This window comes from Lachnotalea glycerini, assembly GCF_003201285.1.
Lineage (GTDB): Bacteria > Bacillota > Clostridia > Lachnospirales > Lachnospiraceae > Lachnotalea > Lachnotalea glycerini.
In genome coordinates this window covers 57672-115342 of the sequence record NZ_QICS01000010.1, presented here as the reverse complement: position 1 = coordinate 115342, position 57671 = coordinate 57672, and the positions used below count along the sequence as shown (strand labels likewise).

At 34.0% G+C, this 57671-nt stretch carries 50 protein-coding genes and 2 pseudogenes (1 of these 52 only partly in view); 9 read left to right on the top strand and 43 right to left on the bottom strand.

Features of this window, described 5'->3' with window-relative positions; genetic code table 11:
* The 3 genes from C8E03_RS16465 to C8E03_RS16455 form a co-directional block, all read right to left on the bottom strand.
* Positions 1-98, bottom strand: partial view of an MATE family efflux transporter gene (locus C8E03_RS16465; protein ID WP_094376354.1) — the beginning only. The gene continues 1279 nt to the left of window position 1, outside the view; the window shows 98 of its 1377 coding nt (coding positions 1-98); the start codon lies at positions 96-98; its stop codon lies off the left edge, out of view.
* Positions 99-300: 202 nt separating this feature from the next.
* On the bottom strand, positions 301-1101 hold the full coding sequence (locus C8E03_RS16460; protein ID WP_170123031.1) for a CPBP family intramembrane glutamic endopeptidase: 801 nt from the start codon (positions 1099-1101) through the stop codon (positions 301-303).
* Positions 1058-1534: a MarR family winged helix-turn-helix transcriptional regulator gene (locus C8E03_RS16455; protein WP_170123030.1), complete on the bottom strand. Its 477-nt coding sequence runs from the start codon at positions 1532-1534 to the stop codon at positions 1058-1060. The genes C8E03_RS16460 and C8E03_RS16455 overlap by 44 nt, the downstream gene beginning before the upstream one ends.
* Positions 1535-1781: 247 nt before the next feature.
* On the opposite strand from C8E03_RS16455, the gene C8E03_RS16450 reads away from it, so the two are divergent.
* The 4 genes and pseudogenes from C8E03_RS16450 (at position 1782) to C8E03_RS16435 (ending at position 5541) form a co-directional block, all read left to right on the top strand.
* Complete coding sequence (locus tag C8E03_RS16450) at positions 1782-2312, top strand: PadR family transcriptional regulator (RefSeq protein ID WP_094380344.1); 531 nt, start codon at positions 1782-1784, stop codon at positions 2310-2312.
* A gap of 216 nt (positions 2313-2528) precedes the next feature.
* Positions 2529-4523 carry an oxidoreductase gene (locus tag C8E03_RS16445; protein ID WP_110291607.1) on the top strand — a complete coding sequence of 665 codons (1995 nt, stop codon included), beginning with the start codon at positions 2529-2531 and terminating at the stop codon, positions 4521-4523.
* Positions 4524-4532: 9 nt separating this feature from the next.
* Positions 4533-4601 (top strand): annotated as a pseudogene (locus C8E03_RS22965) (zinc-ribbon domain-containing protein); the annotation flags it as partial.
* A 232-nt stretch (positions 4602-4833) separates the two neighbouring features.
* Positions 4834-5541 carry a DUF421 domain-containing protein gene (locus tag C8E03_RS16435; RefSeq protein WP_094380340.1) on the top strand — a complete coding sequence of 236 codons (708 nt, stop codon included), beginning with the start codon at positions 4834-4836 and terminating at the stop codon, positions 5539-5541.
* Positions 5542-5637: 96 nt separating this feature from the next.
* Here the strand turns inward: C8E03_RS16435 and C8E03_RS16430 are convergent, their stop codons facing one another.
* The 4 genes from C8E03_RS16430 to C8E03_RS16415 all read right to left on the bottom strand — a co-directional run bounded on the left by C8E03_RS16430 (position 5638) and on the right by C8E03_RS16415 (position 9272).
* Positions 5638-5979, bottom strand: a complete 342-nt coding sequence (locus tag C8E03_RS16430) for a cupin domain-containing protein (RefSeq protein ID WP_110291606.1) — start codon at positions 5977-5979, stop codon at positions 5638-5640.
* Positions 5980-6020: 41 nt separating this feature from the next.
* Positions 6021-6764: an ATP-binding protein gene (locus C8E03_RS16425; RefSeq protein ID WP_110291605.1), complete on the bottom strand. Its 744-nt coding sequence runs from the start codon at positions 6762-6764 to the stop codon at positions 6021-6023.
* A gap of 9 nt (positions 6765-6773) precedes the next feature.
* The gene (gene hcp, locus C8E03_RS16420) at positions 6774-8411 is read right to left on the bottom strand and encodes a hydroxylamine reductase (RefSeq protein WP_110291604.1); all 1638 of its coding nucleotides are present in this window, start codon (positions 8409-8411) and stop codon (positions 6774-6776) included.
* Between the two features lie 177 nt (positions 8412-8588).
* Complete coding sequence (locus tag C8E03_RS16415) at positions 8589-9272, bottom strand: Crp/Fnr family transcriptional regulator (protein WP_094380333.1); 684 nt, start codon at positions 9270-9272, stop codon at positions 8589-8591.
* A gap of 160 nt (positions 9273-9432) precedes the next feature.
* On the opposite strand from C8E03_RS16415, the gene C8E03_RS22870 reads away from it, so the two are divergent.
* Positions 9433-9663, top strand: a complete 231-nt coding sequence (locus tag C8E03_RS22870; RefSeq protein WP_094380332.1) for a sulfurtransferase TusA family protein — start codon at positions 9433-9435, stop codon at positions 9661-9663.
* On the opposite strand, the gene C8E03_RS16405 is transcribed toward C8E03_RS22870, so the two are convergent.
* Positions 9641-10537 carry a LysR family transcriptional regulator gene (locus C8E03_RS16405; RefSeq protein WP_094380330.1) on the bottom strand — a complete coding sequence of 299 codons (897 nt, stop codon included), beginning with the start codon at positions 10535-10537 and terminating at the stop codon, positions 9641-9643. The two genes, C8E03_RS22870 and C8E03_RS16405, sit on opposite strands and share 23 nt — an antisense overlap.
* A 222-nt stretch (positions 10538-10759) precedes the next feature.
* Here C8E03_RS16405 and C8E03_RS16400 point away from each other — a divergent pair, with 222 nt between their 5' ends.
* From C8E03_RS16400 to C8E03_RS16385, 4 genes are read left to right on the top strand one after another with little or no spacing between them, the layout of a single operon-like run.
* Positions 10760-11446 (top strand): YeeE/YedE thiosulfate transporter family protein, encoded by a 687-nt coding sequence (locus C8E03_RS16400; RefSeq protein ID WP_110291603.1) that lies wholly within the window; start codon positions 10760-10762, stop codon positions 11444-11446.
* A gap of 38 nt (positions 11447-11484) precedes the next feature.
* On the top strand, positions 11485-11712 hold the full coding sequence (locus C8E03_RS16395) for a sulfurtransferase TusA family protein (RefSeq protein ID WP_094380326.1): 228 nt from the start codon (positions 11485-11487) through the stop codon (positions 11710-11712).
* A 24-nt stretch (positions 11713-11736) separates the two neighbouring features.
* Complete coding sequence (locus C8E03_RS16390; protein ID WP_181899284.1) at positions 11737-12285, top strand: YeeE/YedE thiosulfate transporter family protein; 549 nt, start codon at positions 11737-11739, stop codon at positions 12283-12285.
* A gap of 40 nt (positions 12286-12325) precedes the next feature.
* Positions 12326-13555, top strand: coding sequence for an FAD-dependent oxidoreductase (locus C8E03_RS16385; protein WP_094380324.1), 1230 nt, complete (start codon positions 12326-12328; stop codon positions 13553-13555).
* Positions 13556-13633: 78 nt separating this feature from the next.
* Here C8E03_RS16385 and C8E03_RS16380 read toward each other — a convergent pair whose 3' ends face one another.
* The 35 genes and pseudogenes from C8E03_RS16380 to C8E03_RS16215 form a co-directional block, all read right to left on the bottom strand.
* Entirely contained in the window at positions 13634-15682 is a 2049-nt protein-coding gene (locus tag C8E03_RS16380; RefSeq protein ID WP_110291602.1) for a glycosyl hydrolase 115 family protein, read from the bottom strand.
* Between the two features lie 35 nt (positions 15683-15717).
* The gene (locus C8E03_RS16375; protein WP_094380320.1) at positions 15718-16572 is read right to left on the bottom strand and encodes a carbohydrate ABC transporter permease; all 855 of its coding nucleotides are present in this window, start codon (positions 16570-16572) and stop codon (positions 15718-15720) included.
* Positions 16569-17450 carry a carbohydrate ABC transporter permease gene (locus C8E03_RS16370; RefSeq protein WP_242993613.1) on the bottom strand — a complete coding sequence of 294 codons (882 nt, stop codon included), beginning with the start codon at positions 17448-17450 and terminating at the stop codon, positions 16569-16571. Before C8E03_RS16370 ends, C8E03_RS16375 begins: the two co-directional genes overlap by 4 nt.
* A gap of 89 nt (positions 17451-17539) precedes the next feature.
* On the bottom strand, positions 17540-18925 hold the full coding sequence (locus C8E03_RS16365) for an ABC transporter substrate-binding protein (RefSeq protein ID WP_110291601.1): 1386 nt from the start codon (positions 18923-18925) through the stop codon (positions 17540-17542).
* A 214-nt stretch (positions 18926-19139) separates the two neighbouring features.
* Positions 19140-20663, bottom strand: coding sequence for a response regulator transcription factor (locus C8E03_RS16360; protein ID WP_094380314.1), 1524 nt, complete (start codon positions 20661-20663; stop codon positions 19140-19142).
* Positions 20656-22413 (bottom strand): sensor histidine kinase, encoded by a 1758-nt coding sequence (locus tag C8E03_RS16355; protein WP_110291600.1) that lies wholly within the window; start codon positions 22411-22413, stop codon positions 20656-20658. The genes C8E03_RS16360 and C8E03_RS16355 overlap by 8 nt, the downstream gene beginning before the upstream one ends.
* A gap of 18 nt (positions 22414-22431) precedes the next feature.
* A complete protein-coding gene (locus tag C8E03_RS16350) occupies positions 22432-23592 on the bottom strand; it encodes a glycosyltransferase family protein (RefSeq protein WP_110291599.1) in 1161 nt (386 codons plus the stop codon).
* Positions 23593-23691: 99 nt separating this feature from the next.
* On the bottom strand, positions 23692-25401 hold the full coding sequence (locus C8E03_RS16345) for a methyl-accepting chemotaxis protein (protein WP_170123029.1): 1710 nt from the start codon (positions 25399-25401) through the stop codon (positions 23692-23694).
* A gap of 398 nt (positions 25402-25799) precedes the next feature.
* The gene (locus C8E03_RS16340; RefSeq protein WP_170123028.1) at positions 25800-26261 is read right to left on the bottom strand and encodes a signal peptidase II; all 462 of its coding nucleotides are present in this window, start codon (positions 26259-26261) and stop codon (positions 25800-25802) included.
* Positions 26262-26479: 218 nt separating this feature from the next.
* The gene (gene clpX, locus C8E03_RS16335; protein WP_094380305.1) at positions 26480-27925 is read right to left on the bottom strand and encodes an ATP-dependent Clp protease ATP-binding subunit ClpX; all 1446 of its coding nucleotides are present in this window, start codon (positions 27923-27925) and stop codon (positions 26480-26482) included.
* Positions 27926-28066: 141 nt separating this feature from the next.
* A complete protein-coding gene (locus C8E03_RS16330; RefSeq protein WP_110291598.1) occupies positions 28067-28999 on the bottom strand; it encodes a hypothetical protein in 933 nt (310 codons plus the stop codon).
* Positions 29000-29645: 646 nt separating this feature from the next.
* Positions 29646-31130 (bottom strand): S1C family serine protease, encoded by a 1485-nt coding sequence (locus tag C8E03_RS16325; protein ID WP_110291597.1) that lies wholly within the window; start codon positions 31128-31130, stop codon positions 29646-29648.
* Positions 31131-31274: 144 nt separating this feature from the next.
* Positions 31275-33101, bottom strand: a complete 1827-nt coding sequence (gene glmS, locus C8E03_RS16320) for a glutamine--fructose-6-phosphate transaminase (isomerizing) (protein WP_094380299.1) — start codon at positions 33099-33101, stop codon at positions 31275-31277.
* Positions 33102-33117: 16 nt separating this feature from the next.
* Entirely contained in the window at positions 33118-34035 is a 918-nt protein-coding gene (locus C8E03_RS16315) for a glycosyltransferase family 2 protein (protein WP_094380297.1), read from the bottom strand.
* A 140-nt stretch (positions 34036-34175) separates the two neighbouring features.
* Positions 34176-35288 (bottom strand): LCP family protein, encoded by a 1113-nt coding sequence (locus tag C8E03_RS16310; protein ID WP_094380295.1) that lies wholly within the window; start codon positions 35286-35288, stop codon positions 34176-34178.
* A 17-nt stretch (positions 35289-35305) separates the two neighbouring features.
* The gene (locus C8E03_RS16305) at positions 35306-36739 is read right to left on the bottom strand and encodes an undecaprenyl-phosphate glucose phosphotransferase (RefSeq protein ID WP_110291596.1); all 1434 of its coding nucleotides are present in this window, start codon (positions 36737-36739) and stop codon (positions 35306-35308) included.
* Positions 36740-36855: 116 nt separating this feature from the next.
* Positions 36856-37824 carry a glycosyltransferase family 2 protein gene (locus C8E03_RS16300; protein ID WP_110291595.1) on the bottom strand — a complete coding sequence of 323 codons (969 nt, stop codon included), beginning with the start codon at positions 37822-37824 and terminating at the stop codon, positions 36856-36858.
* Entirely contained in the window at positions 37825-39456 is a 1632-nt protein-coding gene (locus C8E03_RS16295) for a glycosyltransferase (protein ID WP_110291594.1), read from the bottom strand.
* A 1-nt stretch (position 39457) separates the two neighbouring features.
* Positions 39458-41464, bottom strand: coding sequence for a glycosyltransferase family 2 protein (locus C8E03_RS16290; RefSeq protein ID WP_094380288.1), 2007 nt, complete (start codon positions 41462-41464; stop codon positions 39458-39460).
* The gene (locus tag C8E03_RS16285) at positions 41448-43070 is read right to left on the bottom strand and encodes a hypothetical protein (RefSeq protein ID WP_110291593.1); all 1623 of its coding nucleotides are present in this window, start codon (positions 43068-43070) and stop codon (positions 41448-41450) included. The genes C8E03_RS16290 and C8E03_RS16285 overlap by 17 nt, the downstream gene beginning before the upstream one ends.
* A 3-nt stretch (positions 43071-43073) precedes the next feature.
* Positions 43074-43799 carry a glycosyltransferase family 2 protein gene (locus C8E03_RS16280; protein WP_110291592.1) on the bottom strand — a complete coding sequence of 242 codons (726 nt, stop codon included), beginning with the start codon at positions 43797-43799 and terminating at the stop codon, positions 43074-43076.
* A 29-nt stretch (positions 43800-43828) separates the two neighbouring features.
* Complete coding sequence (locus tag C8E03_RS16275; protein WP_110291591.1) at positions 43829-44503, bottom strand: DUF4956 domain-containing protein; 675 nt, start codon at positions 44501-44503, stop codon at positions 43829-43831.
* A gap of 28 nt (positions 44504-44531) precedes the next feature.
* Positions 44532-45215, bottom strand: coding sequence for a polyphosphate polymerase domain-containing protein (locus tag C8E03_RS16270; protein ID WP_110291590.1), 684 nt, complete (start codon positions 45213-45215; stop codon positions 44532-44534).
* A 3-nt stretch (positions 45216-45218) separates the two neighbouring features.
* Positions 45219-46832: a CotH kinase family protein gene (locus tag C8E03_RS16265; protein WP_110291589.1), complete on the bottom strand. Its 1614-nt coding sequence runs from the start codon at positions 46830-46832 to the stop codon at positions 45219-45221.
* A gap of 23 nt (positions 46833-46855) precedes the next feature.
* On the bottom strand, positions 46856-47521 hold the full coding sequence (locus tag C8E03_RS16260; protein WP_094380275.1) for a hypothetical protein: 666 nt from the start codon (positions 47519-47521) through the stop codon (positions 46856-46858).
* Positions 47511-47918: an HAD family hydrolase gene (locus C8E03_RS16255; protein ID WP_094380273.1), complete on the bottom strand. Its 408-nt coding sequence runs from the start codon at positions 47916-47918 to the stop codon at positions 47511-47513. Before C8E03_RS16255 ends, C8E03_RS16260 begins: the two co-directional genes overlap by 11 nt.
* Positions 47903-49372 (bottom strand): aminoglycoside phosphotransferase family protein, encoded by a 1470-nt coding sequence (locus tag C8E03_RS16250; RefSeq protein ID WP_110291588.1) that lies wholly within the window; start codon positions 49370-49372, stop codon positions 47903-47905. Before C8E03_RS16250 ends, C8E03_RS16255 begins: the two co-directional genes overlap by 16 nt.
* Positions 49366-50241: a lysylphosphatidylglycerol synthase transmembrane domain-containing protein gene (locus tag C8E03_RS16245; RefSeq protein ID WP_094380269.1), complete on the bottom strand. Its 876-nt coding sequence runs from the start codon at positions 50239-50241 to the stop codon at positions 49366-49368. The genes C8E03_RS16250 and C8E03_RS16245 overlap by 7 nt, the downstream gene beginning before the upstream one ends.
* Positions 50234-51046 carry a glycosyltransferase family 2 protein gene (locus C8E03_RS16240; protein WP_094380266.1) on the bottom strand — a complete coding sequence of 271 codons (813 nt, stop codon included), beginning with the start codon at positions 51044-51046 and terminating at the stop codon, positions 50234-50236. Before C8E03_RS16240 ends, C8E03_RS16245 begins: the two co-directional genes overlap by 8 nt.
* Positions 51047-51122: 76 nt before the next feature.
* A complete protein-coding gene (locus tag C8E03_RS16235; protein ID WP_110291587.1) occupies positions 51123-52064 on the bottom strand; it encodes a sialate O-acetylesterase in 942 nt (313 codons plus the stop codon).
* A 14-nt stretch (positions 52065-52078) separates the two neighbouring features.
* The gene (locus C8E03_RS16230; protein WP_094380262.1) at positions 52079-52474 is read right to left on the bottom strand and encodes a GtrA family protein; all 396 of its coding nucleotides are present in this window, start codon (positions 52472-52474) and stop codon (positions 52079-52081) included.
* Positions 52471-53160: a glycosyltransferase family 4 protein gene (locus C8E03_RS23030; protein WP_456298598.1), complete on the bottom strand. Its 690-nt coding sequence runs from the start codon at positions 53158-53160 to the stop codon at positions 52471-52473. Before C8E03_RS23030 ends, C8E03_RS16230 begins: the two co-directional genes overlap by 4 nt.
* Before the next feature lie 525 nt (positions 53161-53685).
* A pseudogene (locus C8E03_RS23025) lies at positions 53686-54390 on the bottom strand (glycosyltransferase family 2 protein); the annotation flags it as partial.
* 1069 nt (positions 54391-55459) lie between these two features.
* Positions 55460-56353, bottom strand: coding sequence for a class I SAM-dependent methyltransferase (locus tag C8E03_RS16220; RefSeq protein WP_242993602.1), 894 nt, complete (start codon positions 56351-56353; stop codon positions 55460-55462).
* A 48-nt stretch (positions 56354-56401) separates the two neighbouring features.
* Positions 56402-57670 carry an ABC transporter ATP-binding protein gene (locus tag C8E03_RS16215; protein WP_094380257.1) on the bottom strand — a complete coding sequence of 423 codons (1269 nt, stop codon included), beginning with the start codon at positions 57668-57670 and terminating at the stop codon, positions 56402-56404.
* Between the last annotated feature and the right edge of the window lies 1 nt (position 57671).

Here is a 57671-nt window from a genome sequence, read left to right as displayed (position 1 = left end):
AAGCTGACAAAGTTTGTTATTCCATTCTGTATCATAACTGGTATTGCCAAAATTAATACCATTTTGTAAAATTTCTTATCCCCAATGTACTTTTTCATAGTTCCTCCAAATATTTTGCCTTATCGTATGTTCATTAATACTTTGATTCTTCTCGTTTCATTTCTTCACTCGTTTCCTTGGGAAACTCGTTAACTTATCGTTAAAATCAAATGCCAGCTTCGCTGACGCTTGATTTTCTTACGATAAGTTACATTATACATGTTCTTGAGGATTTTATAAACTATTATATTTATGAATGTTTTAATAAGTGATGGACTTTTTTAATACCTGTCTTACTATTAGTGAACCTACTACCATGATAATTGAAATACCTATATTTATAGATACACTTTCTTCAAATACAAAGGTAATAGGAAGTGCATTTAAAGAGCAATGAACAAGTGCACATAACCAAATATTTTTACTATATCCATATATTGTAGCTTGAGCAAAAGACATACCAATTAACAGAATAAGAAATGCAAAAAAATTAACATATGACTGAGATGAACCTTTAATAAAAAACAGTGGTAAATGCCAAAATGTCCAAATTAATGATGTAATAACCGTAGCCACACCAAAAGGAAATATTTTCTCTAACTCTGGTTGCAGAACCCATCTCCATCCAACCTCTTCCATTCCACCTCCAAATAACATAAGCGGAATCATTAACACAGATAGGTAAATAGGAATTCCCAATGTCACTCTGCCTCTGATTGCAGGATAGATAAAATATAATACAAGAAAAAGTATTACCAAACTATATGAAACCACTGAATCTTTAAAACGAAAAGCTTTTCTGATAAAATCTTTTAAGCTAGAAATCCTTCCATCTTTTTTTTGCACAATATAGGAACTAATTGTTGGACCAAAAGCACCTAATAACAATAAACTCATACAAACTGGATTTTTGATTTTTAAATATCCGAATTGATTTGCAATAATAATCGTTCCCCATAATCCATATGATATAAGAAATGTTATCATTAAATAATTCACAATTATTTTATCTTTAATTTTAATCTCTTCCTTTCTCATTGTTAGGATGGATGTCAAAACCATCCATCTGCACTCCATCAAAAGCATAAAATCGTTTTAGCAGATTCCAAAGTTGTTCTAATTCTTCCATTGTAAACTGACTTGCAATATTGTTCAAAAAAACATTTCCAACCTCTGCATAAGCTACTCCTATCTCAATTCCACCTTGTGTTAAACTAATATTTTTTGCCCGCTTATCCACTTTACTAGCTTCAACCAGAATATATCTCTTTTCTTTCAAAATAGTCACTAATTGCTTAATATTCTGCTTTGAAGTTCCTAATTGCTTTGCTAACCTGTTAAACGTACATTCTCCCTCAGGTATGTGACTGATTGCCAGCAAAAGCATAAATTGACGTAACGTTAAATCCTTATATTGTTTGTCAAACATTGTCTGTATTTTATTATTTGTAGCAAATAATGTCGCATAAATTTGCTGTATTAAAAATAATTCCATATTACCTCCTTTCATTTAGACAATATATTGTCTAATTATTATAATACATATTATTACAAATATCAATTTATTTTATCTAGATAAGATAAATCATATCAATTGCTTTCCTTATCATGAATTAAATGCTCGATTGGCATTTGACAAAGCATTATCTATAGTGCTATTGTATTGATATTGCTATGATATTAACAATTGCCTCTCAGCATTTTTTTGAAAGGATTGCATTAATTTTTATAATGGAGGAACTATGCGTGTATTAAAATATGCCATTCTGGGATTATTAAATAGACATCCAATGACAGGATATGATATATCCAAAGAATTTGACCGGGATTTAATGAACTTCTGGCACGCTAAGCATAGCCAGATTTACCCTGAACTAAAACGATTAACAGAAGAAGGATTAATCAAATATGAAGTTCAGATTAGTGGTGAAGTTCTAGAAAAAAAAGTATATTCGATTACCAAAGAAGGTATAACTGATTTGGCGCAATGGCTTCTTATTGCAGAGGAACTGGAGCCGACCCCTAAGGATGTCTTTCGCTTACGAATGTACTTTTCAGAAAATATGAATCAGAACCAGCTAAAAGCCCTGATTAAGGATCAATATGAAAAACGATTTGCTAAATATCAATTTCTTAAGCAGCGTCTGGATGAATATAGCCATGAACCCTTAATAGGCTCCGTCGAATTTGGGGATTATATGGTATTATTAAGCGCTATCATGCGCGAAAATGCTTATTTAGACTGGTTAAAAATATGTCTAAGCAAGTTGTAGATGAGACTTAAAGTAAATATGTTTTAGAAAAAATAAGGATTTGTTGTAACTAAATTGGAAATACTAAATTATAAAATAATAAATAAATTATGTTATATTGGGTATTTCTTTTTTACAACAGTCCTTATTTATTTTTATTCAATCATGTAATTATTGACATGTTTTTATGTGTATGATATGCTAAATTTATGATAACATTTTAACAAGGAGGTATTTATGTTTCAGTACAAAAATCTTTTTACACCAATTAAAATTGGCTCTGTCACAATTAAAAACCGGTTTGCTCTGGCTCCGATGGGACCTCTTGGTCTTGCCGATGCAGAAGGTGGCTTTAATCAACGTGGTATTGACTATTATACCGAGCGTGCCAAGGGCGGAACCGGATTAATCATTACGGGGGTAACCTTTGTCGACAATGAAGTAGAGGAACACGGTATGCCTAATGTTCCTTGTTCCACACATAATCCGGTTCAGTTTGTAAGAACCGGACGAGAAATGACTGAACGAATTCATGCTTACAACGCCAAGGTTTTCTTACAAATGTCCGGTGGATTTGGACGTGTAACAATTCCAACCAATCTTGGTGATTACCCACCCGTAGCTCCATCTCCAATCCAGCATAGATGGCTTGATAAGACCTGTCGTGCATTAACTGTTGAGGAAATCAAGAGCATTGTTAAGAAATTCGGAGATGGTGCTTTTCATGCAAAACGTGCTGGCTTCGACGGTGTTGAAATTCATGCGGTGCATGAAGGTTATTTAATTGATCAATTTGCTATCTCATTGTTTAATCAAAGAACAGATGAATACGGAGGAAGTCTTGAAAATCGCCTTCGTTTTGCTAAAGAGATTGTTGAAGAAATCAAGGCTCGCTGCGGAAAGGATTTTCCTGTTGCGCTTCGCTACAGTCCTAAGAGCTTTATTAAGGATTTACGTGATGGTGCTTTACCCGGTGAAGAATTCATAGAAAAGGGACGAGACTTACCAGAGGGAATTGAGGCAGCCAAATTATTAGTAGCTTATGGCTATGATTCTTTGGATGTTGACGTTGGGTCATATGATTCTTGGTATTGGAGTCATCCGCCAATGTATCAGGAAAAGGGCTTATATCGTCCTTTTTCTAAAATAATGAAAGAGACTGTTGGCGTTCCTATTATTTGCGCCGGTAGAATGGACAATCCTGTTATGGCCTTAGAAGCTATTGATAATGGAACCTGTGACATGATTAGCCTGGGTCGACCACTACTTGCTGATCCAGATTATGTAAACAAATTAAGAATGAATCAGGCGTCGTCTATTCGCCCTTGTATTTCATGTCAAGAAGGCTGTATGGGGCGTATTCAGGAATACTCAATGTTAAACTGCGCAGTAAATCCACAAGCCTGTCGCGAACGTGCCACTGCATTAACTCCAATTTTAAAGAAGAAAAAGGTTATGATTGTTGGCGGTGGTATTGCCGGCTGTGAAGCTGCCAGAGTATTGAAGCTTCGTGGTCATGAACCGGAAGTTTACGAACAATCTTCTCAATTAGGCGGTAATTTAATTCCGGGCGGAGCTCCTGATTTTAAGGAGGATGATATCGCTTTAGCAAAATGGTTTACCAATCAGTTAAAGGACTTAGACATTCCCGTTCATTTAAATACTACAGTTTCAAAAGATATGGTATTATCATCAAAATGTGATACGGTCATCATTGCAACCGGCTCTACTCCTAAAGTCTTTTCTTTGGGTGATAATGCCAAGGTATATACTGCTTCTGAGGTATTGCTTGGCTCTAAAGATGCAGGTGAAACTACTGTTGTAGTTGGTGGCGGTCTAGTCGGCTGTGAAACTGCTCTTTGGCTTGCAAAACAAGGTAAAAAGGTAACCATTGTGGAAGCTCTTCACAAAATACTGGCCGTAAACGGACCTCTTTGTCATGCTAACAGTGAAATGCTAGAGAAATTAATTCCATTCAACCACATTGATGTAATAACTGATGCTAAGGTAAACAAATTTGAAAATGGTCAGTTGAAAATGACTACTTCTGACGGTGAAAAAGAAATTACCTGTGATAGTGTTATACTCTCTGTTGGTTATCAGGAGCAAAACTCTTTATATTATGATTTGGAATTTGAGGTTTCTGATTTACATTTACTCGGAGATGCCAAAAAGGTATCAAACATTATGTATGCTATTTGGGATGCCTATGAAGTTGCCAACCATATTTAAGGCTACTGCGAGCAGTGCGGAAACTCACTTACAAAAGTTAATCTCTTCTGTACAAAGTGTGGTAAAAAAATAGAATAAAATTGAACATACACCTTCATTGATCAAAGAGGGTGTATTTCTTTACATTATTATTTAATCAGTAGTACATAAAAAGAAGTTGTTTTTCAAAAAAGAAATCACAAATGGCATTTTTATTTAGTCAAACTTAAGTTAATTTACTACTTTCATACATAATTTTATAGAAAGTAACGATACTAACAGTAATATTTTAATTGCTATAGTTTCAATACATTAGAAAGGAAGCTTAAAAATGGAAATATTACAGGCACTTTTTACCTCTCTGGTTTCTATTCTAACTTTATTTATCATAACCAAGCTGATTGGTAACCGTGAAATGTCACAGCTTAGCATGTTTGATTACATTAACAGTATTACAATCGGTTCCATTGCCGCGGAGCTTGCTACCACTGAATTTACAGATTCTTTAAAGCCATTTGTCGCAATGCTGGTATATGGAATTATTATATTTTTGCTTTCCATTTTAACTGATAAATCTATCAAGCTCAGGCGACTAGTCACAGGAAAAGCTATTATACTATTTGATAATGGAGAGATATTTTCTAAAAATTTGCAAAAAGCCAGAATAGATATTAATGAATTTATGTCACAATTAAGAATCAATGGATATTTCGATTTATCTAATATTCAAACAATAATATTAGAAGCAAACGGTAAAGTGAGTATTCTTCCTGTATCTGACCAGCGCCCTATTATTGGTAAAGATCTTGGCATTAAGCCAACTCAGGATAATTTGGTAGCCAACGTGATTATAGATGGTAATATTCTTTTTGAAAACCTAAAACATACCGGGAAAAATGAAAAATGGCTGATAGATCAGTTGAAATCTCATGATATCAAAGAAATTTCAGATATTTTTTTAGCTACTTGCGATTTAAATAACAAGCTTCAGGTATACAAAAAGCATGGTGAAAAAATGATGCTTGATCTTTTTGAATGATACATGTCAATTCAACAGAATCTATTTTAATTATATGACATACTTAAGGGATATCAATAATTTTGATACCCCTTAAGCTATACCACTATTACAATGTTAAAACACGACTACTAACAGCATTTTAAATTTTTCTTTTCCGAAAACAGCATGTGGATGCCGTGCAGGCATTACTATTGACTGACCTTCAGTTAAACTGTATTTTGCATCATCAATTGTGATTTCACCTTCGCCGTCCAAGCATGTAACAAAAGCATCTCCCTTAGATTCATGAGAACTGATTTCCTCGTTTTTGTCAAATGCAAACAATGTAATATTAAGAGCTTCATTCTGAACTAAGGTCTTGCTTACCACCTGATGCTCCAAATATCCAACCTGCTCCTTTAATTCTACTACTTCTGATTTGACTATATTTTTCATAATTGTATTATTTATACTCATTTTCTCTCTCCCTTCTTTGCTTAATAAAGAAATTAAGTGATTTAGTTATCTAATATTTTTCCATCACAAGAAATCGTTACCACCTGCCAAGGGATCATTTTATTACTATTTTTTAATGCTTGTATAACAGCATGCTCCATTCCACCACAGCATGGTACTTCCATACGAACTACTTTCACACTCTTAATATGATTGTTTTTAATAATTGCGGTTAATTTTTCTGAGTAGTCTCCCTCATCAAGCTTCGGACAGCCTACGAGCGTAATATGGTTCTTAATAAAATCCTGATGGAAATTAGCGTATGCATAAGCAGTACAGTCTGCAGCAATTAAAAGATTTGCATTATCAAAATAAGGGGCATTTACTGGAACGAGCTTGATTTGCACCGGCCATTGCATCAGCTCACTTTTTTTTGCTGCGTAAGTGTGACTTTCTTGTATCTCTTCTTCTATCTTCTCTGCGTTCTCTTGCTTTAATGCCCTCGCTGCGCTGCCAGGACAACCGCCTGTATGGCAAGCACCACTACTTTGCTCCTGCATTTGCTTCTTATTCTTTTGGTACTGTTCCACTGCTTCTTCATCATATTCAGCCGCTTCTCTTTCTTCAAATGTAATTGCACCTGTTGGGCAGACCGGCAAACAGTTACCCAAGCCATCACAATAATCATCCCGAATCAGCTTTGCTTTGCCATCAATCATAGCAATTGCTCCTTCATGACAAGCACTGGCACAAGCTCCACAGCCATTACATTTCTCTTCCTCTATCTTTATAATCTGCCTAATCATAGTCTCCTCCTATTCAAAAAAGAGCTTCATGTCATTTTCAACATCGGTAATTCCTGCAATACCGAAATTTTCTACTAATACATTTGCAACATTTGGTGATAAAAAGGCTGGAAGCGTTGGTCCTAAATGAATGTTTTTTACGCCTAAGTAGAGCAAAGATAGTAATACAATTACTGCTTTTTGTTCATACCATGCAATATTATAGGCAATTGGTAAATCATTGACACTTTCCAATCCAAAAATCTCTTGTAATTTTAATGCTATCAGTACTAAAGAGTAGGAGTCATTACATTGTCCTGCATCCAATACCCTTGGTATTCCTCCGATATCTCCTAAATCTAATTTGATATACTTATATTTTGCACAACCTGCTGTCAAAATAACCGCATCTTTTGGTAAAGCCTTTGCAAAATCGGTATAATAATTTCTTGATTTCGCTCTGCCGTCACAGCCTGCCATAACGACAAACTTCTTGATCGCTCCAGATTTAACCGCATCAACCACTTTATCTGCCAACGCAAATACCTGATTATGAGCAAAACCTCCCACTATACTTCCTGTTTCAATTTCTGTTGGTGGCTGACAGGTCTTTGCCAGATTAATCAATTCTGTAAAGTCTTTCTTTTCACCCTCACTGCCCGGTATATGCTTACAGCCTACCATACCTGCACTTCCGGTTGTAAATAAACGTTCTTTATAACTAGACTTTGGAGGCACGATACAGTTAGTTGTCATTAAAATCGGTCCGTTAAAGCTTTCAAATTCTTCTTTTTGCTTCCACCATGCATTTCCATAGTTCCCTACAAAGTTATCATATTTCTTAAATGCCGGATAATAATGAGCAGGCAGCATTTCTGAATGGGTATATACATCTATTCCGGTTCCTTGTGTCTGCTCTAGCAACATTTCAATATCACGCAAATCATGTCCTGATACCAGAATGCCCGGATTTGCTCTTACACCTAAATTAACACTTGTAATTTCAGGATTACCATAAGCAGAAGTATTGGCATCATCTAACAGTGCCATTCCATCTACACCAAATTTTCCTGTTTGAAGTGTTAATCCAATCAGATCATCTACACTCAAAGAATCATCTAATAATTTCATTAATGTTTCCTGAACGAAAATATCAACCGCTTCATTCTCTTTTTCAAGTACATTCGCATGCTTCAAATAAGCACATAAACCCTTTAGTCCGTATGTGATTAATTCACGAAGACTTCTGACATCCTCATTTTCAGTGGCAAGAACTCCAACCTCTGCAGCTTTCTTCTTCATTTGGGTTATATCATATTCTTCCCATATAGCTGCCTTTGATAAGCTGCTATGATTCGATAATTTTTTTAATAATTCTTTTTTTACATCTAAAGTATTTTTTATTCTTTCAATAAATACAGCTTCATCAAAATTGGCATTTGTAATAGTTGTAAATAAGTTCCATGTAATGAGATGATTTATTTTCTTTTCAATTGTTACCTTTTCATCTCTAAGTTTAGTTGTTATCTCAGCTAACCCCTTGGTTACATAAATAAGTAAGTCCTGCATTGCTGCTACTTCCGGAGTTTTTCCACAGACACCCATCTGAGTACATCCCTGACATCCTGCTGTCTCTTGACACTGATAACAAAACATTTTATTTTCCATATGATTCTCCTATTCATTGTGAAATATTGAACTCGATTACATTCGAGTATTATTTATTTGTTAATAGAATCATAGCATGTTAGTTTTGTTATTTCTGTCACAATTGTTACATTTTATCATTTAAGTAAATACATTTTATCATTTATAAAACCCGCACTGACGACTGTTTCATCAGACTTATAAATATTCCTCCAACTTTTCTTGATCTAATATTGTTATTGTTTTTTTATTGACCTTAATCAGGCCTTCCTCCTGCATTTCGCCAAACTCTCTTGATAAGGATTGTCTTGCCACATTCAAATATTCTGCCATTGCTTCTCTTGTCATACATAACTGAATTACGTTTTCTTCCATCTGTTGATTAAATAGAAATCTAACAAGACACTGTCTTAAATTTCCGCTGCTTAAGACCTGTAATTTCATATTCATGTTGTAAGCTTTCTGCGCAAACAGCATTAAAATATTTTGAAATACAATAATGTGAGAGGGTTCAAGCATACCCTTTTTCATAGCAAATAATTCCGAATTAAATTCCATGATCTTTGCATTTTCTTGCACAGTAGCATAAATATTATACTGTTCTTTTTGCATATAAAGATAAATTTCTCCAAATATATCACCGCATCTGGTTATCTCTGTTATCAAAATCTTTCTTCCAGACATCGTATCCTTGCAAATCGAAACCCTGCCTTCCATGAGCAAATATAACTTTACCGGCTTGTCCTGCTCATGAAAAATAATACTTCCCTTATTGTATTGCCTCTTTGTAATACGACTGGTGTTAATAAAATTACTAATCTGTTCTTCGCTCATTCCTTTGCAAAGAACACTGTTTTGCAGAGCGAAAATCATGTCCTCCATATCTGCCTCCTATCATTATAATTATGTTTATTCTATTATATAAGACCTTTTAAACTTCTTGACAAAGTTTATATTTTGTTACACTATTACACTATCGGTTCCAAAATATTGCGATCGATTTGCAAATCTTGTCCGCACTGTAAGAAAGGTTGGTATACTTATGAAAGTAATTGATTGCTTAGGCGATATGTGCCCAATTCCTCTACTCATGCTTGAAAAGGAAATCCCGAATATAAAAAAAGGGGGCACCGTTATGCTTATAACCGACCACAGCTGCTCTTTAACTTCAATTAAGGATTTTTGCCGCATGCATCACTTTTCCTTTCATGATAATGAAGCAATTATAGGTGTTTGGGAAATTACAATCTCTAACATACTGTCTTCTGTATAATTTTTTCTATATAAGATATAATGCTCATATGCTCCGAGCGATTATAATCCTGCTTTCTTTTAATGGTATAATATTCACACTTGAAATCAAAATGTTCCAAATCAATTATTTTCAACTGTTTATTATATAATTCTTTCTTAATCGCCATATAAGGAAGAAATGCCAATCCGTACTCTTGTATCGCCGAAACTTTAATCGACTCTATTGAATCCAGATCATATAAAATATTCAAATCATTCATTTCTAAGCCTTTTTCTTTGAAATATGCTTCTAATATCTTCCTGGATTTTTGCGTTTTGGAAAGCATTAAAAGTGGGTACTGATGTAGATTTTTCATTTTTAATTTACTTGGTACATCCATATGATACCCGGCAACCAGATAGTACTGATCCGAATAAACCCTCTTGTAAATAAAGGATTCATTTTCTGGTTTTCCAACCACAATTCCAATATCTCCGATTCCAAGCGCAATATTTTTCTCGATTTCATTACTTGGCAACGTCTCCATTTCAATGATGTATGAAGGAAACTTGTTCTTGATATGATATAGTGTACATGGCAAAGCATAAGAGCAGGCAACAGAAGTAGCACTGATTCTTAGCTTTTGGTTTTTACTTTGATAATTTGAAATTTCATCTGTCATTTTATCGTATAAAGCAGTAATCTCAACCGCATGCTTATATACAATCATACCCGCTTCCGTCAGCTCAACTCCTTTATGTGTTCTATCAAAAATCTTAACATTAAAATTACGCTCTATTGTTTGAATCTCCTGACTAAGCGCTGACTGTGAGATACTTTTCGATGCTGATGCTTTTCGAATACTCTTACATTTTACCACTTCGATCAACATTTTCAAAAATTCAATATTCATACTTTCTTTCCCCCATTGTGATGCTCATACAAATCATACCAAACCTATTTTTTATACTATAACAGATTAAAGTAGTTTTGTATCGCTAATTTGTGAAACGTATGATAAGTTTTTCTTATCATCTATTGTAATTTCCGTTTACCTGACCAAAGCCTTTTCATGCTATAATTCAAATACAGTGTTTGTTATATTATTAACAATTTTACGAAAGGAGGTATTTAAATGCCTGATCAAGAACAAAAAACAAGTATTTCACGCACCAGAGCACCCCGTAAACCAAAGAAGAGTCAGATACCTTATGCACTTGTAATAACGGTATTAGTAATCGGCTTTGGATTTTATTTATCGGGATTTAGCCTTAAGCTTCCCATTTATCTTGCCTTTGGACTTTTATTTGGTTATACCCTGCAGCGGTCAAGATTTTGTTTTACCGCAGCTTTTCGAGATCCTTTTATAACCGGCAGTACCACTGTTACTCGTGCTGTTTTGGTTGCAATCAGCTTAGCATCGGTAGGCTTTTTTGCGATTAAGCTAAATTCAGTTTTAAACGGAAGCGAAACAAATTTAAGTATGGCGGGGGTTAATCCTATTGGGATCCCACTTATTCTTGGTGCCATCCTGTTTGGTATTGGTATGGTTATTGCAGGAGGCTGCGCATCCGGTACGCTGATGCGTGTCGGGGAAGGATTTACGATGCAAATTGTCTCTTTGTTCTTCTTTGTGATTGGCTCATTATGGGGAGCACATGACATGGGGACAATTTGGAGTACATTAAACGAAAGCGCTCCAAAAATATTTTTACCCAACATTTTGGGATGGTTTGGAGCAATTGTTGTTCAATTATTAATTATTGTACTTTTGTACATAGCTGCTATTAAATGGCAACAAAAGAAAATGGGTAGTGAATAAACTAAAAATTAAAATAATACAATGGAGGAATTTATAAAATGGCTGAATTTAATTTAGATTGTTTGGGAGAGGCTTGCCCTATTCCACTGATGAAATGTGAAAAGAAAATAGCAGAGCTTTCTGTTGGTGACGTATTGATTGTTGCAATCGATCATAGCTGTGCCATGAAAAATGTACCTGACTGGGCAAGAACTCAAGGCTATAATGTTGAAATAGATGAAGTAGATGATGGTGAGTGGGAAGTAATTATTGAAAAAACAAAATAGCACTTTAAAGAAAGGTGAAAGACATTGAAAGAATTTTTTATAAAGCTTGGAAACAATGAAATCTATAAAAAGCTAATGAAAGAACCTATTACATATGTTGCCGGTGCTGTATTACTTGCAGTGTTTCAAATTGCCCATTTTGCTATATTTCAACATGGCTGGGGAGTAAGTACAACCTTTGCACACTGGGGAGCATGGCTTTTTCAAGCAATGGGCGGCAACGTAAATCACTGGAGCTTTTTTGCTGATGAAAAAACACAGGCTACCTTAGCAAATGGACTGATACAAGATGGTGGAACCATCAGAAATCTTGGAATTATCCTTGGTGCTCTTATTGCTACATTATATGCATCGCAATTCAAGATAAAAAAAATTAAATCAATAAAGCAAATTATTGCTGCTGTTATCGGTGGTTTGCTTATGGGCTATGGAGCCAGAATGGCAATGGGCTGCAATATTGGTGCTTTATTTACCAGTATCGCTTCTTTCTCCTTATCTGGCTGGATATTTGGTGCGTTTTTACTGGTAGGTGCCTTTTTCGGGAGCAAGCTGCTGGCTAAATATTTCATGTAGTAAAAGCTTAAGACTATAGCCTAATTGAAAGGAATTTACAATGGAAAAAAAGATAGAAAATTATGATGTCATTATTATCGGAGGAGGAAGTGCCGGATTAACAGCCGGTATTTATTGCGGGCGTGCCAGACTAAAAACTTTGATTATTGAAAAATCACTAGTTGGCGGTTTAGCCACTTATACCAATGAAATAGAGAATTATCCGGGCTTCCCTGATGGTACGACAGGTTTAGGCTTAATGGAATTATTTCATAAACAGGCAAAGAAATTCGGTGTAACTTTCAAATTAACCGATGTTAAAAAAGTAGATTTAAAAGGCGACTTAAAATTGATTGAAACTTTCCGCACCAATTACACAGCAAAATCAGTGATTGTCGCTTCCGGAGGAAAACCACGTTTAACCGGAGCCAAGAATGAGGACTTATATTTATATGATAAGGGTATTTCTTTTTGTGCAACCTGTGATGCAGCCTCAAATACTGATAAAACAGTAATGGTAATTGGAAGCGGAGATGCAGCGATTGAAGAAGGAATGTTCTTAACAAAATTTGCTCAAAAAGTAATCGTTTCTGTTATGCATGACAATGGTAAAATGGACTGTAATGAAATTGCCAAAAATCAAGCACTTCAAAACCCAAAAATGGAATTTATGTGGAATACTGTAGTAGCTGGTTATGAAGGCGATGGACATTTAAATACTGTAGTGCTTAAGAATTTAAAAACGAACGAGTTATTACATGTAAAAGTGGATACCTGTTTCTTATTTATCGGATATCTCCCTAATACAGAAATTTTTAAAGATTCTTTGAATATGAACCGAAATGGTTATCTGATGACCAACGAAAAAATGGAAACAAATATTCCAGGTGTATTTGCAGTTGGTGATGTTAGGGATAAATTTCTAAAGCAGGTTGCAACTGCTGTTGGTGATGGCGCTGTTGCCGGATACTGTGCCGAAAAATATATTTATGAAAGTGAAATATTTGAGAAGCAAATCTTGAATGATGGTAAGCCCTCCCTTGTATTTCTTTATAATGCAGCAGATCAAAAAAGCTGTGAGCTGCTTCCTGTTATTGAAGCCTTTTCCTCTAAATATAGTAAAACAAAATTAAATATTTCAAAAATAGATATTTATAAATCAGATGGAATTGCTAAACGCTTAAGCATTCAGGAATTTCCCAGTGTTGCTTATTTAGATAATAATAAGGTAATGAAAGTTCTTACCACAAATATCTCAGATAATAGCTTATCCGAATTTATTGAATTTTAAGATACTTTATCTCCTTCTTTGCTTATTAATAAGAGAAGGAGATTTTAATGTTTACATATTTATTTTTATAGTCATCATTCAAATTAATAGTTCATCATTTACTTTTCTATTTATGCAATCATATAATGCCTCATCCGTCATATGGTTTTCCATGTTTGTAATTAGTACTACTTTTCTATCTTCCTCTGAGTAGAGAAACTGTCTTTGCCAATAATAAAAATGTGGTCCTTCCCCTATATTTCTAATGTAGCTCATAATACCACGAAGAACATATGCCGTTTGCTTTATATCAGTTAAACATTCGTTTTCGTAAAATCCTTCCCACAAGCCATGCTCTTTCTCTCTCATACTTTGATTAGCCTGTTCAAAGTATTCCTTTGATTTTCCAATAAGATAAAATGACTGCCAATATTCTTCCTTACAAAATCTATGATAGCTTTCACAAAAGTTAACTACCCCTTTTAAACAATACAAATGAATCTGTACATTCAAAAAAATGGAATCTTCAAAGTATTGTTTATCTTCTTCGAGGTTTTTCATTACTTGAATACATTTTAAATATAACTTTTCAAAACGTTGTAATCCTTCCAGACAAATATCATAGAACCTTTTCATCTGCTTTTTAAAACTCATGTCCTTAAAAGCCCAGACTAATTCTTTTACACTTTCTTCAAATTTCCCTTTTTGCCATTGGGAAGCTAATATACGAACTGTATAGTTGTAAAACTGTTCTCCTGCATGTTCATCCTCATTTACTCCAAATGAAATAACAGCCTCAAAATATGCCTGTATACATGCATAAATCTCCTCAACAATTTTGTTTTTAGCCACTATAACAGAGTGAATGTAATAGCTTTTAATATAATTCTGGCTCCATTTTTTAACATCAATTGTTTCATTTCTCCACCTTCTAGAAATGAAGTCCAACAAAAATACATGAGGTTTCACATTCGAACAATTAATAATCCAAAAATCATTGGCACCCTTTTGTATGATCTCATCAAACTCTCTATTTACAAATTCAATTGAGTTTGGCGACATTGTTATATGGTTGGCTGCCTGCAAATCAAAGAACGATGCATGATAATAAATTCCATGATGCCCTCCATCTTCTATTTTATATGGTAAGGCATAAATTCTTGGATTATGATTTTCCTGCCTTCTAGAAACCATTTTACCGTAGCCGTTATCTGCCCAAATTTTAATAATATTCTCTGGAAGCTTTAGTAAACCTTGATGATACAGCTCCATGACTTCACCATATAAATTTGTGCAGCAGATTGGATTACTTACTTTTTCTAATACCATATTATATTGCATTTCAATCAGAGAACTAATGAGCTCACCTCTTTTTTCTGGGGTGTCATATAATGGATCTGTGTTCCAAAAAGGAATATCTCCCTGACCTCGAAAACCTAAGTTCCATATAATTTTTTCATTTTTTTGTTCTTCAATTGCTCTTTTCCATAATCCCTGAAACAATTCTGGAAATTTAGCATAGGAAGGAACATATTGAGGATATGCTCTGGAAAACATCTCTGCCCCTAACGGTTCTGCATGATGCTGCGTAACCCATAAGCCCATATCTAATGCCAGTTTCTTATATTTCTTAGAGTTTTTATCCGTACCAGAAATCACCATGTTCCCTCCTAAGCGAAGCAATGCTTCAAATATCATTTCCCATGGTTTACTACAATCTCCTTTGATTTTCCAATGACTGATTAATACTTCATCATTAACAAACCAACCACGATACTTTACCTTATAGGCTTTTGACCAATACTCATTGATAGGTATGTATGCACATTCCATCTTATTGAAGCTCTGGTCATTCCAAAACCAAAAAGGCTGTACACCCAAATAACTCTCACTTATATAAAAAAGTCCATATATAAATCCTAACTCATCATTTGCCGCAAGACACATTTCACCGTTTTCAAAATAGATATGAAAACACTCATTTGAGACTTTCTCTTTTATTAAATTAATCGCACCGTTTTCCTCTTTTTTTTCTTTCAATGACATGGAAATATCTTTTTGAAATCTTTTTATTGCCCTGTCAACTCCAATCAACCCAGTATGATTTAAAATTTTAATTTTCGAAGTAATTTTAAAAAATTCTTCCATTTCTAACCTCCGTATTTATTTGTAATAAACTTATTCTATCCTTTAATTCCATCCATGGCAATTCCATCTACCAGATATTTTTGAAAAATTATAAAGAATAATAAAATAGGTATCAGTGAAATACACGACATCGCGAATAGTCCTCCATAATTGTTATAAGTATTTGGATCCAGATACATATTCAAAGCAAGGGGCACCGTGAATTTCTTAGTCGAATTCATAAAAATTAATGGTTGAAAAAAATCCTGCCATATCCAGTAAAAGGCAAAAATTGAGGAAGTAATAATGGAAGGTTTCACAATTGGAACCAAAATTTTAAATAAGATACTTATTTTTCCGCAACCGTCAATTGAAGCTGCTTCGTCAAGTTCTCGTGGAATTCCCCTGAAAAACTGGGTCATTAAAAATATGAAAAACGCTCCTCCAAAACACCATGGTAAAATCAAAGCAGTTAAGGTATCAATAAAGTGTAATTTTTTAAGAATAATATATTGTGGTACAATCATCACCTGAGGTGGTATCATTAATGTCACCATGACACATCCAAACCAAAAATTTGATAACTTAAACTTGATTCTGGAAAAAGCATAAGCAGCACATAAGGAAGAAAAAACACAGGTTACTGTTCCAATTACTGTAACTACTGTAGAATTTAATAAAAATATTCCAAAACGTATTCCTGCAATCCCCTCCCATCCACTTCCATAATTTTTTATTGCATCCATACTTTTGGGTATTAAAGTATAAGAATCAATAAAAATAGTTTCATTGCTCTTAAAAGAGCTTGAAACTAGCCAAAGCAACGGGTATATCATAAAAAATCCCAATACTATTGAAAATAGATGAAACTTAATTACAGCAATTTTTTTCTTTTTAGAAATTACTTTCATGATTCCTCCTCACTTTCATAAAATACCCAATTTTTTTGAGTCTTAAATAAAACAATAGTAAACATAGCAATAATTGCAACTAATACCCAGGCAAGTGCACAGCTATATCCCATGTCAAAATAAGTAAATGCCCTGCGATATAAGTAAAGAACATAGGATAAAGTACTATCTAATGGTCCTCCATTAGTAATGACATAGCTCTCTGTAAACACACGAAATCCATTGATTATTTGTAGAATCAGATTAAAAAATATAGTTGGTGTCAGCATAGGTATGGTAATTTTTAAAAATTTAATTACACTCCTAGCTCCATCCACATCTGCCGATTCATAAAGAGATAATGGAATCTGTTTCAGTGCAGATAAAAATATCAACATAGAAGATCCAAATTGCCATATACCCATTAAAATAATAACCAACAAAGCAGTATTTGGATTTCCTAATAGTGAAGTTTTTTGCTCGATTCCCATAGCTGAAAGTATAGACATAATAACTCCTTGATTACCAAATATCTGCTTCCAAACAACTGATACTGCAATACTCCCCCCAATAATAGATGGAATATAGTAACATGTTCTATAAATTCCAATTCCTCGATATTTTTTATTTAATAACATAGCAACTCCAAGGGCAAAAGCGAGCCTAAAGGGAACTAATATCAAAACGTAAGTAAAAGTTACCTTTAAGGCTTGATAAAAGGTGTCATCCTGTAAAAAAATTCTATTATAGTTACTTAATCCTATAAATTGTGGAACATTAAGTAAATTAAAATCAGTGCACGAATAATATATTGAAATTCCCATAGGTATCAAATACATGATAACAAATCCAGCCAGCCACGGAGTTAATAATAAGTAAGCAATTAAATTATTTCTCATTTTTTTTGTTAAATTCACACTCTCACTCCTTGCAGAAGGAAAGGGACATTGCATATCTTGCAGACCCTTCCCTCTATTTTTAATAAAAACTAATTATTTCTTGCCAGTATTTCATTCGCACTTTCCCTAAATGTCTTAGCCGCATCTTCTACAGTTGCCTGACCATATAAGACACTATAAACAGTCTTATTAAAGGATTCATTGATTTCTGAAATACCTACCGGATCAGGAGCAGGTGCTTCTCCACATAGGGCGCCCGCATTATTTACATATTCAAACATTTCCTTTTGCTTATCCGATAATTTTCCTGAATTTGTTAAATAATCTCGAATTTCAGAAGAAACAGGGGTTCCTCTCTCTGCCAGTATGATCTCATTTGCCTCTTCTGAATTAATAAACCAGTTAATAAATTTGGCAGCTTCCTCTTTAACTTTTGAAGTTTCTGAAACAGAGAAAAACATACCCGGTTTCAGCCACAAACCATTTGCTGCTTCACTCTCTCCTTTTGGTGGGGTAACTAAAGAAATGTTTTTATTTACTTCCTCAAGTCGACAAGCGTAATTAGACCAGTCTGTAACCATAGCACCATCGCCCGTAGCAACTGGCATAGCCTCGTAGCCTAAGGCTTTGATTGCATCATATTCATCTGGGTTTGGCGTTGCTTTAGCATCTATTAGTTCTTTTATCATATTTACGAAATCCACATAAATAGCGTCATCAAAATACCCTAAACTTTTGTTGTCTTCGCTAAATAAAGTCTGACCATGTTGCCTTACGTAATAATTAAAATTATTTGTATCATCTGCCATAATAGCGGAAAAACCATATTTTCCTGTTTTGTTATTAATTTCTTTGCATATTTTTAAAAAATCACTCCATGTCCAATCGGATGTAGGTTTATCAATTCCGGCCTCTGCAAATACAGAATTATTTATTCCAACAGTCAATAAGGAACTGGATAAGACTAAACCTGCCAGTTTTCCATCTATTTTCCCTGAGTCAGCCAGATTCGAATCCACATTAGCTAAGTCTATTGTTCCATTATCTACAAATTCCTGCATATCTGCTATTGAATTATTTTTTGCAAAGGTAGAAATATACAAATAGTCCATCTGCACAATATCTGGCATAGCTCCTGATGCTGCTTGTGTAGAAAGCTTATCAAAATAGCCGTCCCATCCAGAAGGTAACGCTTCAAAAGTTACGTTGGGATTAAGTTCTGTGTATTTGTTTAATAACTTTTGGGTATAATCGTGTCTGGATTGCCCTCCCCACCAGGTTATCTTAATTGTTACAGGTTCACCCTCAGCAGTTGAAGTATTCGTATTTTCAGTTTCTGCCTCTTGGACTGTTGCCTCATTTGTTTGTGTTTTCTGATCATCCTCAGACAATGCTTCTTTGCTGCCCCCACAGCCTGCCAGTGAAAATGACATCAACGAAGCCATAAATAAGGCTGTTACTTTTTTCAAATTCATATTTTCTCTCTCCTTTTCCAAATAAAAATACATTTCAATTATCTTTGAAATGCTTCACCTATTACAGATACTTAAATATCTTACTATTGGATTGTAGCCCATAATTCAATAAAATATAATAAAAAAAACTGTCTTACCCTTTGAAAAAAACTGACCTTTTTCTTGAAAATAAGGAAAGAAGACAGCAAATAACACTCTTACTATCTTCTTTCCTTTATTTCATTACCATTTCCTTATATTCGGATGGTGTTACGTTTGTATACTTTTTAAATACCTTGGAAAAATATTGTCCATCTGCCGTATATCCTACCAATTCAGCTAATTCTGAAATTAGCAGCTCAGGTTTAAACTGAATTAATCGTTTTGCCATTTCTATTCTTATTTCGAAAACAAAAGTTGAGAATTTTTTATTCATAGTTCTTTGAAATAATCTTCCGAAATATTCTTCATTCAGAAATAAAATGTCCTTAGCCAGCCACTGCAAGCTTAAATTTCTCTGATCCAAGTTACTGTAAATTTCAAAAAGTATTTCTTGTATCCTGTTATTGTCCCGGCTTCCATTATGTGTATACCCTAGAATTAATGGTTTATTTCTCACAATTTTATCTATCAGATACTTATAAAGCTCTCTTTTAGAGCGTTTATCCTGTACCTGAATTTGCAATTCTTGAATTTCTTCTTTTAACAAATTATTTAATAATGTAACAACAACATTTTTTATTTCATCCGTATTATAGTGTTCTAATGTAAGCTTGGCAAACAATATATTTGTTTCATATAATAAAGTGACATAATCATCTACCTGCTTAAATTTATCAAAATCTAACAAACGCAAGTTTTCTTCTCCTGCTTTTCGTAAACTTTCAGCAGTGGCCAAACCATGCGTACTGCCATAAGAGTCAAAAAATAACCGCTCTCTTGTTTGATCATATAACTCTTTCATGTTAATGAATTCATCTGTATCACTTAATGCTGCGCTAATCTGCTTCTTACAATAATTTTTATATTCAATTCTTAACTTTTGTATTACACTACGAATAAAAGTTATATTTACATCTTTAAGCATAAAAACTACTTCGTTATCAATGTATGTGCTCATAACAACTTTTTCTAGGGTAATAAACTCTTCTGTTATATTTTGAAGAACAAATTTTCCTAAATCATCAATCTCTCCATCAATGCGACAGTTTAATATACATACTTTATTATCTGCCTCATTATTCCCTTGATAAATTTGAAATTCTCTGTTTGAAACAATTACTCCAGACAAAACTTTATTAAAAAACTGTTCTCTTGCACGCGGCAATAATTTCTTGATTTCTTCATTATACTTCTTGTCCTCATAACGCTTACACTTTTTCTTTTCCTGAATTTCCAATTTTACTTGATTTACTACCTTTAAAATTTTTGTTTCATCACAAGGCTTTAAAATATAGTATTTTACTCCAAGCTCCATTGCACGGCTTGTATATTCGTATTCTCCATAACCTGAAAGAACAATGAAAAATGTATCGGGATAATCTTTTTGAACCTTAGCAATTAATTCGATTCCATCCATACCAGGCATCTTAATATCCGTTATCACTATATCTGGCTCCATTTCCTTTACCATCTGATAACCTTCAAAACCATTCCATGCATCTCCTACAATCTCAATCCCTTGTTCCTCCCAAGGTATCAGATTCACCATTCCATTTCTTTCAATTTCTTCATCATCCACAATTAGCGCTTTATACATTAAAATCACTCCTATAAGTTGGAATTGTCATTTTTATCATTGTACCTTCTCCTATTTTGCTTTGAATTTGCAATTTAAAGTCTTCACAAAATAGCAACGTCAGTCTTTCTTTAATATTCTTAAGCCCAATTCCATTTCCCGTTGTTTTAACTTGAAAATTTTTTACTTTTTCTAGTAAATCATCCTCCATGCCCATTCCGTTATCACTGACGATTATATTCAAGTAATCTTCTTCTTTATCTAGTTTAATTTCAATGGTACAAGGCTGCAGGGAATTTTCCACCCCATAAAATATTGCATTTTCTACTAACGGTTGAATACTCATGCTCGGAATCTTAAATAGCTCCAATCCACTGCATTTCTTTATAATAAATTCAACTCGTTTTCCGTAACGAAATTTTTGTATAAATATATAATCCTCAACCAACTCAAGCTCTTCCAACACTGTACTAACTGTATTACTACTAAGAGCAACTCTTAGTAGTGTTCCCAAGGAAAGAATCATTCTAGATGCATCCTCATTCTCATTACTCTTAATCATCCAGTTAATGGAATTTAAAGTATTATATAAAAAATGTGGATTAATCTGCGCCTGAAGTGCACGATATTGTGTATCTTTTAATATAATTTGTTTCTCATAGTTTTCATGAATCAGTGTCATCACTTCATCAATCATAATAAGAAAATCTTTCTTTAATATTCCAACTTCACTCAAAGCTTCCACTTTGTCCAAATATAATTTTGCCTGTTCGAACTCTCCTCTCTCGATAATCTGCATAGATTTTGTTAGTTTTTCGAGGGGTGCAGTTATATATAAGGATAATTTTTTCATTGCAAAATAGGCTGTGATAAATAATACAAAAAAGCCTACCAACATAAGCATACGAATAATTGAATTTAACATAAATATATTTGTATATGGAAACAGATTTACAAAAGTCCATTCCGTTTTTTCACTTTTTAAATAGCACATAAAGTATTTCTTATGTTTGATATTAATAATACGATAACCTTGTTCATCTGTTATAGAGGGGATATCCTTAAAATATTCTCCATCGTTTTCATAAACTATTTCATTATTAGAAAATACGCAAATATTCTTCTGTCCGCTTTTTAAAAATTCGTAGTTTCTTTCAAAAATAACATTAATATCGTTAATAAAAATAAGTGTGCCTAAATAATCTAAGCTATAATCAATATGCTCTTTAATATCTCTTCCTGATACTAAATATGGGAATTCCAGCGTTGGTTCAATATACACAAATCCACCTTTGGCTTCATCCGCTTTTTCCAAAATAGTACGATATATATCTTCTGGAAGTGCAACGTATTTTTCTCCCACATTTAATTCCACACCATTTCGATCCGTATATATAATGTTCATTATACTTTCATTTCCTAGGGCTTCGTTTAATAGCTGACTTCTAAAGGATGACATATTTAACAAATACTCTTGTTTATTACTCATTGACATCATATTGGTTAGTTGCTTTTGAATCTCATAATCGATTGCGATGCTGCTTGAGCTCTTTTCTATATTATCCAGTTCATTTTCTATGGTATTTACAAAATAAAAGAGTTCCTGTAGAGAATTCTCGTATATTTTATTATCGTAAATAGCCAAAGTAGTCTGCATAGCCGCTATACTAATGGTGCTAAAAGCACCAAAAATCAAAAAATATACAAAAAGCATCTTCTGGGACAGCCTAAAATTATTAAAATGATTTTTCCAACACTTCAATAAATTCATTATTCCTCCACTCACTTTTTATATTATTTTATCTATATTTTCTTCTATCCTATTTTTCCACATATGTTTTGCATTTACTAAATCATATCCACATTCACTAATACTTTTTGCCTTTTCTTCCTTATCAAGAAGTGCCTGAATCTTATCTGGAAGCTGCTCTATATGGTCTAAGGAGTATAATACAATATTTTCATTGTCCGCAAAATTTTCCTCCACATATCGACTGGTTTCTGTAACGCATACCGCCTTATTGACTATAGCAGAAAGCACTCTGTCATGAATTCCATCCTTAAACCAGGGCATGATATTTAAAACAATTTTAGATGCTGCAATGATTTCCAGAGAAACAGGAAAGCTGACCAACTGATTAATATGTAAATATTCCTTATTATTACATTTAAAATCTTCCCACCCATATCCATAGACAGTAACATTTATCTGATGATTTAACAGCTCTTGAATTATCTTTTCCCTATAATAAGCACGCACATATTTGTCTGCCACATAATAGGCATTTAAACGCTCCCTAAATTCACGTTTTGAAAGCTGCTCACCCGTTCTATCCAATATATTCCTAAGTGCCTGTTCCTGTGTTACATTCGTATTTGCCTTTAATTCATCTACAAATAAGCATAGTTCTTCTTTTAAATCAGAAAAATTTATTTCCTCTAAAAGCTTGGCCGCTGAGCTGTAGGTTCCAGAAAACAACACATCTATCCGTCTTTCTTCATATGGAATTATGTTCATCGCTTTCATTGCACCAAGTGGCATAAATATTACTTTTTTAATATCCGGATAATATTCTTTCACATATTCACAATGTGCTCTGTCAATCGCGATAATGTTGGAATTCTTTAATTTAATATTAATAACTGGATGGTGATATAGCGGATGATCTACAATATAATTATAAAACGGAGCATCAATTTGATCCAAATACCTTTCTCCTGAATCCAGCTCTAGGCGTTGCAGTCTTGAATTAAAATCAATAATCGCACGAAACTTCTTACCAATATATTGTTCCAGCTTCTCTTCTATATCTGACTCTTCCATCTCGATTTCACATATCTCTATTTCATAGCCTAATTTTTTTAACTCCTTACTCATTTCAGCAATAAAAAAATGATTTGACTCATAACATAAAATTCTTGATATAAATATTAAAATAGTCCGCTCCATATTGATGTCACCCTTTCTCTAATCTATAAGTAGTGTATCACTTATTTACTAGTATGAAAAGTACTCAAGTGAAATAGAGCGAACCATTTTATTTACTCATTATAAGGTAAACTTTTCAATTGCCTCCTTTAGTCTTTGAATACTCTCTTTACTAATTTCATTCTGCTGTTTCACCTGCCCTACCTTTTCAACAATTGTGGTTGCCTTTTCTGCAATCAATTGATTACCGGAAGCTCCCTCATTCACTGTTTTACTAACCTCACCAATGGCAGTAATAATAGATTCAATGGATGCAGCCAGCTCCTCGGAAGTTGCACTGAAATCAGTAATCAGCTCGTCCACAAAATCAGCGTCGTTGCTGTATTGTTCTCCCGTACTTTTGAGCCCTTCATAATCCTTTTTAACTGTATTATCAACAAATCCCATCATATCGTTTGCACTTTCCGCTAAAGCCTTAACTGAGTTTACCACATCATTTGTTACCAGCTGAATTTCATTTACTGTATTCTTTGAGCCTTCTGCAAGGCTTCTTATTTCATCCGCAACAACGGCAAAGCCTTTTCCTGCCTCGCCTGCCCTTGCTGCCTCAATAGCTGCATTTAACGCTAATAGATTGGTTTGAGCCGATATCTGTAAAATCGTATCAGAGAGAACATGGATTTGTTCCACACTTTGTGACATTTTCAAAGCATCCTCTAATTTTATCTTTGAGCTGTTGGAAACATTAATTGCCTGTTGTTGAGAATGAATCGCACTTTTCTTCAAATGAGACGCCCGTTCACTTATAACCTTTACATTCTCAGAGCCTTCTTGAGCCTTTTTCGCTACGGATAATACCGCGTTTTGTATCTCAATAGAGGAAGCATTTACTTCTTGTGTTGCCGCGGCCGTTTCTTCTGAGCCTGCTGCCAACTCCTCTACAACTGCAGAGGTATCTTCAACATAGGAGTCTAAATCATACAAGTAATTCACAATATTGTCTCCCACTTCCTCTACCTGATTAGCGCTGTCTCTTACCTGTATTAATATTATTCTAACATTATCAATAAAATCATTTACACTAGCTGCTAAGTCGCCAATTTCATCCTTTGACTTTACTACAATTTTTTGAGTCAAATCACCGCCTCGTTCAGCTAAATTGGTAAGCTTTTTGCCCAATACTTTAATGGGTACCAACGTACTCATTATAATAAAGATAGCGGCTGCAATAGAGAAAATAATTGCGGAAGCACTAATGATAATCGTTAGTACAAAATTTGTCTTATAATCCTTATCACCCATATTACTTGCATTTTGAGCCTCTGTTAAATTGTATGACTCAAGCTCAGTAGTCGCTTCCAAAAGCTTATCCATAGATTCCTTAGATTCTCCATTTAACAATTCCATTGCTTCCTGTGTCTTTAGCTGAGTACTTAAGGCAATTACTTTCTCATGTACACTTAAATACTCAGTCCAACATTGTAAAATAGTATCAAACATATCCTTAGTTGCGTCGCTATAAAGTGTATTTTGATATTCAGTAAGGTTGGTATCCATTTTGTCAGCAATCTCACTCAATTTATCCTCGTAGCTTTTCATATCCGTTTCATTACTGGCAATAACATGCTGCAACTCCTGCACGCGAAAGCTCGTTGCCAACTGATTAATCGTTAATGAATGTTCAATTCCCGGAATCCAAACCTCTTCCATCTCTGTCGACCTTTCATTAATTGTATGCAAAGAATAAATTGAATAGCCGCTAAGACCAATAAAAATTGCTGAGATTAAAACAAATGTAAAAATTAACTTTTTTTTGATTGTAAATTTCATTCTTTCATCCTCCATATACCTTATAGTACTGTTTTGTCTTTGCCTCTAATCTTTGCCTCTGTTATTCTAATTCCACCTTCTTATCAGCCTGCTGTATTCAATTGGCGTATTTTTATTAATGATACTACCATGTTTGATATAGAAAGTAAATTATTGATAAATTATATTTTCATTAAATTTTAAATATATTTAATTGCAGCGCCGAATGTAGTCACGCAGTGACATTTTCCACTTGCATACGTGCGCATTTTGTTTTTATTTCATACGAGGAATCAAAACTTTTATACATTAACAACAATGTCTTTCTTATGAAATAAAAAAAGCAATACGTCCACATATAAAATGTAAGCATATCGCCTGAAATATTTACTAATATAATATTTTGGTAACTTTCTGTATTACTTTCTATCTGTAAGAATTGAATAGAATGCTGCAATTCCAACACCAGTAAAAATAAATAAATCTGATATATTAAATACAATATCTTTAATCTTTTTAATCTTAACATTAAAGCTAAAATAATCTATCACGTATTTACGTACCATTCGGTCATATAAATTACTGGCACCGCCTCCAATAATAAAGCTAAGTGCTAATTTAAGAAGACCAGTTTTTTTCCTGCCAATTAGTAAAAACTGTGTAGCAATGACAGACCACATGAGTGCTGCTGAAAAGCCTGCCACAAATTCCTGTTTATTTTCCAGTGCATTTAAGGCACCACCCTTATTATAAACTTTACGGATAATTATCATATTATTGAACTTTTTTTCCGATTTATTGTACTCTAGTTTTTTTTCAACAAAATGCTTTATAACACAATCTGTTAAAAAAATTCCTGCTGATATAAAGAAATAAATCAAGTAATTCACCCACCTTTTTCACTCTATTTTGTTAAATTCATCTTTGTATCTTTGTTCAATTTATTGTTATATTGAATAGCCATCTGACCAATCGTATTCTAAAATTCATTATCCTTTACATTCTCATTATAATAATTGATATGCTTAGTGCTATTAGTGTATCACAAAAGTACCAAAAATTCTATGAATGAATTTTTGGTACTTAAAGTTTTAAACAATTACAACATTTTTCTTCTTTCTAAGTTAAGAATACCACGCATATCAATAACCGGTCCTCCAATATTCTCTATATATTCTCTCGTAATAGTAACCCGTCCGATATTCTCATCTTTTGGTATTTCGTACATAATATCCAACATGAATTCTTCTATAATCGCTCTTAATGCTCTCGCACCCGTTTTCTTTTCCAGTGCTTTTTCTGCTATGGATTCTAATGCATTATCATCAAAGTTTAATTGAACTTCATCAAGCTCCAATAACTTCTGATACTGCTTTAGAATTGCATTTTTGGGTTCTTTTAATATCTTAATAAGCATTTCTTTGGTAAGACTATCAAGAGTAAATACAATTGGAAGCCTTCCAATAAATTCAGGAATCATACCAAAATTCTTAATATCGTCAACTATTACTTTACTCAAAACATTTGGATCTTTATCATACTTATCCTTTAAATCTGCTTTAAAACCCATTGATGATTCTTTATTTAATCTTTCCTTAATAATTTCTTCTAAGTCTGGAAAGGCACCTCCGCAAATAAACAAAATATTCCTTGTATTTACTGTTGTTAGCGGTACCATAGCATTTTTACTATTCGCTCCTACAGGCACTTCAATATCTGCTCCTTCTAAAAGCTTAAGCATTCCCTGCTGAACCGACTCACCACTGACATCTCGTTGGTTGGTATTCTTCTTCTTCGCAATCTTATCAATCTCATCAATAAAGATAATTCCACGCTCTGCTTTTTCTACGTCATTGTCTGCTGCCGCCAACAATTTAGACACTACACTTTCTATATCATCACCTATGTAACCTGCCTCCGTTAATGAAGTAGCATCTGCTATTGCAAGAGGTACATCTAAGATACGTGCAAGTGTCTTAACTAAATAAGTCTTCCCGCTTCCTGTTGGCCCAATCATCAGCATATTAGATTTTTCTATTTCAATTTCATCCATCGTATTCGTTGCGACTCTTTTATAATGATTATAAACGGCAACTGATATAACTTTCTTGGCCTGTTCTTGTCCCACTACATATTCATCTAAACTCGCCTTAATCTTATGAGGTACTTGAATATTTTTAATATCTAGTTCTGGAACTTTCTTCTCTTCATTTACTTTTTTCTTCTTAATCTTTTGCTTCTTGGGAACCGTATTTTGTAAATCTGCCAAATTAATCATACTGATATTAGGAATGTTTGACATACCCATAATATCATCATAGCCAAAACCACCCTTTCCCATAGCGTCAAAGGTCTTTTGCATACAATCTGAACAAATGTGTATATTATTGGGCAGTTCAATCATTTTACCTGCTTTGCTCTCAGGCCTCCTGCACAAATAGCAAATATCTTCATAATCTTCTTCTTCTGAATCTTCTTCCTTTTTCGTCTCTAATTCCTCTACTGCCTCTATTTCAAAATCATCATCTTTATTCATTTCTGACATAATACATAATCCTTTCTGCAGCTATATACGCAAGTATATTCAATCTAATCGTTATATTATTTTATTATAACTTAGATAGATAAACCAAACAAGTAAAGAATTATGAAAAAATAGTGAATCCAACAATCCGCTTCTATCATACTACTTATTTTTAATCCTTGCAGATACGTAGAAAGAATCTAAAAAGTCCTTTAATTTCTCATTCTGTATAATAGGATGTTCATTATTTTGCAATATTTCTAAAAGATTATAATTATCCTGCTCCTTAAGCCGGATGTCCAATTCAATATGCTCATCTTTACAGCATATTACTATTTTACAGTCTTTTTGAGGCGTTAGTTTTTCTTTGAAGAATATCTGCATATTTTGGGGCGGTACCAAATTTTTATTAATATCCACATCATTTTCAATATTCATTTTATTATTCCACAGCCATGCATGATTAAAACCATAATCATATACATAGCGTTTTCTCTTATCAATGGACTCTGTATCAAAATCACTGATATTTTCCTCCAGCGCCAATCTATTTACCATATCATACAAAGCGCCTCTTACTTTTTCACACTCGTAGTAATAGTTAGAATTGTAATAAACAAAATAATTAGAATCATTTAAATCATCATCAAATAACTTGACTGCCAAATTCTTACCCTCTGCGTCATTTACATTTGCCGCTACTATTACTGAATTATATCGGTAATTTCGATATATATCCTTTAGTATTTTGCTTTTATATGCATCATGCTTTTCATCCAATACGCCTGTCTTTATGCAATAATTTTTTATTGTAAAATAATATTGTTTTAATTCATTATTCACATCATCCATTGATATTTCACCCTGAAAATACATTTCAAGATTCAATATTATCTTATCATACAAAGCACGTACCTGCTCTGCAACATCATCCGTATATTCTATAATTTCTTTTGAATTTTTACAAATATTTTCATTTTCCAATTTTTTTGATCTCACTTTCTTCTCTTTCGTTATATCAAATTGATTATACATTACAACAAAATTATTTTTATCGGATTCATTATAAACATTATTTAATTTTGGGTTATTCATAGTATATCCTCCTAAATTCAGTATACTTGTTAAATTGAAAACTTCTTTTGCTGTATTTCTTTGTCACGAGATAAGTGAATAATCTAAATCTTTTTGTTTGCTTCCTAACTGTAAAATTTTACTTACGCAAGCTTCTAACGACGGCGCACACCCTAATGCATCGTCGTTAGACAGTTATTTACCCTTCTAACTATAAATCAAGCTTTGATTTATATCATGATTCATTATATTGCGTAACTTTCTACAGTTAAATAAATCCCCTATTACTATTTTACCCTAATGAAGTTTCCCCACAAAAAGCTGCTCTTCAATGATTATGAGCACTATACTTATTGCCCCTCTGGTAAACAATTACAAAATAACACATTTTTACATTTATTTACATAGTTTTTGCACGAATAGACTATTTGAAAGCGTGAATAGACTAAAAAAATCGTTTTCAAAAAATGCATTTTGCAAACGTTTTTAATGAATCGTCAAAAAATTAACGTATACCTTGAAACGCTGATATATTCAGCTCTAGGACTTATTTCCTATATAAGAAAAAAGGTCATGTTGTTTTAGACTTTTCTAAAACAACATGACCTTTTTTAACTAATATTGTGCTTGCAAATCGAGTTGATATTTTTTAACATTTTATTTCCGTTTACTGCGTTTTTCGACCTAAAGTAACTGCAATATCTTTTTCCTGATATTCGCCATCCTGGGTAGACTGTACTGTAACTGTAACTGTGCTTCCAGCCGCATAATATTGAAGCATATCTTGCAGACTTTCCATAGAAGCCACGCTTGAGCCGTCAAATTTAGTTATAATATCACCCTTTTTAATACCAGCTGTTTCAGCTGCACTGCCTTCCAACACCTCTCTTACATATATACCGGTTGGCATATTGTAAGCGCTTGCTGCTTCTTCTGACACATCTAGACCTTGAATTCCTAAGTAGCCTATATCTTCTGATTCCACTTTATCCTTAGTTTCTTTTGTTACCAGTTCATTAATAATTGGTATTGCTTTTGTTATTGGTATTGCATATCCCATACCTTCCACATCCGTTGATGAGTATTTAACAGAGTTAATACCGATTACCTGTCCCTGCATATTAAGAAGTGCGCCGCCGCTGTTTCCAGGATTGATTGCTGCATCCGTCTGAATTAAGCTGCTTGTTACATTATCTACAGTAATCTCTCTGTTTACTGCACTAATAACACCAGTAGTGACTGACTGTCCATATCCCAACGCGTTACCAATTGCGATTGCGGCTTCTCCAACCTTTAATTGATCCGAATCACCTAAATCAGCTATCTTTATCTGACTTAAAGTACTGCTGTCTATATCCTCCAGTGAAACTGCAATGACTGCTAAATCATTATCTGAATCAGTTCCTTTAATTTTGGCATTGACTACGCTCCCATCAACGAAGCCAACAGATAAGGTAGTAGAATCAGATACCACATGGTTATTTGTTACAATTAAAAGCTCTGAGTCATTCTTTTGTATTATAATTCCTGAACCACTTGATTCCTGCTCCTGCTCGTAGGTATTACCTCCTTGCTGTGTTCCGTCACCAAATGATCCAAAGAAGTCCGGAACCTGAACTTGTGTCGTCGAAACATTCGTGATAGAAACTACACTTGGCATAACAGTTTCTACTACATTTGATACATCTGTTACATTAGTAGCCAGAGTTGTCGCTTCAGTTGAGGCAATCGTCTTATCATCCCCTACTGTATTTTTTGCATCGGCATCACTGTCTCCGGTACTTTCTATTCCGGTCAAATCAACTGATGCCACCTGTGTCTTATTAAATTCATTTGCTACATATCTGACAGCTTCAAAAGAACCGCCGGCCAAACCACCGCCAATCACAGCAAGCGTTGCAACAACTGCCAGCTTCTTACCAAAGCCACCCTTATTATTATTCTTTTTGTTGTTCCCCGGATTACCTCCAGAAGATTGATTTGTGTTCATATCCAGACTCCCATATGGTGCCTTGTAATAAGCTCGGCTATATCTTTGATCACTTCCTTCAGATTCGCCGGTGTTATCACTGTCGGTAGTGTTACTGCTTGAATTGTCATAATAGTCGTTATTCTGTTTATTTTCTTGGTTTTCATTATCATTTTCAAACATGCTTCATTCTCCTTTACTATTGTTTATTTTCTTTAGTTTAACAACGAATTGTGATTAAACTGTGATAAAAGTTAAAACAAAATTTGTCTAAAAAAATGTTAGCTTTCTAAAAAAATAAATTCTTAGAAAGCTATATAAAGCCAATTATTCAACGGTTACAGATTTGGCTAGGTTTCTAGGCTTATCCACATCACAACCCTTTCCCACAGACACATAATACCCAAACAATTGTAAAGGTATAATAGCCAGAGAATTAGTGAAATATTTATTTGTCTGAGGAATATATATGACATAATCAGCAGCTCGTTCTACGTCTGTATTTCCCTCATTGGTAATTGCCAAAACAAATGCTCCTCTTGTTCTTACCTCAACCATATTACTAATCATTTTTTGATAAAGCTCTTCCTGAGTCAATACAGCCGTTACCAATGTTCCATCCTCTATCAATGAAATAGTACCATGCTTTAATTCTCCTGCTGCATAGGCCTCAGAATGGATATAAGATATTTCTTTTAATTTAAGTGAACCTTCCAAAGAAATGGCATAATCAATTCCTCTTCCAATAAAGAAAATATCCTTTGCCGCAATATATCGGTTAGCAAATTTTTGAATTTTTTCTTTATTATTAACAAGCAGCTCAATCTGATCTGGCAAACGCTTTAAGTCTCTAATCATTTCCTCTAATTCTATATCTGAAATCTTACCTCTCACATAAGCAAATTGGATTGCAAGCAAATACTGTGCGATTAATTGTGTACTATATGCCTTTGTCGTAGCAACTGCTATTTCTGGGCCTGCCCATGTGTACATTACGTTATCCGCTTCTCTGGCTATGGAACTGCCAACCACGTTTACAATTCCAAGCACCTTTACACCGCGTTTTTTGGCTTCCCTCAGTGCAGCCAAAGAGTCCGCCGTTTCACCAGACTGGCTCACAATAATAACCAGTGTATCCTTCTCAAGTATAGGGTTTCTGTAACGAAACTCGGAGGCTAAATCAACTTCTACCGGAATTCTTGCGATTCCCTCAAATATATATTTAGCTGTTACTCCTGTATGATATGCGGAACCGCATGCAATAATACAAATTTTTTTGATTGCAATAATTTCCTCGTCCGTCATATTAAGTTCCTCGATGTAAACTTTCCCATCCTTTAAGCGTGGATTTAAGGTATCAGCCACTGCCTTTGGCTGCTCATTGATTTCCTTTAGCATAAAATGCTCATAACCGCCCTTTTCTGCTGCCTCAATATCCCATTCAATCGTTGTGTACTCTTTTTTTATTTCCTCTTCATCTGTATTGTAAAACTTAAGTTCATTTTCCCTTATTCTTACTATTTCTTCATTTTCAATGAAGTATACATTTCGTGTATATTTTAATATTGCAGGTACATCGGATGCAATAAAATTACCTTCGTTGCTTGTGCCGACAATTAATGGACTTTCTTTTCTGACTGCATAGATTTCACCCGGATACTCCTTGAACATAATTCCTAGCGCATAAGAACCGTCTACCCGATGCATAACCTTGGTAATTGCCTCAAATGGATTGCCTTTATAATAATAGTCTAATAATTGTACCAGTACTTCTGTATCGGTATCCGATTGAAATTCATACCCTTTGTCTATCAGCTTCTTTTTTAATTTTAAATAATTTTCAATGATTCCGTTATGAACAACAACAATGGAGCTGTCCTTGTTCATATGGGGATGTGCATTTGTATCAGATGGTTCTCCATGTGTTGCCCATCTTGTATGTCCAATTCCTGCACAACCTGGTAATGTTGCTCCTCCATGTGTTAACTCATTTAATACTTTCAATCTACCCATAGATTTTTTCATCTGGATCTGCTTACCATCAAAGACAGCAATTCCAGACGAGTCATAACCTCTATACTCTAATTTTTCCAGCCCATCCAATAAAATAGGTGCTGCCTGCTTTTCACCAATATAGCCAACGATTCCACACATAATTTTTACCTCTTTCTTATTTCCAATATTCTTTATTCATAGTCAATCTTTTAACCATCCAAAAAGGAAGTCTATAATATTGATATCCGAGCTTATAGCCTATATATTTAAAGCCACTTTTAATAATTAATAGAAATACTAACCATGGTTTTTTAATTTTCACACAATGCTTTGCCGTTTGCAGCACTAATTGAATCCCTTCATTTTCTGATTTTATTCCCTCAAAGACATCTGGATTATCCCTTTGTGAAACTGCTAAATCAAAATTTCTCCTTAACTGCTGTAGATTTGTATAATTGTGTGAATGAATAACCCTTGCATTTGCGCAATATGCTATTTTCTTTCCTGATTTAATAATTTTTGACGCAAATATCATATCTTCATTAAAAATTGTATGCCTGATAAATCCTCCTAGGCTTTCATATAATTCTTTATTATAAGCTGCGCACACATTGGAGCAAAAGAAAGTTTTAATTCCTAACCGCTCCATATCTACCAGTGATTTCACGCTATCTTGTTCTGGATAATTGAAAGTTCTGGTAAATTTCTCGATATCATTACAGTTATCCTCTGGCAGCTGCCTGGCATAAGCAGCTCCTACTCCATCTAATTCAAGTCCAATCATCAGTTCTTCTATCAGATATTCATTTTCTGGTATTGCATCCTGTGTCATAAAAACAATCCGATCAGCATGTGATTTTCTTGCTGCCTTATCTCTTGTTTCACCGTGATCAAACTCCTCTTGATTAATATGTTCTACACTTATGTTACTATATTTATGAATACTTTCTGAGTGAAAAAAACTCTCACCCGTATTCATGATATAGATATGATTTACGGGAAAGCTTTGACGCTCCAGCCTGTCAATTAACTGTTCAAATTTGTCATCCGGTTTATATGTTGGAATGATAACATCAACTGTTTTATTTTGCATAAAAACTCCTATAATATTTAATTACTGCTTATCTTGTATTTTACCCTATAAATCCATAAAAGTAAACGCTGCGATCCTTACTTTGAATGGATAACAGCGCTTACTTCTTTCTTTTACGATACCAGTTCTATATCACTATTTTATTGTGATACTCCTGTATCTTCAATTATTTTTTTACTAATAGCCTGTACAGTGGCAGTAGGAGTATAATTCTCTTCCCCAAATAAGAAAGCATGTAATTCAGAAACATTTGACTCAAGTGTAACTGGAATAACAACATCTCCAATACTCTTTTTCCAATTTTTCGTTGTTTTTTCAAATGGGAAGCCCGATTGATCTGCAAGGTTATAATTTGCCGCATTAGTTGCTAATGCCAATATTTCCGTTGCTGTAAAATTAGTAGAAATATTTGGCAATACCTTATCTATAATACTGTTTAAGGAAGTCAAACTAGCCTTTTTTGCCTTTTCTGCAATTTTTTCAATAACAAGCCGTTGTCTTTCCGTTCTCTTATAATCTCCTCCATCGGTGTAACGAATTCTTGCATAAGAGGTAGCTTGTACCCCATCTAATAACTGTAAACCTGCTTTTGTAAGCTTCGTGGTCTTAACACCTGTTACTTCTGATGTCTCAACCGTATAATTATTCAAATGGTCTATTTCATCTTCCTGCACATCAATTTCAATACCTCCAAGTAAATCGACTACTGTCGTAACTGCATTAAAATCAACCGCTACATATTTTGTAATATTCAAGTCCAGATTCATGTTGAGCATCTTGATTGCCTGTTCCGGACCACCGTTAAAATATGCCTGATTCGCTTTTCTGTAGGTATCATCAGATAAGTTTAAATAGGTATCTCGATATACTGAGCATAGTTTAATATCACCTGATTTGTTGTTAATACTTGCAATTATAATGGTATCACTATGTGTTCCCTTTGCAAATGTCCCACTGCTTCTTGAATCAACACCAAATAAAGCAACATTGGTATAGCCCTCTGTAATTGCATCAATATTTGAGATTCCCTCGTTAGCAGTAAGATTGTCTTCATTAATCTGAACTGTCTTATCAAGCTTGTCAAATTTGCCCATCACAAATATTACCCCTATTAATATGATAAGTACAATTGCCTCCACTGCAAAAAGAATTTTTCTTCTCTTTTTCTTAGCTGCCGCTGCTTTGCTTATTTTTTTCTTTCCAGATGTTTTTGCCGTTGTTTTCGCAGAAGCCTTTCTGGTATTTTTTTCCATTTTTTCCCATGCCTTTCTTAATATGCGTTTTTATTTATGAACCCCTTAAATATCGTTAAAAATAATATTTTAAAATCAAAACCAAGAGTCCAATTTTCTATATAATAAAGATCATACTCAATTCTCTTTCGAATGGAAGTATTTCCTCTATACCCATTAATTTGCGCCCAACCGGTAATCCCAGGTCTAACTTGATGTTTTACCATATATCTGGGTATTTCTTCTCGGAATTTCTCAACAAAAAACGGCCGTTCAGGTCTTGGACCTACCAAACTCATATTACCAAAAAGAACATTAAAAAACTGTGGAAACTCATCTATGCTTGTCTTTCTGATAAATTTACCAATTTTAGTCACTCTCGGATCATTTGGTACTGTAAACTTCGTTTTTTCTTCATTAGGCGATTGAACTTCCATGGAGCGAAATTTATACATATTAAATGATTTGTTATGAAGCCCCACTCTTTCCTGACTATAAATTAAAGGCCCCTTTGAAGTAGTTTTTACTAAAATAGCAGCAATTAACATAATTGGTGAAGTCAATATAATTAAAAATAAAGAACCTATCATATCTATTATTCTCTTGATAATCATATTAAATGTATTGGTAAGCGGAACATGTCTGATGTTAATGATTGGTAAACCTAACAAATCCTCTGTATATGGCTTGTTTGGAATAACCTGATTATAGTCAGGAATAAACTTCGTATGAACACCAGATTTCTCACATTGATTTACAATTCTTTCAAGCTTAGCATATTCAGCAAGTCTCAAAGTAATTGCAATTTCATCCAGCTTATTCTCAGGCAGAATTATAGCTAGATTTTCTATGCTCCCGATCACCTTTATCTCTTTGTACTGTGTTCCTCTTTCCACATTATCATCCAGAATTCCACAAATAACATATCCCCATTGAGGATTTGCTTTTACTCTGTCAATATATTCCTCGGTAGCACGACTATAGCCCACTAATAATACATGTCGTAAATTAAAGCCTTTGGTTCTGATATTGCGAAGAAAATACCGAACTGCATTTCGAAATATTGTTTCGGCACAAATATTCGTAATACAGAAAATAAAAATCAATGCTCGTGAAAAATTTTCTTCTCTAATATAATATAGCATTACCATAAATCCGGCAAGACCAACAAAATTTGCCTTTACTATATTATAAAACTCAGTTTTTCTTCTTTGTGCCCGCTTTGATGTATATAAATTAAAAACAAAGTATAAAATAATATAACTTGGTACTACAAATATCATTGCTGAAAAATATATATCTGATGCTGATTTATTATATTTAAAGATCAGCTCTATCTTCGGCCAAATCCCTATTAGCTTTGGTACAATTATAAATCGAAAATACCATGAAAATGCATAGGATATTGCGATAATAAACGCATCTAGTAATACATGCAATCTGTTAAAATATCTCTGATTGTCTTTTATCAACCATTCTCACCCATTTCGCCCATTTATTAAACTAAGTTAATTACCCATAAAATCTATAATACAATATCTGTTATATATACGCAATATATATTTCTTAACAATTATTTAATCTTTTCTTAATAAAAGAACCTCCTTATTATATTTGTCCACAATTCAAACTGAATTGATACATAATTGCCAAGGTTTCTTATATGAAATTTCTCTTTTTTCAATTTCACAGACAACCGCACTCCTTGTACAAGTCCTGCTATATAGATTCTTCCAAAACCTTTTCTAATAAAAAATATTGTCTTGATTAAAAATCCAACTAAAAGGAATGGTATATTTAAGATAATTTGAATCAAAGGCATATTTTTATAGATAATATAAACACTGTTTTTGGAGGTCAGTCCCACCTTAAATTCATTATATCTTGAACCACTAGAACCGCTGCCTGCATGAAAAACAATTGCATTTGCTGCATATTTATTTTGGTATCCATGAATTTTGGCCCGATAACCGATATCTATATCTTCCAAATACGCAAAATGAGCCTCATCGAAATACCCAATTTCATCAAATATATCTTTTCTGTATATTGCTGCGCCTGCACATGCAGCAAATATCCTTGTATCCTCGCTGTATTTTACAGCTTCTTCCCCTTTCCCTCTGGCAAAGGCCCAGCCTAATGCGCAATAATAATCCCCTGCATCATCGATTAACTGTTTATCATATAACTGAAGCATTTTCGCCGAACAGGAAAAGATTTGTCTGGATGGTTCGATCGCTTTAACTAATTCTTCTACAAAACTTTCCTTTACCACAGTATCGTTATTTAATAAAATAACATATTGGGTTCCTGCTTTTTTAATTCCATCATTTACTGCCTTACAAAAACCATAATTTTTATCAAGAAATATCATTGTAACATAACTAAATTCCTGTAAAATTAACTCCTTGCTTCCATCTGTTGAACCATTATCTACTACAATAATCTCAAAATTTTGATAACTCTGCTTCTCTAATGATTTCAGACAATTGGCAATAAACTTTATTCCGTTATAATTTGGTATTACTATCGATACTACACTATTTTCAGTACTCATCTAGCTTTCCCTCAACTCAAATTCAGCATATGGAGCATATACTATCTTATAGCCTGCATTTCTTGTTTTCAAACAAAAATCGATTCCTACAAAGCTCTTATCCAATGCACGGTTAAATCCTCCATGATCAAAATAGATACTTTTTTTCATCATCATGCATAGGCCTGACACAGCATCCGTTTCCTGCTGTATGATTGCCTTGCAAAAATACCCTTGATTCCATCTTGCAAGCTTGTTAAACATTTGTGTTACTGTCACAACCTCACCATTTGCAAAACCTTCTTTGGTAACGGCATTTTTTCCTGCCCACAAAATCTTTTTTGTCTCATTTGTTTCATTTATGAGAACTCCAGCTTTATAAATTTCATTTCCTTTATAAATTTTTCCTCCTACTATCCCCACTTCCCGACGTGCGCAGATTGAAAGCAACTCTTCCAGCCAATCTTTTTTCAGTGGAAACAAATATGCATTAAAGAATAAAATGTATTCTCCTCTTGCGCGAAACAACTGTGCTTCCTTAATTACTTCATAATTCATGTAGCTGGTATGGGCTGCTATATTTTTAACTGCCCGTGTATAATTATCCGGTTGATTCATATCTCGAATTACTATGGATATTAATGGGGTCTGCGGTATCATATATTTCACTCTATAATAGCCTAGATTGACTGTATGGGTTACCAATGCCTCAATATGCAGTCTGTTTAAATGTGCTTCAATTGCCCTTTTTCCAGCATCATAGGCATACATCTTACTGGCCGGATTATCTGCCACTGAATTCGAATGCACTCTCCAATGATAAAGAATCTTTGGTATATGACGAATCACCTTTGATTGTTCAACTGAGCGAAATATAAAATCATAATCCTGAGAACCGTCATATTCTGAACGAAAGCCTTCTATTCGATCTACAATTTCCTTTTTGACTACAAAAAAATGGCAGATATAGTTATTGCTTCTTAATAGATCCAAATCAAAAGCAGGCTTAAAATGCGGTTCAAAAAATTTATTACCGTCCTTTGTAATTTTATCCTCATCGGTATAAATTGCATCTGCCTTTTCTTTATTTATCATTTTAACTACTTCAAATACTGCATTGGGAGCCAGAAAGTCATCATGATCTAATAATCCGACAAAATGCCCTCTAGCAAGCTTAAGTGCTTCGTTGGTATTGCCTGATATACCCTGATTATCTTCAAGCTTAATGTATTTAATTCTGCCGTCTACCTGCTTATACTGATCTACAATTTCTTCGATTAAGGAATCCTCTATGCCGCTTCCATCTGCAAGACATAGTTCAACATACTTATAGGTCTGGCTTAGCACCGATTCAATCATAGCGCGTAAAAAGGACTCAGGAGTCTTATATAACGGCACTACAATGCTGACTACAGGATTATAGGAAAACTGAAACTTTCTTTGCTTCTCCAGTTGTTTATCATCTGGTTCTGTTTCCTGTCTATAGCTCTCATAGTCAATACTTTCTCTTTGAAGCTGTCCTACCAGCTTTGCACCAAATTGCTTTACACCATTTTGGGATAGGTAGTTTACACCTTTTTTTATATTTTCCGGTGTAAGTTTTTTACTTAGCATATCAAAAACGCTTTTATTTCCTTCTGACTTTTTATCCATATTAATTGTCCTTTTTTGGTGGTACAACCTTATATTCTGCACTGTCTAATGAGAAGTTTACATTGTAGTATGGATCACCTGATTCCAGCAACGTGCTCCATCTTTGCCTGAATTTAGCTACTTCTTCATTATAACGTTTTGCCTTTTCATCCTTATCGTCCAAACCTCTGGATTTAGATTCATAGTGATATAGCTCAGCAAATGGGGTAAATACATTAAGAAATCCCATCTCACGAAGTCTTAAACAAAAATCTACATCATTTAAAGCTACCGCAAAGTTCTCATCCAATCCGTTTAGCTGGTCAAATAAACGTTTTTTCACCATCAGGCAGGCTCCCGTTACTGCTGACACATCCTGCGCATAATATAATTTTCCCATATAGCCTAAATTGGTCTTAGGCAATCTGTAGTGGGTATGTCCTGCGCTTCGATGAGCGCCCAGACCGATTACTATTCCGGCATGCTGTATCGTGTCATCCTCATAATATAGCTTGGCTCCTACTGCTCCTACATCTTCTCTTTGTGCATACATCAATAATTCTTCAATCCAGTTACCAGTAATAATCTCAGTATCGTTATTTAACAAAATAATATATTCACCTTTTGCATAAGATGCGCCAAGGTTATTAATAGCAGAATAATTAAACTCTCCTTCATATTTTACCACACGAATATTTCGTACTTTATCCAATGTATCATAATATTCAAAAATCTTTTCATCTGTACTGTTATTTTCTACAATTATAATTTCATAATTATCATAGGTTGATTTGTAGTTAATGGATTCAATACAATTTGATAAGTCCCTGAGATGGTCTTTATTTGCAATTATTATTGAAACAATCGGCTTTGCCTTTAAATGATAATTAATCTTAAATATCGTTGGAAACGCTTTTGTACTTTGGGCATCACCGTCGATACCACACTGGGTCAAATGATCCTCTACTGCTCTTTTTGCGGCATCAATTGCATATACCTTAGCATTAATATCCGAAGCAACCGAATTCTTATGGGAACGCCAGTAGTATAATATTTTAGGAATGTGGCATACATTTTTTGCCGCTGAGGTAAGTCTCAGAATCATATCATGATCTTGGCTGCCATCAAATTCGCTTCGAAATAACCCTGTTTTCTCTAACAGCTTTGCATCGAATGTAGAAAAATGACAAATATAATTATTTGCTCTTAATGTATCGATCGCAAAATCTGATTTAAAATGCATCGTACTCATATTATCGATTGAATTACCATGGAAAGTCGCTTCATCTGTATAAACATAGTCTGCTCCTTTTTCGCATATTACTTTCATATTTTCATATAAAGCGCTGGGATGCAAAATATCATCATGGTCAAACAATGCCATGTAATCACCATGTGCCATTTCAAAACAAACATTGGTATTTCCCGAAATGCCTAAATTCTTTTCTATTTTCTTATAAAGAATCCTTTTATCCTTATTGTTATATTCTTTACATATATCACCTACGTAATTATGTTTGTCATCACTGCCATCTGCCAAACATAGTTCCCAATTTTGATAGGTTTGATTTACAACAGAATCAATCATCTCATGCAGATATTTCTTTGGTGTATTGTATAGTGGCACCAGAATACTGAACTTAATCTCTCGGCAAAATTTTGTTTCTCTTTGTTTTCTTGCCTCTTCCTCGGTGGGAAAGCTTTTTGTTCCAAATAGTTCATAAGCCTGTCTTTGTGACATCTTTTGCTTCATTTTCCTTAGAACACCCTTTAAGCTGCCACAGCGTCTAATTCTGTCTCTGGTTCGAATCAAAAAATGTACAACTACTCTTGCGGGTTTTGACAGCTTCCAAACAAAGGTACTCTTAATGCCTTTTAGCTTACTCTCTAAAAATTCAATTTTTTCATTCGCTTTTTCTAATTTTACGTTAAGCTCATAGTTTTGATTTTTTTCTTTATAATATAAGTTTTTATAATAATCTGCCTCTGTTTTGGCTTTGCTTTCATTCGTCTTATTGAATTCTTCCATAATTGCCAGACCTTTCATTCTGATTCGTTTTTTTTAACATTCTATCAACTATAATGACACCTATCATTCCTACCCCAAACGCTCCGATCAAATAGATGGAGTAATAGTACATAAACAGCATGGACGGAGCCGTTAGAAATATTAATGGTATTTTAGCACAAATCGTTCCACAAAGAAAGAAATATCCCCATTTCTTCTTGATTAGCAATACAACGCAGATTCCAATCAAAAAAATTGCCTGCGGTATGAAGCTGTATATGATATTGTGTAATGTTTCATTATCTGTAAATTCTAAGAGTTTAACCATATTACTTCGAAAGGGAACTGCTTTATAATGATAAGTCTCTCGAAAGTCCACGTAATAATACTGCGTATCCTCTTCAAATAAGGTTTCTGTTTCATTTAACAAACCTGTTGAGCCAATAAATGTTTTCAATCGCTCTATTAAAAATACACTAGGATATTTCATAATTAATTGGTAATAAGCACTTTTCATATCAGAAAAATCTTCGCTTGTATAGTTTCTTCTTAGCTCTGTATGATTCCAATAGATAGAAATACCGGATTCTCCCGCCTTGTAACCATTGATTAACAGACTCGTATCCAATACCTTATCAATCGTTTCCAATATATCTTGATCCCCATTTTCATAAGCTTCATTAACCAATGGGGTAATAGGAAGTACAATACTTGTTAACTCATAATCATTTTTAGAATCCATTTTATTGCCAAGAATCTGTACACTTGTAAACAACCCAGCAATTACAACAACCGCAATCATAAATTCTATTTTTAATTTTCTACTTGTTTCACGATAAAACAAGATGAAAAAGGTTAGCGGTGCCAAAATAATATAATAAATTGCCTCTGTCCTCCAGCATATAATGATGCCTGCCAAAACAGCCAAAAGCCATATATTTTTCTTCTTTATCTCTCTTTTTTCATACTTAATAAAAAACAGCTCAAACGCATAGAGCAACTCCAAAAATGCGTATAACGACATTCGAATCGGATAAAAATTAGAATCAATTACCGGAAATAATAGAAATGGCACATATAATACATAAACAAGCCCTCTATGCTCAATCACATGACTGCATTTATATATGATATAGCCAACTATGAGAGAGATTACCACTACTTGTACAAATACAACTCCTGCTGGATTAGGTACCAGCATCAAAGCAAAAATATAAAATACCGAGGTTAAGTATCCCTGCCAAAAGTGAGGTAGAATATTGATTGCATTTTTTAATATTCCAAATTCATCCATCCTCCATAGGCCGGGAAATAGTAAAATAAAAAATACAAGCATGATTGCTAAATAAATGAATGTATATTTCATATATTGATTCAATCTCACATTACCACTTCGAAGTTCCAAAAATGCAACCATAATTAACTGCCACATCACAAGTAACAAAGCCAAAAAAACAAGCTTTGCTCCCCATGCAAGCATGGCTTTAGCCAAACTTACCCTATTCGTTGTATCAAGCAGCCGATAAGTAAATACCAGACGATCACTTGCAAAACTGATTCCCCAATGTATCAAGGCAATTACAAGTGCCAGCTTATTCAGTTTTAATCGATTCCCTAAGATTATCATTTTTTATCCTTTATATGTTTCAATAAATATATTTAATTCTTCCGGCGTTCCAAGTACATGTACTTTATCAAAATCAACCAGTGAAATCCTGACATCTCCACCTTTTGATATGAGATAATTATATAAAGGAGCAACATACTTCTCCCCATTTTCCAGATTTTCATTGGAAGAATAATACTCTTGATACAGCTCTTCATATAGCTTACAACTCTTGAAATAGTAAGCTCCCAAGGTACAATTATCTGAAATTCTATCCTTTTCCCTTACTTCCATTGCCTTGCCGCCCTCATCAAGTTTCACAAAGCTCCAATGCGTTCCCGATGCATGAAAACATGGAATAAAGCCATCGCCCTCCACTTGCTCTGACCGCATTTGTCCTGCTTCCACATAAGTATCTATGTTGTATATCAAAAGCTCAGATTCTTTTGTCCAGTACTGTTTTGCAAGCATAGCAGTTGTAGCCTGTCCATCGGTTAAATAATCAAGCTCAATAATGCTTATATTTAAAAGATTCATATCCTTGCATTTCCTCTGTATAAAATCCTTTGACTCAGATTCTTTTCTTACAATAAAAATGTAATGATTATCCTGTGTATGAAAACCGTTCAGGCTCTCCATTGACCATTCAAACAAAGTTTTTCCATGTGCCTCGATCATGTACTTTGGCACTTGATAACCCGCCTTTATAAATCTTGATCCTAAACCTGCCATTGTAATTACTATAGTCATACCTACTCTCCTTTACCTCATGCTTATAATTAGAAAGTAACTTCTCCATCATGAGACAGCAGTGAAACTGTTTCAATCTTTTCTATGTTCGATATATCATTTGCAAGCATTGATTCTTTTTTTGTTCTTACCTCTATTACCATATCTAAATGATTGTTTGAAATATTTCTTGATTTTATTTTAAATACCTTGGAATATTGTTTCACTGTTTTGATAATTGCTTCTTCCTTAGACTTATCGGAACAATTAACTACTAAAATCATGGGAGCCTTTGCTACCGGAATCAAATCAAGTCCAAGCAAACCAATTGTTACCAGTATTGACATAAACAATGCAATTTCATACATGCCTGCTCCGCATATAATTCCAATACTAATGGACCAAAATAGGAAAATCAAATCTAATGGGTCTTTTATTGCAGTTCGAAATCTCACAATAGATAATGCTCCAACCATACCAAGTGAAATGACAAGATTCGATTGCATTGCAAGAATAATTCCTGATGTAATGATTGATATAATAGTTATGGCAATATTAAAGGTCTTTGAATAAAAAGTCTTTCTGGTAACCAGACGGTACATAGCAAAAATATAAAGAGCCAATATGCATGTTACAAGCATAGTTGCAGCAATTTTAGATGTACTGATATCGGTACCTGTAAATCCTTCTATAAACGATTTCTTAAATATATCGTTAAAACTCATAATTTAATACCTCCTTTTCTTATCTAATCTATTTGTAAATTCTGCATAAATAGAATTTTGAAAATGCTGTTTGTCTTAGAGTGGAAATCTCTATATTCTTTATAATATAATCAGGCAAAAATTCATCATATTTCACTTCCAATATATGTTGTCCTGCAGGCATAATGGGTCTTTTTCTGATGCTTGGATTCAAAAAATCCATTACATAAGGAGATGAAGAAATATTTCGATCCATTGTTACACGTACATTCCCATCTTGACATACATATGGTGTTCTATCATAATCCACAATAATAATTGGCTTCATCCGTCTGGTCTGCATTAAGTAGTTAAGCTTTTGCAAAATTGGAGGATATTGACTATTCGCAGAAAAAGGTGTTCCTTTCATAAGCTGCTGACACTGTTCTATTGTAATCGGGCATGACTGCTTTAATGTTTTTCCTCTTTCTTTTCTCTTTAGCTCCAGAGTAATTCTACTCGTTGCAGCATTATAAATTCGGATTCTAAATTTTTCACGAGGATCAGTACCTGCCTCGTTTTCCTGAAAGCAAGTATTATAGTAATCTTCAAAATAAAGACTACGAATATTGTAAATTCCTTTTTCGCCTGCATTTTTATCAGGCTTCATCAGACGTTGCAATCTGCCTGCTATCACAGCTAGCTCCATTTCATTGCATATATATTTAAATTCATGCCTATATTTCACTGCCACTTTCTACTCCTCTCCTAATGTAGCAAAATAAGTATCCAAATACTCCATTTTATCAAGTGCATACTGCTTTAAACTACTATAGTCATACGTATGGGCTGCGTCTGGCCATCTCACTTCATCTCGCTTCATTGCTCCGGAGTTTACTACGGTATTCTCTAACGCTTCAATCTGCTTGGTCAGCGAATCATCAGTTAAAATTGAGCTTCTAAGTGTATTCCATTTATCTTTCACAAGTGAAACCGAATTGTCGACATTCAAATCAATCACCCTTTGACCGGTTTCCCAGTTTACTTCCTCTGTTAAGATTTCTGGTTCAAAAGCAGTATATAAAGGCGGATACTCTTCACCTTTGCTTACATTTCCCCAGGTCAAGTCTAAATCCCATGGGACAAAAAACAGGCGAATGCCACTGCTTGTCATTTTGGCTACATAATACATATTCTTAGCACGATGATCCATTCCTGATATAATCTGAAGATACAGCCAGGCATTGGTTACGCTGTTTATATCAATTGTCTGATCAATTTCCTTTATATATTTTTCATCTGAAAGACTGTTTACGCGAATAAAGTTTATCAGTGGCTGCCAGGATTGCAAAGAGATTTGTCCATAATTGCTAAGTCCCTTTAATTCAAATCCACATCTTGTAATGATATCGGAATCCTCTATAAATTCATCTAAGGATAAAACGTACGGATTTTTTCTCTTGTAAATATATTCCTGCCCGCTTGCATCACTTGCCGTTTTCACTCCCAGCTTTTTTGCATCGACTGGCTCCATTAATCCATAAATTCCGTAATATTCTCCATTTACCACAAGCTCGACATACTCTAGCTTAGTCCCATAATCACAGCTAAAGGAATTATCATTTGCACCAAATTGACTCCATATATCAATCGACAGTTTATCTCTTATCTTTGATTCATCATTATACATTGCATATAAAATCCAATCATTGTCCTTTCTCATATTAAGAAGAGACATTTTATTACTGACTGTGTTTCCTGTATTATCAAATTTGGTAAGCTCCAGTTTATATGCTTTTTTGGGAAACTCACGGCTAGTATTCCCTCTTACTCTAATATTTGCCATTGATGTCTTTACCCAATTCGACTTTGTCTTCGCAGAATAAAGACTCATGTCAATTTGAGCACTGTCATCCAAATTACCTTCATTAATTGTGATATTCATTATTGGCAAACCTGTAAAGATCAGATTATAATAACGGTATTCTTCGTTAGTAAATGCAATAAAGGTAAAACTTTGATTATTTGCAATTGCATTAAGCTTGTCAACAGTTTTAAAGTCTTCTGTAAATAATATAGTAACGCTTTCATCTCCTGAGGTAAACTCACCAAATTCCCAGCTTTCATCGTCCATGGATAATGGCAGATAAAAGGTAGAGGATTCTGTATCATAGGGCAGTGATTCACCATTAAATATTAGATTTTGCAGGATATTCTCTGTGGTAAGATTAGCATTTGTCTCAATCTTGTGTATGACCTTTGGTGTTCCTATTTTACAGTTAATATATTGATTTTGATCTATCTTTACTATATAAAAAACGCAGATAAATGCTAATAGTAACACATTTACAATCAAAACTACTCTCTTCATTGCAACAGCTCCTGCTTTCCTGCTTATTTGGTAACTGATAATTGAGCGTTAAAGCATTCCTTAATTATGTCTTCATTCACATCATCTGTCATGCCATAGATACAGCACATATATTCAGTCGCATCATCAAGCATTACATAGGCACAATATTCGGTATACTTTTCCGTTTCATTATATGTATAGGATAAAGATAAATAATTTACCGTATACCCATTTACTTCCATTGTCGTAACTTCTGTGGAGGAAACATCTGTATATTGCACATCATCTGATGTCTTGAAAATTTCTTTCTCAAATTCATAATATGACTGCATTTCATCCGCAGTACTGTTTTCGATTGTATACTCCAATCTTATTGACTGATCTGCATTATAATATTCTATGCCGTAAGCACTTTCATAATCCTCACCTATTACATAGCCACTTGGCGGTATAACTTCAATGCTATATTTATCATAGGTGTCTTTTATGATTGGGTTTCCATTATCAGCGAATACGCCTTCTGAAGCCTCAATTTCTTCGTCATCTTCTCCCTCATCATAAACAATCTGGCTGTCAGCATTATCTTGATATGCTTCATAAGCTGTCTTGCCGCCAAACAAGATTGCTTCCAATAAGACAAGTGATAGTGCTCCAACCGTCATTCCAATCAAAAACTCTTTCTTATTTTTAATCTTATTAATTTTCATGTCCATACTCCTCCTTGGATTTTTTGCAGATCTCATTCAATTCATCCTCTGAATACTTTAAAAATTCATCCGGTCTGATTGAACGGTCATCTACATAAAAACCTCTATGACCAGGCCACGGCTTTCCATATATAATTTCATCATATGGTATGCTCCATTTATCCAGCCATTCTAACATAATCTTTGCAGTATTTGCATTAATCATACCTATATTACCGTTATAGCTGTTCATATTTCTAGAAGTGAAGAGCACAATTTTGGCTCCACCTGCTTTATATTCTCTTATCTTATCTACCATATCCTTGTATGGAACCAATTCAATATATTCCTGCTCTTTTTGTTTAATCGGACAAATGGTTCCATCGATATCAAAGACAAACGTTAATCCTGTATACATTTTTCTACCTCTTCCAAAATATTAATTGCATTCAATAAAAATCCAAATACCTTTTGTGGATTATCCATATGAAGCGGAAGCATAGATAAAAACAAAGAGGCTTCATATACTCTTACCATATTATAATCAAATCCATATCTTTCCAGATAATCCCTAAAAAGCTCCATATATTCAGCATTATTAAATTCCAATGATAGGTTCAGTTTCATATCTGCTTCTATTTTAATATCATACAAACCGCTGTTAAAGAAATCATACCGTCCGCAAATGGAATGAGACAGCTTTGCGATATCATAATATGGATTGGTCCATAATTCCTCTTCTTTTGTTGCTCCTTTCGGATCAATCAACTTAAGCATAGAAGTTTCTTTATTATATAAAATATTGGAAAAACATAAATCACCATGTCCAACCACAAGTTCCGGTTTTATTTTTCTGTTTTTCTTCACTGTTGCATATAAAGCTTCATATTTATCAATGATTTCATCTATACTTTGAAATCTTGTGCCTGAGCTGATAAAACGGTTGAACTTAATATAATAAGAGCTTTTCTTAAGTTCCTCCATTCTTTCCTTTACTTTTGTAATATAAAGGTTTTTCTCAACTGTCTCATATTCTTCTAGCGTTACTTCTTTCGTATTTCGATTTGTTACAAATCGAAACAGTCTTTTTAATATATCATTAAATTCTTCTAAATTAATTGCGTTGTGTATCCAGCGGATTGCGATATCTGTCATATGATAGCGCTCCATTGTATACGAGGCATAAGTATCTTCCTCAACATATTGAAATGGCATCACAAACCACATCTTCATATTATCAGGCAATAGATAAAAGAATTCATATTCACTCTTAATTTTCTTCTTGTTTGAGGAGCGTTTTGTTACTGTATATTCATCTCCTTCTAATGCATTAAAAAATCTGGCATCAAACCCGCCTGTAATAAACTGCATAAAATTATTCAGTTCTGCCAAATCTACCAATGCATCTGAATGAATAACATCATAATTTTTCAATTTATCAAAAGAAATCTGTCCCTCCAAATTATGATGCTCCTTAATATATTTCATATATTCCTCTACGCTTGCAAATAAAACAAGCATTATTTTATCCTGTTGCATTACCATCATATTTGTATTTATAAATTGCGCTTTTTCTAATAACAAATTAAATCCTTCCATATCCTTTATTCCATAATTGGAAAACAAATGCATTACAGCACAATTAGCCGGCACATCTTTTAATGCTCCAGCTAAATCCTCAACGCTATTCCCTTTTTCATAATCAAGGAAATCAAATATGAAATTATTCGACATTAATGCATCTCTCATTCTGACCTTTAATGTTTTACGCTTAAAAATTGTACTACCAAAGCTTTTAGGCCCCGTAATGTTCTTTACTAGCTTATCTGCTACAACGGTATCATCATAAACAACCATTACTCTTTTTAACATTTATAAGCTCTCCTTCTATGAAAATAAGAAATTCCGTACACGCTCACTGTTATTATTGCAAGAATAATACAGCTCACAGTTGTGTAAACATTAAGTAACTGGGTTTCTCCCAATCCAAAAATGGAATTGATATATTTTACAAATCCACTGATTCCTAATACTTTTTGAAGAATCGCCTGCATACACATTAATACAAAAAACTCTGCTCCCCAACCAATACAGGAAAATATAAATATCAGTGAGCTTCTGCCTTTCAGCAGTCTTCTTATGTAATCATACCAAGTCTTTCCACTTTCCAATATATATAAACATTTTATTGCTTCCTTAGAATTTGTACTTGTAATCAAATATTGATTTAAATAATAATACGTAGGTAAAAAAATTCGATATAAAAATACAATAGCTGCTACAAACAGAGTTAGAATAAAGGTAACCGGTGATAATGTTTTATCTACAAGTAAATCGTAAGGTATTAATAAAACAAGCAAAGCACTGATATCAAATAATCGATCGATCACTACACTCAAAATTCCAATTTTACCATCCTTTGTTTCTCTTGCAAAACAATAAATTCGAAATATTTCGCCAAGTTTAAAGGGTAGTGCAAAGTTTACGAAAGTTATTTTCATATAAATCTTGATAAATCGTAAAAAATTAATTTTTTGCTCCATTAATATGAGATAAAATCTCATCATTTTCGCAATATGAACCAATAAAAATCCGATTGCAAATCCCGGAATGAAATAAAAAAGCTTTACTCCTATATTAAGTTGTATAACCGAAAAGGTATCTGTTCTATACGTTGCAAATGCCACGGATAATAAGATAACTACGATATTAATTCTTAAGTATACCGCTTTTTTATTCATTGATGTTTGCTATCCCACTTTCTGCAATTACTTTAGCACTATATTTTTCTATCTTCTTCTCTCTCATATCGGATAGTATAAACCTGCTTTTATTGATATAATAGCTTCCCAGCATCTTTAATACGGTAACTGCCTGATTCATCATTTTCACATTAGATACCTGATCGTCCTCTCTCCATGAAATAGGGAAAAAAGCTATGTGATGTCTATAGTAATTCGAAGCCATAATCATGCAATAATTAAACATCAAATTATCCGGAAATTTCTCGTAAAATTTGCTTCTCAGCATATTTACGTTGTACATGTTAAGCCCTGAACCAAGGTCGAAAATTCTCTTCTTTACAACAACCGAAAACAAGATATTATAGACCAAATTACCAAAGGTGCGAAAGCCTGAGTACCCCTTTAATTTAGAACCATTCATAAAACGTGCGCCTAGACAGCAATCGTATTTACGATATGCTTTTCTCTTAAGTACTGCATAAAGATCGTGAATATCACCCTGGTCATCGCCGTGAAGAACAATGACATAATCATAGCCATGCTCCATAGCATATTGAAATGCCACCTTATGAGAGCCTCCAAGACCATAATTGTCATCATTTCGAAGTAATACAATTGGAACATTTTGATTGTTCTCAATAAATTCTGATACCACTTTCTCCGTACTATCAGTACTTCTATTATTCACCATAATAACTTTATCAATATATTTTAAAATGCTTTCATCCAATTGTCCAAGAACTCTGGTTATTTGCTTTTCACAATTATATCCCGGTATAAACAGTAAAATCTTTTCTTTCATAAAAACCTCCATATCATTAATCACAATGGCTTTCTATTCGCATGAATTATATCATTTTTCACTTTTTTTGGCAAATTTATTCTACCACTTCTGCTTCCTTTGAATCACTGTAAACGTCTTCGTTTTGGTAATCATAAAGTTCCGGTGACATGCCCGTTTTCACATAATAAGCCATATTGGCACCTGCTTCCTCACCAATTAGATTAAGTCCACCTTGAGTATAATGGACTTCATCTCTCATAAGTCCTAATGTGTCAAGCTCAACCGCCTTCGTTGATATAAGTATAAAGTCTTCATTATTCTTACACAATTCTGTCTGTGCCTCAATAATTGTATCATACATACCTGGTTCCTCGGTACGGATACCGATTCTAATGATAAAACACTTCTCTACCCCATTTTCCTGCATCACTGAAACAATATCTTTAATGGATGAAATGTACTCTTCCTGAGAGGTTTGCTTATTTCCATCACTTTCTCCTTGCAACCATACCATATAACTGTGTCTGATTACATAGCCATTTTCCGTTAACCAGCTTTTTGCTGTGTTGTATCGATTCACTGCGTCGGGAAGCAAAGTGCCGTCCTTTCGCCATGAATGTAAGGTGCTGCCACCTGCCGAGGCTGAAACAGCAATCACTGGTACCCCCGAGCCGCTATAATAGGAATTAACAAAGGACGATACTAAAGAACCAGTTTTCAAATCCTTGTCATCCACAGCTCCTTCTTTATTTTCATATTCACCAAAAGGCTCCTCGATGGGATATAATTTTGTTGGATCTGAAATTGCACGAAATTCATAGCCTGCACCATCTATTACAGTCGGTGCCATATCGCTGTCTCCCGTTCCGGACATATTGCTTTGCCCCATAAACATGACTAAATCCACTTCAGTGCCTTCACTAAGTGTAACTTCTTTATTTTTATTCCTATTCTCAAATAATACAAAAACAAGTGCACCTGTTACTACTAATAAAAGTATAGTAAGCAGTATTATAATTCTATTTTTTTTCTTCACTAAAACATCTCCAATTACTCTTGTCCTTTATCCTCTAGAAAAACTTTACGAGTGATAAAGTTATAAACCATTACTATGGCTGTTGCTATTATCTTAGCAAGCATATAATACACCATCATTTTTTCAACAGTAAACCACATGATAATTTGATTGATACCTAATCCAATCAGACTTAATACAACAAACAAGATAAATTCCTTTATTTTATTTGTGTCCTTTTTCGTATCAAAAACAAATTTAATGCTAAGAATATAATTTACAATTACTGAAACAGAAAACGAAATTGCGCTTGATATAAGATAATTAATTCCCAGATACTCTGTTGCAGCAAATAGCACGAAATAATCTATAAAGAAGCACAAAAAACCTACCACTCCAAATTTCATGATTTGCTCGATTAATTTTTTCATAAGTATAACTCCTCCGACTTAAAGTATGAAAGCGTATCTCTAAGTATTTTTACTGCTGCATCAAAGCTAAAGTATCGATTAATGTACTGAGGCATTTCAGCCGTCATTAAATTTAAAATCTGTGGACTTTGATATAGATGAATTAATGTATCAGCAAATGCTTCGGCCTTATTCTCTACCTTTATCACTTTTTCATAATCTTGTAAGCCCTGTACTCCTACCTCTGTAGTTATCACAGGAACATTATAGTAGAGAGCTTCAATCACTTTCCCCTTCATGCCAGCTCCGAACCGCAATGGTACGACAGCAGCTTTGGCATTGCAATAAGTCTCTTCTAATTCCTCTTCTGTAACAAATCCTCTTACAATTACATGCTCATCAGCCATATTTTTGATTTTATCTGGCGGATTAGAGCCTATAATCTGAAATCTAATATCCGGGATTTTATCTAATACTTCTGGAAATATTTCATTCACAAACCAACATACTGCATCCACATTCGGCTCATGCGCAAAACCACCGACAAATACTAAATCTTTACGATATCTAGCATCAAGTGGCTTTTTCTGATTGGATTTTTCATATACATAAACAGGGATAGCAGCAGCATTTATTTGGGGAGCTTCTTTCGCAATTTCCTCTATTTCGAGGTATGACGGATAATAAACAACATCCGCCTGCTCCATAATTGCATATTCTAAAATTTTCATTTGGTTCGCATGTGCCAATAGCAATTTATCTCTTGTCAGCTTATATTCCCGCATTTCTCTGGCATAATGAAGATCGTGTCCATAATATATTAGTTTTCCCTTAATACTGGTTTTTAAAACATCGAGGAATTTGTATGTGGTATAAGGACGATTTGAAAACACGAAATCAAAGTGTTTTCCATAATCCATAATCCACTGATCTATATTTAATAAATAGAAGCTGCCGGTTAACACTTCTACACCTAATTGCTCTAAATTACGTGTATAAACAGCATCGGCTTTAAAATCTTCCGGAATAAATTTCACCCGATGCCCCATTTTTATAAATGCCTTTATGTATGCAAGTGTAGACTTAGAACCTGCATCTCTATCATATTGTGGCACATATCGGTCTATAAATACAACCATTTTTTTATTGTTGCTTCTATCTCTGGCAAGAAATAGTCCATTTGGATTATCGCACTGATTTCTTAATTCTTTTGCCCATTTTTCCTTAAACTTTTCTTTATTCTCAATCTGATATTTCTTGATTCCATTCTCTGTATCGGTTCCATTAGATATCCCTTCATAGTGAATGACTATCGACTCAGGCTGAAATACTACCTTATAGCCTTCCTTTCTTGCCGCAAAAGCTAAATCAGTATCCTCATAATAGGCGGGTGCAAATCTCTCATCAAAGCCTCCGATTCTTTCCCATAGGCTTCGCCGAACCATCATGGCAGCCCCTGAAATATAATCCACTTCTTTAACATAATTATACTCCGGCTTGTCACTTGCATCGCCTCTTCCGTAATTCCAGCCATCTCCATTACTCCAAATCACAGCACCTGCTTCCTGCAAAATTCCATTTGGATATACAAGTTTAGAACCGGTAATACCTATCTTCTCATCCTGTTCCATTAATGCAACCAATGGACTTAGCCAACCGCTTACTACTGTTGTATCATTATTTAAGAATAACAGATAGCTGCCTCTCGCTTTCTTTGCAGCCTGATTGCAATTTTTAAGAAAACCTAAATTTTCTTGATTTCTCATCACGGTTACGTTAGCCGCAATTTGTAATAGCATTCGCGTTCTGTCAGTTGAAACGTCATCCGCAACAATAATCTCATAGGAAACTCCCGTGCTATTCTCCAAAATAGATTTCAAACATTGATAGGTATACTCAAATTGATTATATACCGGAATGATAATGGATACTTTCGGCTCATTTTCATATGGAAATTCTAATTTTTCATAATTTAGATTTTTTTTTTGAAACAGCCCCCTGATAACCTTAGCTGCTTTAACAGGTGCTCGTCCTACTTTATACATCGGGTTGGCACGCATTTTATTAATAATTTCCTCCAAATCGCGAATATACTGATCCTTATCTTGAAGGGTATTATCCTTAATATGACATAACTCATTCAGATGTTCGATATCTTTATCCTTATTTTGCAGCATTTTAAAGCTGCTTAAATCAAATCCTTCTTCCTCCAGATTTTCTCTGGACTTAATTGGCTTCTTATAATGATCGGTATAGATATACTCTCTATTTTTTCCATGTGCATAATGCTGATAATGATCCTCCATTTCAAAATAGCGATCCGCTAAAGCAGATGCAAAGCCAAAGTATTCCAAAAATTCTTCCTCTGTCATATATTTTTCCAAATACATTCGATATCTTTGATAAAAATAGAATACACTTCTGTATTTCAGATACTCAACCGGAACCAGACAATCTACTACCCATTCACAATCAAGGCAATATAACTTGTCATCCTTTTCAATAAAATTATCATACATACTGTCAATATTGGCAGGCTTTACAGCCACACCCTTTAGATCAAGTGCATCGTCACCGAAAATCTCTCGAAACTGATCAGACATTTGAAATTCCTGTAAATATTCCGTATGAAAAGAAAAGATACGTTCATTCATTCTATCAATTTGCTTTAACAAAGTATCCTTTTGATCAATTAATTCAAATAAAGAATCCTGCAGGGTAACCCCATCAATAAATTCATATATCGCTGATTTTCCTTGTATATTAGGCAAAAGAACCTCGATATTTTTCAGTACTTTACTAATTTGACCAGACTTTTCTTTCAGACTTTCTATATGAGGTATCGCTTCTACATTTAAAGCTTTCTTTTCTACATAGGAAATACCGTTTTCCTCATAAATGGAAGTACTAATTTGATAATTTATCCTTCTTGTTCTATTATATTTTACAAATAAGACATTCTTCATGTTAACCTCCAAAATAACATAAACCGAGAATATACATCGGTTATGCTTTCGCAAAAATCAAAAAGGAATTTGAAAAATATTCAAATTTATGATCCTTACATAGTTGATCGTATACAATATCTTCATCAAATAATTTAAACCTAGCTCTGTCATAAGCAACCGACATATTTCTAAGGTCGCCCGATTTTGGCAAATATTCCTGCGCGTATACTGCATTTGGCAGCTTGTAATCAGGTACAGGATAATAAAATTCATTTCCCTGATACCCTGCACTACATAATAATTCTTCAATTTCATTTTTTGAAAAAGTTCTCACACTGGAAACGTTTTTATAATTTTCAATGCCATCGAATAAGTTACCTGTATGATCTTCCATTGCACCTGCAAAGTATTTTAAGCCAAATTTATTTTCAATTGCAATGATAAGCTTTCCATTTGGCTTTAGAAATTTCTTAACTCTTCTAAGCATCTCTTCATATGGCTTGTCTGCACTAATATAACTGTCAGCATATTCCAAAACACCAATCAAGGTCACATAGTCAAAGGTTTCTGTAAGTTCAATATCCTCAAAATTTCCTACCATAATTTCTAAATTGTCATATTGCTTGTTTCTTTCCGCATTAATCATAGAACGTCTTTTAGATAATTCAATGCCTACTACCCGTTTCACTTTTTCACAAAAAAGACCTGAAATAGCGCCGCAGCCTGAGCCAATTTCTAAAATAGAGGCATTCTTATCAAAATCATACCATTCCAATATATTTTGTCTGATTGGTGATAAATGATACAAAATAGCCCAATCATCATCTTGCATAAGACGCTTTTGTATGTCTTCTTTATTTTTAAAAATTTCTAGTATTTTATCCTCTACTTCTCCGTCACTATAAAGATCTTCGCCCTTATAGTATGTGAGATTCAAAACCTCTTTACTCATTGCTACCTCCATTCAAGCGAAAAGCGTTGTTTATTCTGCTGCTTGCTTTTACTCTTCATCAAAAACCACTGCGCTATCCATGTCATACACGCCAACGGTATTTTTATTGGATATTACACTGATGTTAATCACATCATACATACGGTCATAGATGACAAATTCTCCGTTCTCAAAACCGGTACATCCAAGAGATATTAAATAATCCTTGCCTTGAAGCATCATTTTTTGTGTAAAGGATACGACATACGTCTTACCTGCTTCCACCATGCGGATTCCAGTATTTTCAACCAGCGTATTCGTACCTGCAAGCTCTGTTCCCTTTGTATCTTTAATGGTAAATGCAAATATCGGTTCACTTATAGTTTCATTAAATTTTACTTTCATTTTAATGGTGAACTCTTTGCCTTTCATAATCAAATTTGTAAGCCTCTCCTGTTCATCAAATAGCCCAACATCCACAATTTCAGCTCTCTTGTCACCATAAATATTCTGTTCCGGATTCACGGATAACTGGCTCATCCACTTTTTCTTACCATCTACCTGTATAGCAGCCGCTTCAACAGTAGCTTCTGTTTTATTTGGATCATATTGATTTGCTAATATCTTCTTGTACAAATCCACAATCTTGTTTGGCTTGCCTTCCTCTACGAAGTTACCTCGGTTCAATAAGATAGCTTTATCACAATACTTAATTATACTACTCATATCGTGCGTAACAAGTAGAATCGTAGTTCCTTTTTGCTTTATTTCATTGATTTTATTAAAACATTTAGCCTGAAAGAAAACATCTCCTACTGACAATGCCTCATCAACGATTAATATCTCTGGTTCAACATTAATTGCAGTAGCAAAGGCAAGACGAACCAGCATACCACTGGAATAAGTCTTAACAGGTTGATATACGAAATCTCCAATGTCTGCAAAATCAAGGATATCCTTAAGTTTTTCTTCCATTTCCTTTTTCGTAAAGCCCATCATAGTACCATTTAAATATATATTTTCAATACCCGTGTATTCCATATTAAAGCCTGCTCCAAGCTCTAGAAGCGCAGAAATTTTGCCCTTTATTTCTACACTTCCCTGCGTTGGGGTCAATACACCTGTAATAATCTTCAAAATTGTTGATTTACCCGAACCATTAGTACCTACAATACCAACTGTTTCTCCCTGCTCTACATCAAAAGAAATATCATTCAGCGCATAAAAACTCTTATGATAAATCCTCTTGAAAGGACTCAATGTCTCTTTCAGACGATCAATCGGTTTTTCATAAAGATTATAAACCTTACTCAAATTGTTAACACGAATCGCAAACATC

What these genes read in the sequence shown, in the direction of transcription:
- C8E03_RS16460 (WP_170123031.1), bottom strand. Translation starts at nt 1,101, where the DNA reads ATGGTTTTGACATCCATCCTAACAATGAGAAAGGAAGAGATTAAAATT.
- C8E03_RS16455 (WP_170123030.1), bottom strand. Translation starts at nt 1,534, where the DNA reads ATGGAATTATTTTTAATACAGCAAATTTATGCGACATTATTTGCTACA.
- C8E03_RS16450 (WP_094380344.1), top strand. Translation starts at nt 1,782, where the DNA reads ATGCGTGTATTAAAATATGCCATTCTGGGATTATTAAATAGACATCCA.
- C8E03_RS16445 (WP_110291607.1), top strand. Translation starts at nt 2,529, where the DNA reads ATGTTTCAGTACAAAAATCTTTTTACACCAATTAAAATTGGCTCTGTC.
- C8E03_RS16435 (WP_094380340.1), top strand. Translation starts at nt 4,834, where the DNA reads ATGGAAATATTACAGGCACTTTTTACCTCTCTGGTTTCTATTCTAACT.
- C8E03_RS16430 (WP_110291606.1), bottom strand. Translation starts at nt 5,979, where the DNA reads ATGAGTATAAATAATACAATTATGAAAAATATAGTCAAATCAGAAGTA.
- C8E03_RS16425 (WP_110291605.1), bottom strand. Translation starts at nt 6,764, where the DNA reads ATGATTAGGCAGATTATAAAGATAGAGGAAGAGAAATGTAATGGCTGT.
- hcp (WP_110291604.1), bottom strand. Translation starts at nt 8,411, where the DNA reads ATGGAAAATAAAATGTTTTGTTATCAGTGTCAAGAGACAGCAGGATGT.
- C8E03_RS16415 (WP_094380333.1), bottom strand. Translation starts at nt 9,272, where the DNA reads ATGGAGGACATGATTTTCGCTCTGCAAAACAGTGTTCTTTGCAAAGGA.
- C8E03_RS22870 (WP_094380332.1), top strand. Translation starts at nt 9,433, where the DNA reads ATGAAAGTAATTGATTGCTTAGGCGATATGTGCCCAATTCCTCTACTC.
- C8E03_RS16405 (WP_094380330.1), bottom strand. Translation starts at nt 10,537, where the DNA reads ATGAATATTGAATTTTTGAAAATGTTGATCGAAGTGGTAAAATGTAAG.
- C8E03_RS16400 (WP_110291603.1), top strand. Translation starts at nt 10,760, where the DNA reads ATGCCTGATCAAGAACAAAAAACAAGTATTTCACGCACCAGAGCACCC.
- C8E03_RS16395 (WP_094380326.1), top strand. Translation starts at nt 11,485, where the DNA reads ATGGCTGAATTTAATTTAGATTGTTTGGGAGAGGCTTGCCCTATTCCA.
- C8E03_RS16385 (WP_094380324.1), top strand. Translation starts at nt 12,326, where the DNA reads ATGGAAAAAAAGATAGAAAATTATGATGTCATTATTATCGGAGGAGGA.
- C8E03_RS16380 (WP_110291602.1), bottom strand. Translation starts at nt 15,682, where the DNA reads ATGGAAGAATTTTTTAAAATTACTTCGAAAATTAAAATTTTAAATCAT.
- C8E03_RS16375 (WP_094380320.1), bottom strand. Translation starts at nt 16,572, where the DNA reads ATGAAAGTAATTTCTAAAAAGAAAAAAATTGCTGTAATTAAGTTTCAT.
- C8E03_RS16370 (WP_242993613.1), bottom strand. Translation starts at nt 17,450, where the DNA reads ATGAGAAATAATTTAATTGCTTACTTATTATTAACTCCGTGGCTGGCT.
- C8E03_RS16365 (WP_110291601.1), bottom strand. Translation starts at nt 18,925, where the DNA reads ATGAATTTGAAAAAAGTAACAGCCTTATTTATGGCTTCGTTGATGTCA.
- C8E03_RS16360 (WP_094380314.1), bottom strand. Translation starts at nt 20,663, where the DNA reads ATGTATAAAGCGCTAATTGTGGATGATGAAGAAATTGAAAGAAATGGA.
- C8E03_RS16355 (WP_110291600.1), bottom strand. Translation starts at nt 22,413, where the DNA reads ATGAATTTATTGAAGTGTTGGAAAAATCATTTTAATAATTTTAGGCTG.
- C8E03_RS16350 (WP_110291599.1), bottom strand. Translation starts at nt 23,592, where the DNA reads ATGGAGCGGACTATTTTAATATTTATATCAAGAATTTTATGTTATGAG.
- C8E03_RS16345 (WP_170123029.1), bottom strand. Translation starts at nt 25,401, where the DNA reads ATGAAATTTACAATCAAAAAAAAGTTAATTTTTACATTTGTTTTAATC.
- clpX (WP_094380305.1), bottom strand. Translation starts at nt 27,925, where the DNA reads ATGTCAGAAATGAATAAAGATGATGATTTTGAAATAGAGGCAGTAGAG.
- C8E03_RS16330 (WP_110291598.1), bottom strand. Translation starts at nt 28,999, where the DNA reads ATGAATAACCCAAAATTAAATAATGTTTATAATGAATCCGATAAAAAT.
- C8E03_RS16325 (WP_110291597.1), bottom strand. Translation starts at nt 31,130, where the DNA reads ATGTTTGAAAATGATAATGAAAACCAAGAAAATAAACAGAATAACGAC.
- glmS (WP_094380299.1), bottom strand. Translation starts at nt 33,101, where the DNA reads ATGTGTGGAATCGTTGGCTATATTGGTGAAAAGCAGGCAGCACCTATT.
- C8E03_RS16315 (WP_094380297.1), bottom strand. Translation starts at nt 34,035, where the DNA reads ATGCAAAATAAAACAGTTGATGTTATCATTCCAACATATAAACCGGAT.
- C8E03_RS16310 (WP_094380295.1), bottom strand. Translation starts at nt 35,288, where the DNA reads ATGGAAAAAAATACCAGAAAGGCTTCTGCGAAAACAACGGCAAAAACA.
- C8E03_RS16300 (WP_110291595.1), bottom strand. Translation starts at nt 37,824, where the DNA reads ATGAGTACTGAAAATAGTGTAGTATCGATAGTAATACCAAATTATAAC.
- C8E03_RS16295 (WP_110291594.1), bottom strand. Translation starts at nt 39,456, where the DNA reads ATGGATAAAAAGTCAGAAGGAAATAAAAGCGTTTTTGATATGCTAAGT.
- C8E03_RS16290 (WP_094380288.1), bottom strand. Translation starts at nt 41,464, where the DNA reads ATGGAAGAATTCAATAAGACGAATGAAAGCAAAGCCAAAACAGAGGCA.
- C8E03_RS16285 (WP_110291593.1), bottom strand. Translation starts at nt 43,070, where the DNA reads ATGATAATCTTAGGGAATCGATTAAAACTGAATAAGCTGGCACTTGTA.
- C8E03_RS16280 (WP_110291592.1), bottom strand. Translation starts at nt 43,799, where the DNA reads ATGACTATAGTAATTACAATGGCAGGTTTAGGATCAAGATTTATAAAG.
- C8E03_RS16275 (WP_110291591.1), bottom strand. Translation starts at nt 44,503, where the DNA reads ATGAGTTTTAACGATATATTTAAGAAATCGTTTATAGAAGGATTTACA.
- C8E03_RS16265 (WP_110291589.1), bottom strand. Translation starts at nt 46,832, where the DNA reads ATGAAGAGAGTAGTTTTGATTGTAAATGTGTTACTATTAGCATTTATC.
- C8E03_RS16260 (WP_094380275.1), bottom strand. Translation starts at nt 47,521, where the DNA reads ATGAAAATTAATAAGATTAAAAATAAGAAAGAGTTTTTGATTGGAATG.
- C8E03_RS16255 (WP_094380273.1), bottom strand. Translation starts at nt 47,918, where the DNA reads ATGTATACAGGATTAACGTTTGTCTTTGATATCGATGGAACCATTTGT.
- C8E03_RS16250 (WP_110291588.1), bottom strand. Translation starts at nt 49,372, where the DNA reads ATGTTAAAAAGAGTAATGGTTGTTTATGATGATACCGTTGTAGCAGAT.
- C8E03_RS16245 (WP_094380269.1), bottom strand. Translation starts at nt 50,241, where the DNA reads ATGAATAAAAAAGCGGTATACTTAAGAATTAATATCGTAGTTATCTTA.
- C8E03_RS16240 (WP_094380266.1), bottom strand. Translation starts at nt 51,046, where the DNA reads ATGAAAGAAAAGATTTTACTGTTTATACCGGGATATAATTGTGAAAAG.
- C8E03_RS16230 (WP_094380262.1), bottom strand. Translation starts at nt 52,474, where the DNA reads ATGAAAAAATTAATCGAGCAAATCATGAAATTTGGAGTGGTAGGTTTT.
- C8E03_RS23030 (WP_456298598.1), bottom strand. Translation starts at nt 53,160, where the DNA reads ATGGAGCAGGCGGATGTTGTTTATTATCCGTCATACCTCGAAATAGAG.
- C8E03_RS16220 (WP_242993602.1), bottom strand. Translation starts at nt 56,353, where the DNA reads ATGAGTAAAGAGGTTTTGAATCTCACATACTATAAGGGCGAAGATCTT.
- C8E03_RS16215 (WP_094380257.1), bottom strand. Translation starts at nt 57,670, where the DNA reads ATGTTTGCGATTCGTGTTAACAATTTGAGTAAGGTTTATAATCTTTAT.